At 72.2% G+C, this 55,006-nt stretch carries 53 protein-coding genes and 5 pseudogenes (1 of these 58 only partly in view); 16 read left to right on the top strand and 42 right to left on the bottom strand.

Annotation, left to right across the window (positions count from 1 at the left end; all coding sequences use genetic code 11):
* The 3 genes and pseudogenes from ABFY03_RS29580 to ABFY03_RS29570 all read right to left on the bottom strand — a co-directional run.
* Positions 1-613: pseudogene (locus ABFY03_RS29580) on the bottom strand (sigma-70 family RNA polymerase sigma factor); it reaches 286 nt to the left of the window's first position.
* Between the two features lie 346 nt (positions 614-959).
* Complete coding sequence (locus ABFY03_RS29575) at positions 960-1,208, bottom strand: FAD-dependent oxidoreductase (RefSeq protein WP_346172324.1); 249 nt, start codon at positions 1,206-1,208, stop codon at positions 960-962.
* Between the two features lie 889 nt (positions 1,209-2,097).
* Positions 2,098-2,933, bottom strand: a protein-coding gene (locus ABFY03_RS29570) for an IS5 family transposase (protein ID WP_428838198.1) whose coding sequence is annotated in 2 segments (ribosomal slippage) — positions 2,098-2,558 and positions 2,558-2,933 — 837 coding nt in all. Because the reading frame shifts where the segments join, the coding sequence is not laid out codon by codon here.
* Between the two features lie 84 nt (positions 2,934-3,017).
* Between ABFY03_RS29570 and ABFY03_RS29565 the strand changes: the two genes are divergently transcribed.
* A complete protein-coding gene (locus tag ABFY03_RS29565) occupies positions 3,018-3,719 on the top strand; it encodes a helix-turn-helix transcriptional regulator (protein WP_319013833.1) in 702 nt (233 codons plus the stop codon).
* A gap of 8 nt (positions 3,720-3,727) precedes the next feature.
* Here the strand turns inward: ABFY03_RS29565 and ABFY03_RS29560 are convergent, their stop codons facing one another.
* From ABFY03_RS29560 to ABFY03_RS29540, 5 genes are all read right to left on the bottom strand, one after another.
* Positions 3,728-4,666: a squalene/phytoene synthase family protein gene (locus tag ABFY03_RS29560; RefSeq protein WP_319013832.1), complete on the bottom strand. Its 939-nt coding sequence runs from the start codon at positions 4,664-4,666 to the stop codon at positions 3,728-3,730.
* 9 nt (positions 4,667-4,675) lie between these two features.
* The gene (locus tag ABFY03_RS29555) at positions 4,676-6,001 is read right to left on the bottom strand and encodes an FAD-dependent oxidoreductase (RefSeq protein WP_319013831.1); all 1,326 of its coding nucleotides are present in this window, start codon (positions 5,999-6,001) and stop codon (positions 4,676-4,678) included.
* A gap of 56 nt (positions 6,002-6,057) precedes the next feature.
* Positions 6,058-7,329 carry a DUF6545 domain-containing protein gene (locus ABFY03_RS29550; RefSeq protein WP_346171226.1) on the bottom strand — a complete coding sequence of 424 codons (1,272 nt, stop codon included), beginning with the start codon at positions 7,327-7,329 and terminating at the stop codon, positions 6,058-6,060.
* The gene (locus ABFY03_RS29545; RefSeq protein WP_346171225.1) at positions 7,322-7,987 is read right to left on the bottom strand and encodes a hypothetical protein; all 666 of its coding nucleotides are present in this window, start codon (positions 7,985-7,987) and stop codon (positions 7,322-7,324) included. The genes ABFY03_RS29550 and ABFY03_RS29545 overlap by 8 nt, the downstream gene beginning before the upstream one ends.
* Before the next feature lie 511 nt (positions 7,988-8,498).
* Positions 8,499-8,702, bottom strand: a complete 204-nt coding sequence (locus tag ABFY03_RS29540; RefSeq protein ID WP_319013828.1) for a hypothetical protein — start codon at positions 8,700-8,702, stop codon at positions 8,499-8,501.
* Between the two features lie 162 nt (positions 8,703-8,864).
* On the opposite strand from ABFY03_RS29540, the gene ABFY03_RS29535 reads away from it, so the two are divergent.
* From ABFY03_RS29535 to ABFY03_RS29515, 5 genes are all read left to right on the top strand, one after another.
* A complete protein-coding gene (locus ABFY03_RS29535) occupies positions 8,865-9,956 on the top strand; it encodes an IS630 family transposase (protein WP_346171224.1) in 1,092 nt (363 codons plus the stop codon).
* Positions 9,957-10,785: 829 nt separating this feature from the next.
* Positions 10,786-11,334: a hypothetical protein gene (locus ABFY03_RS29530; protein WP_319013826.1), complete on the top strand. Its 549-nt coding sequence runs from the start codon at positions 10,786-10,788 to the stop codon at positions 11,332-11,334.
* Between the two features lie 92 nt (positions 11,335-11,426).
* On the top strand, positions 11,427-12,845 hold the full coding sequence (locus tag ABFY03_RS29525; protein ID WP_319013825.1) for a hypothetical protein: 1,419 nt from the start codon (positions 11,427-11,429) through the stop codon (positions 12,843-12,845).
* The gene (locus ABFY03_RS29520; protein WP_346171223.1) at positions 12,842-13,432 is read left to right on the top strand and encodes a hypothetical protein; all 591 of its coding nucleotides are present in this window, start codon (positions 12,842-12,844) and stop codon (positions 13,430-13,432) included. The genes ABFY03_RS29525 and ABFY03_RS29520 overlap by 4 nt, the downstream gene beginning before the upstream one ends.
* A gap of 14 nt (positions 13,433-13,446) precedes the next feature.
* Positions 13,447-14,190 carry an ABC transporter ATP-binding protein gene (locus tag ABFY03_RS29515; protein WP_319013823.1) on the top strand — a complete coding sequence of 248 codons (744 nt, stop codon included), beginning with the start codon at positions 13,447-13,449 and terminating at the stop codon, positions 14,188-14,190.
* Between the two features lie 176 nt (positions 14,191-14,366).
* Here the strand turns inward: ABFY03_RS29515 and ABFY03_RS29510 are convergent.
* Positions 14,367-14,648, bottom strand: a pseudogene (locus tag ABFY03_RS29510) (IS701 family transposase); the annotation flags it as partial.
* A 50-nt stretch (positions 14,649-14,698) separates the two neighbouring features.
* Between ABFY03_RS29510 and ABFY03_RS29505 the strand changes: the two are divergent.
* From ABFY03_RS29505 to ABFY03_RS29495, 3 genes and pseudogenes are all read left to right on the top strand, one after another.
* A pseudogene (locus tag ABFY03_RS29505) lies at positions 14,699-15,997 on the top strand (IS256 family transposase).
* A 234-nt stretch (positions 15,998-16,231) separates the two neighbouring features.
* A complete protein-coding gene (locus ABFY03_RS29500) occupies positions 16,232-17,029 on the top strand; it encodes a caspase family protein (protein WP_319013822.1) in 798 nt (265 codons plus the stop codon).
* A pseudogene (locus tag ABFY03_RS29495) lies at positions 16,995-17,697 on the top strand (diguanylate cyclase CdgB); the annotation flags it as partial. The gene ABFY03_RS29500 and the pseudogene ABFY03_RS29495, both read left to right, overlap by 35 nt.
* Before the next feature lie 140 nt (positions 17,698-17,837).
* On the opposite strand, the gene ABFY03_RS29490 reads toward ABFY03_RS29495, so the two are convergent.
* The 9 genes and pseudogenes from ABFY03_RS29490 to ABFY03_RS29450 all read right to left on the bottom strand — a co-directional run bounded on the left by ABFY03_RS29490 (position 17,838) and on the right by ABFY03_RS29450 (position 26,786).
* On the bottom strand, positions 17,838-18,851 hold the full coding sequence (locus tag ABFY03_RS29490) for a TIGR03842 family LLM class F420-dependent oxidoreductase (RefSeq protein ID WP_346171222.1): 1,014 nt from the start codon (positions 18,849-18,851) through the stop codon (positions 17,838-17,840).
* Positions 18,852-18,899: 48 nt separating this feature from the next.
* Complete coding sequence (hydA, locus tag ABFY03_RS29485) at positions 18,900-20,291, bottom strand: dihydropyrimidinase (RefSeq protein WP_346171221.1); 1,392 nt, start codon at positions 20,289-20,291, stop codon at positions 18,900-18,902.
* Positions 20,292-20,436: 145 nt separating this feature from the next.
* Positions 20,437-20,913, bottom strand: a pseudogene (locus tag ABFY03_RS29480) (amidohydrolase family protein); the annotation flags it as partial.
* A gap of 19 nt (positions 20,914-20,932) precedes the next feature.
* Positions 20,933-22,216: an aspartate aminotransferase family protein gene (locus ABFY03_RS29475; RefSeq protein WP_346171220.1), complete on the bottom strand. Its 1,284-nt coding sequence runs from the start codon at positions 22,214-22,216 to the stop codon at positions 20,933-20,935.
* Positions 22,213-23,052 (bottom strand): nitrilase-related carbon-nitrogen hydrolase, encoded by an 840-nt coding sequence (locus ABFY03_RS29470; protein WP_319009258.1) that lies wholly within the window; start codon positions 23,050-23,052, stop codon positions 22,213-22,215. Before ABFY03_RS29470 ends, ABFY03_RS29475 begins: the two co-directional genes overlap by 4 nt.
* Positions 23,053-23,283: 231 nt before the next feature.
* Positions 23,284-24,555, bottom strand: a complete 1,272-nt coding sequence (locus ABFY03_RS29465; protein ID WP_346171219.1) for a UL36 very large tegument protein — start codon at positions 24,553-24,555, stop codon at positions 23,284-23,286.
* Positions 24,556-24,690: 135 nt separating this feature from the next.
* Positions 24,691-25,086 carry a PPOX class F420-dependent oxidoreductase gene (locus ABFY03_RS29460; RefSeq protein ID WP_346171218.1) on the bottom strand — a complete coding sequence of 132 codons (396 nt, stop codon included), beginning with the start codon at positions 25,084-25,086 and terminating at the stop codon, positions 24,691-24,693.
* A gap of 11 nt (positions 25,087-25,097) precedes the next feature.
* Positions 25,098-26,336 (bottom strand): alginate lyase family protein, encoded by a 1,239-nt coding sequence (locus ABFY03_RS29455; protein ID WP_319009255.1) that lies wholly within the window; start codon positions 26,334-26,336, stop codon positions 25,098-25,100.
* A gap of 60 nt (positions 26,337-26,396) precedes the next feature.
* The gene (locus tag ABFY03_RS29450; protein ID WP_346171217.1) at positions 26,397-26,786 is read right to left on the bottom strand and encodes a winged helix-turn-helix transcriptional regulator; all 390 of its coding nucleotides are present in this window, start codon (positions 26,784-26,786) and stop codon (positions 26,397-26,399) included.
* 66 nt (positions 26,787-26,852) lie between these two features.
* Here ABFY03_RS29450 and ABFY03_RS29445 point away from each other — a divergent pair, with 66 nt between their 5' ends.
* A complete protein-coding gene (locus tag ABFY03_RS29445; RefSeq protein WP_346171216.1) occupies positions 26,853-27,533 on the top strand; it encodes an NAD(P)-dependent oxidoreductase in 681 nt (226 codons plus the stop codon).
* A 135-nt stretch (positions 27,534-27,668) separates the two neighbouring features.
* Here the strand turns inward: ABFY03_RS29445 and ABFY03_RS29440 are convergent, their stop codons facing one another.
* Entirely contained in the window at positions 27,669-27,968 is a 300-nt protein-coding gene (locus ABFY03_RS29440) for a hypothetical protein (protein WP_319009252.1), read from the bottom strand.
* Positions 27,969-28,102: 134 nt separating this feature from the next.
* Positions 28,103-28,354 carry a helix-turn-helix domain-containing protein gene (locus ABFY03_RS29435; protein WP_319009251.1) on the bottom strand — a complete coding sequence of 84 codons (252 nt, stop codon included), beginning with the start codon at positions 28,352-28,354 and terminating at the stop codon, positions 28,103-28,105.
* 52 nt (positions 28,355-28,406) lie between these two features.
* Here ABFY03_RS29435 and map point away from each other — a divergent pair, with 52 nt between their 5' ends.
* Together map and ABFY03_RS29425 are read left to right on the top strand one after the other, a co-directional pair.
* The gene (gene map / locus ABFY03_RS29430; RefSeq protein WP_319009250.1) at positions 28,407-29,174 is read left to right on the top strand and encodes a type I methionyl aminopeptidase; all 768 of its coding nucleotides are present in this window, start codon (positions 28,407-28,409) and stop codon (positions 29,172-29,174) included.
* Positions 29,175-29,248: 74 nt separating this feature from the next.
* Positions 29,249-29,752 carry a hypothetical protein gene (locus ABFY03_RS29425; RefSeq protein WP_319009249.1) on the top strand — a complete coding sequence of 168 codons (504 nt, stop codon included), beginning with the start codon at positions 29,249-29,251 and terminating at the stop codon, positions 29,750-29,752.
* A gap of 21 nt (positions 29,753-29,773) precedes the next feature.
* Here the strand turns inward: ABFY03_RS29425 and ggt are convergent, their stop codons facing one another.
* Positions 29,774-31,585 carry a gamma-glutamyltransferase gene (ggt, locus tag ABFY03_RS29420; protein WP_346171215.1) on the bottom strand — a complete coding sequence of 604 codons (1,812 nt, stop codon included), beginning with the start codon at positions 31,583-31,585 and terminating at the stop codon, positions 29,774-29,776.
* Between the two features lie 115 nt (positions 31,586-31,700).
* On the opposite strand from ggt, the gene ABFY03_RS29415 reads away from it, so the two are divergent.
* Positions 31,701-32,432: a hypothetical protein gene (locus ABFY03_RS29415; RefSeq protein ID WP_319009247.1), complete on the top strand. Its 732-nt coding sequence runs from the start codon at positions 31,701-31,703 to the stop codon at positions 32,430-32,432.
* On the opposite strand, the gene ABFY03_RS29410 is transcribed toward ABFY03_RS29415, so the two are convergent.
* Positions 32,398-33,636, bottom strand: a complete 1,239-nt coding sequence (locus ABFY03_RS29410) for a cytochrome P450 (RefSeq protein WP_346171214.1) — start codon at positions 33,634-33,636, stop codon at positions 32,398-32,400. The two genes, ABFY03_RS29415 and ABFY03_RS29410, sit on opposite strands and share 35 nt — an antisense overlap.
* Positions 33,637-33,779: 143 nt before the next feature.
* On the opposite strand from ABFY03_RS29410, the gene ABFY03_RS29405 reads away from it, so the two are divergent.
* Positions 33,780-35,333, top strand: coding sequence for an alpha/beta fold hydrolase (locus ABFY03_RS29405; RefSeq protein WP_319009245.1), 1,554 nt, complete (start codon positions 33,780-33,782; stop codon positions 35,331-35,333).
* A gap of 52 nt (positions 35,334-35,385) precedes the next feature.
* Here ABFY03_RS29405 and ABFY03_RS29400 read toward each other — a convergent pair whose 3' ends face one another.
* The 15 genes from ABFY03_RS29400 to ABFY03_RS29330 all read right to left on the bottom strand — a co-directional run bounded on the left by ABFY03_RS29400 (position 35,386) and on the right by ABFY03_RS29330 (position 49,092).
* Entirely contained in the window at positions 35,386-36,252 is an 867-nt protein-coding gene (locus ABFY03_RS29400) for an amino acid ABC transporter permease (protein WP_319009244.1), read from the bottom strand.
* Positions 36,249-36,893: an amino acid ABC transporter permease gene (locus ABFY03_RS29395; protein WP_319009243.1), complete on the bottom strand. Its 645-nt coding sequence runs from the start codon at positions 36,891-36,893 to the stop codon at positions 36,249-36,251. Before ABFY03_RS29395 ends, ABFY03_RS29400 begins: the two co-directional genes overlap by 4 nt.
* A gap of 17 nt (positions 36,894-36,910) precedes the next feature.
* Positions 36,911-37,834 (bottom strand): glutamate ABC transporter substrate-binding protein, encoded by a 924-nt coding sequence (locus ABFY03_RS29390; RefSeq protein ID WP_346171213.1) that lies wholly within the window; start codon positions 37,832-37,834, stop codon positions 36,911-36,913.
* A gap of 13 nt (positions 37,835-37,847) precedes the next feature.
* Positions 37,848-38,591, bottom strand: a complete 744-nt coding sequence (locus ABFY03_RS29385; protein WP_319009241.1) for an amino acid ABC transporter ATP-binding protein — start codon at positions 38,589-38,591, stop codon at positions 37,848-37,850.
* Positions 38,592-38,781: 190 nt separating this feature from the next.
* Complete coding sequence (locus ABFY03_RS29380) at positions 38,782-39,219, bottom strand: DUF6278 family protein (protein WP_319009240.1); 438 nt, start codon at positions 39,217-39,219, stop codon at positions 38,782-38,784.
* Positions 39,220-39,302: 83 nt separating this feature from the next.
* Complete coding sequence (locus ABFY03_RS29375; protein ID WP_319009239.1) at positions 39,303-40,082, bottom strand: exodeoxyribonuclease III; 780 nt, start codon at positions 40,080-40,082, stop codon at positions 39,303-39,305.
* Positions 40,083-40,127: 45 nt separating this feature from the next.
* Positions 40,128-40,760 (bottom strand): MBL fold metallo-hydrolase, encoded by a 633-nt coding sequence (locus tag ABFY03_RS29370; protein ID WP_319009238.1) that lies wholly within the window; start codon positions 40,758-40,760, stop codon positions 40,128-40,130.
* 53 nt (positions 40,761-40,813) lie between these two features.
* Positions 40,814-42,088 carry a bifunctional 3-oxoadipate enol-lactonase/4-carboxymuconolactone decarboxylase PcaDC gene (pcaDC, locus tag ABFY03_RS29365; protein WP_319009237.1) on the bottom strand — a complete coding sequence of 425 codons (1,275 nt, stop codon included), beginning with the start codon at positions 42,086-42,088 and terminating at the stop codon, positions 40,814-40,816.
* 79 nt (positions 42,089-42,167) lie between these two features.
* The gene (locus ABFY03_RS29360; RefSeq protein WP_346171212.1) at positions 42,168-43,586 is read right to left on the bottom strand and encodes a DEAD/DEAH box helicase; all 1,419 of its coding nucleotides are present in this window, start codon (positions 43,584-43,586) and stop codon (positions 42,168-42,170) included.
* Between the two features lie 36 nt (positions 43,587-43,622).
* Positions 43,623-44,201 carry a hypothetical protein gene (locus tag ABFY03_RS29355; protein ID WP_319009235.1) on the bottom strand — a complete coding sequence of 193 codons (579 nt, stop codon included), beginning with the start codon at positions 44,199-44,201 and terminating at the stop codon, positions 43,623-43,625.
* A complete protein-coding gene (locus tag ABFY03_RS29350) occupies positions 44,198-45,358 on the bottom strand; it encodes an ROK family glucokinase (RefSeq protein WP_319009234.1) in 1,161 nt (386 codons plus the stop codon). Before ABFY03_RS29350 ends, ABFY03_RS29355 begins: the two co-directional genes overlap by 4 nt.
* Before the next feature lie 56 nt (positions 45,359-45,414).
* Positions 45,415-46,203 (bottom strand): ATP-binding cassette domain-containing protein, encoded by a 789-nt coding sequence (locus ABFY03_RS29345; RefSeq protein ID WP_319009233.1) that lies wholly within the window; start codon positions 46,201-46,203, stop codon positions 45,415-45,417.
* On the bottom strand, positions 46,200-47,264 hold the full coding sequence (locus ABFY03_RS29340) for an ABC transporter permease (RefSeq protein ID WP_319009232.1): 1,065 nt from the start codon (positions 47,262-47,264) through the stop codon (positions 46,200-46,202). The genes ABFY03_RS29345 and ABFY03_RS29340 overlap by 4 nt, the downstream gene beginning before the upstream one ends.
* Positions 47,261-48,280: a sugar ABC transporter substrate-binding protein gene (locus ABFY03_RS29335; protein WP_319009231.1), complete on the bottom strand. Its 1,020-nt coding sequence runs from the start codon at positions 48,278-48,280 to the stop codon at positions 47,261-47,263. The genes ABFY03_RS29340 and ABFY03_RS29335 overlap by 4 nt, the downstream gene beginning before the upstream one ends.
* Positions 48,281-48,378: 98 nt before the next feature.
* The gene (locus ABFY03_RS29330; protein ID WP_346172323.1) at positions 48,379-49,092 is read right to left on the bottom strand and encodes a GntR family transcriptional regulator; all 714 of its coding nucleotides are present in this window, start codon (positions 49,090-49,092) and stop codon (positions 48,379-48,381) included.
* Between the two features lie 161 nt (positions 49,093-49,253).
* On the opposite strand from ABFY03_RS29330, the gene ABFY03_RS29325 reads away from it, so the two are divergent.
* Positions 49,254-50,246, top strand: a complete 993-nt coding sequence (locus ABFY03_RS29325) for a Gfo/Idh/MocA family protein (protein WP_319009230.1) — start codon at positions 49,254-49,256, stop codon at positions 50,244-50,246.
* 13 nt (positions 50,247-50,259) lie between these two features.
* Here the strand turns inward: ABFY03_RS29325 and ABFY03_RS29320 are convergent, their stop codons facing one another.
* From ABFY03_RS29320 to ABFY03_RS29310, 3 genes are read right to left on the bottom strand one after another with little or no spacing between them, the layout of a single operon-like run.
* Positions 50,260-50,652 (bottom strand): PaaI family thioesterase, encoded by a 393-nt coding sequence (locus ABFY03_RS29320; protein WP_319009263.1) that lies wholly within the window; start codon positions 50,650-50,652, stop codon positions 50,260-50,262.
* Between the two features lie 34 nt (positions 50,653-50,686).
* On the bottom strand, positions 50,687-51,373 hold the full coding sequence (locus ABFY03_RS29315) for a response regulator (protein ID WP_346171211.1): 687 nt from the start codon (positions 51,371-51,373) through the stop codon (positions 50,687-50,689).
* The gene (locus ABFY03_RS29310) at positions 51,370-52,584 is read right to left on the bottom strand and encodes a sensor histidine kinase (protein ID WP_346171210.1); all 1,215 of its coding nucleotides are present in this window, start codon (positions 52,582-52,584) and stop codon (positions 51,370-51,372) included. The genes ABFY03_RS29315 and ABFY03_RS29310 overlap by 4 nt, the downstream gene beginning before the upstream one ends.
* Before the next feature lie 144 nt (positions 52,585-52,728).
* On the opposite strand from ABFY03_RS29310, the gene ABFY03_RS29305 reads away from it, so the two are divergent.
* Positions 52,729-52,953, top strand: coding sequence for a hypothetical protein (locus tag ABFY03_RS29305; RefSeq protein ID WP_319009227.1), 225 nt, complete (start codon positions 52,729-52,731; stop codon positions 52,951-52,953).
* Between the two features lie 358 nt (positions 52,954-53,311).
* Here ABFY03_RS29305 and ABFY03_RS29300 read toward each other — a convergent pair whose 3' ends face one another.
* Positions 53,312-54,250 carry a DMT family transporter gene (locus ABFY03_RS29300; protein ID WP_319009225.1) on the bottom strand — a complete coding sequence of 313 codons (939 nt, stop codon included), beginning with the start codon at positions 54,248-54,250 and terminating at the stop codon, positions 53,312-53,314.
* A 104-nt stretch (positions 54,251-54,354) separates the two neighbouring features.
* Positions 54,355-54,966, bottom strand: a complete 612-nt coding sequence (locus ABFY03_RS29295; RefSeq protein WP_319009224.1) for a dihydrofolate reductase family protein — start codon at positions 54,964-54,966, stop codon at positions 54,355-54,357.
* Positions 54,967-55,006 lie beyond the last annotated feature (40 nt).

Raw genomic sequence — 55,006 nt, 5'->3', positions numbered from 1 at the left:
AGGACCACGTCCGGGGCGAGCATGTCGAGGAGGGCCTGCGGGTTGCCGGTCTCGACGGCGCGCCAGAAGGAATCGAGGGCCGCCCGCGTCTCGCGCGGGGAGGCGGTCCTCCGGGGGGGCGGCGGTCGCCGACGCGCTCGCGGGCGCGGTGCGCGATCTGGCAGACGGCGGCTGGGGTCTTGCCGACGGCCGCCGCGATCTCCTCATATTCCACCTCGAACACCTCGCAGAGCGCGAAGACGGCCCAATCGGTCGGCGCGAGGTTCTCCAGGGCGAGCATCATCGCCATCGACATGCTCTCAGCGAGTTCGATGTCATCGGCCACGCCCGGCGCCATCAGCAGCGGTTCAGGCAGCCACTGCCCGACGTACGCCTCGCGCCGCCGCAGTGTGCGCAGCCGGTTGAGGGCCTGCCGGGTGGTTACGCGGACGAGGCACGCCCGCGGGTCGTCGACGCGCTCCAGCGGGACCCGGACCCACCGCAGCCAGGTCTCCTGGAAGACGTCCTCGGCGTCGGCGGCGGAAGCGAGCATCTCGTGGGCCACCGTGAACAGCAGGTTCCGGTGGGCGACGAACGCCTCGGTCGCCGGATCGGTGCCGTGCCCGGCCGTCACACAGCCCCCTCCGGGGTCGCCCGTGGAGCGGGGCGCACGGGCGATCGGGAGCTGTCAGCCATGCGCGGCCGCCCCGCGGCCCGTCGGCAGCACGCCCTCCGCCATGACGCCCTCCGGCGCGGCCGTCCGGTCCGGCGCCGCGGCAAGGCGGTGCCTGCGCTTCGGCAGACCGAACGTCGGGGGCTCGGTCGCCCACAGCGACACCCCGATGATGCTGGCCTTGATCCGCGAGGCCTTATGCCCGCCGGCGTAGCCGGGCTTGGCCAGCCCCCGCCGTCGACCATCTGCAGGATGCCGTCGCGCCGGCCGAGGCTGATGTGGTTGCCGACGTAAGGGAGCTTGGCGTTCAGCACCTCGCGGCCGGCCAGCCGGGCCACGATCGCCTCGGTGGCCTGCCAGCCGGTGAAACCGGCCGACGCGCAGGACATCGGCGCGGCAATCCGTTGTCGCCGAGCGTGAAGACGCTGTCGCCGACGGCGTAGACGTCGGGATGCGACACGGACCGCATGGTCCGGTCGACGACGATCCGCCCCCCCGTGACCTCCAGCCCGGACGCGGCGGCGACGGACCCGACGGCGAACCCAGCCGTCCACACGACGGCGTCGGCCGCCAGGACCGTGCCGTCGGCACACCGTGCCTGCGACCGCCTCGACGGCCGTGACGGTGACGTGCTGCAGGACAGCGATGCCGAGCCGGTCGCAGGCGCGGCGCAGGTGCGCACAGGCACCGGCCGAGAGCGGGCGCCGAGTTCGCCGCGAGCGATCAGCGTCACGCCCGAGCCCGGGCCGGGTCTCGGCGATCTCGAGGGCGGTCTCGATGCCGGTGAGCCCGTCGCCGACGACCAGCACCCGTCCCCCCACGCAGCCCGTCCAGCCGCTCGCGCAGCCGCTGCGCGGACGGCCGGGCACGCCGTGGTCGGCACCGTGGCTGCCGAGCGCGTGCACCAGGGTGTCGTACCCGACCTCGGCGCGCCCGCTGGCGCCGTCGAGGACCACGGTCCGCCGCCCGCCTCGACGCCGGTGACCCGGCGATCCACAGGTCGATCCCCGTCCCCGCGAAGACATCGGCGAGCGCCGGCGCGGCGATGTCCCGCCCGGCCGCGAGCTGGTGGAGCCGCAGCCGCTGCACGAAGTTCGGCTCGGCGTTGACCACGGTGATCCCGACGTCCCGCGGCGACAGCCGCCGGGCCAGCGCCCCCGCCACGTACGCCCCGGCGTACCCGACCCCGAGGATGACGATGCGATGCCTGTCCATGTCACGCTCCTGTGGTTGGCCCCTGCGCCGGAAGCGGCCCGACCCAGCCGCACCGCCACCCGATCCGAGGCTGTACGACCCCCAGACACCACCCCCGCCGCCACCGTGACGCGATGTAATGCGGCTCACGTCACGGCGGTTCGGCGCGTGAGATGTCGTTGTCGCGCCAGGCCGCAGAGGGTCGGCCGCAGGCCATCGTGACTCGGCGGGGAATAAGCGGCTAAGAGGTCCTAACAAAGGCGTTGGACGTGTCGGTGGGTGATGAGACAGGTGGCGAGGCCGAGGAAGGCTTCGTGGATGTCGTCGCGTCGTTCCCATCGGATGCGCAGGCGGCGGAATCCGTGGAGCCAGGCGATGGTGCGTTCAACGACCCAGCGGTGGACGCCGAGGCCCGAGCCGTGTGGGACACCGCGTCGGGCGATCACCGGTTTGACGCCCTGGGCCCAGACGAGGCGGCGGTATTTGTCGTGGTCGTAGCCGCGGTCGGCCAGCAGTGTGTCCGGTCGTCGTCGCGGCCGTCCGACCAGGCCGGCGACGGACGGGATCCTCGCGAGCAGGGGCATCAACTGCGTCACGTCGTTGCGGTTGCCGCCGGTCAGCGACACGGCGAGCGGGATGCCCTGTCCGTCGACGAGGACGTGATGCTTGCTGCCCGGACGTGCGCGGTCGACCGGGCTGGGTCCGCTTTTGGGCCGCGCCGAGCGGCCCTGACATGACTGGAGTCGATCACCGCCCGGGACCAGTCGAGCTGCTTCGCCGACCGCAACTTCGTCAGCAGAACGACATGGAGCCGGTCCCACACACCCGCCTCGTTCCATGCGGCAAGCCGCCGCCAACACGTCATGCCGGAGCCGAAGCCGAGCTCCTGGGGCAAGTACTCCCACTGGATCCCCGTGTGAAGCACGAAGAGGATCCCGCACAGAGCCTTCCGGTCAGGAACCCGCGGGCGCCCCGCCACCAGCTTCGGCGCCGGGACTGGCAGCAACGGCTCGATCAGCAGCCACAGTTCGTCCGAAACGATCCACGGCCGAGAGTTCCTCTTCCCCACGAACGGACCAACGAGCATCCAAGCCGACAGTCACACCATCAATGGCTTCTGTTAGGACCTCTAACCTGCACCCATCGCCCACCGCCTCTGGAGAACGCGCGTATGAAGGCCGCCCACCCGACGCACGATGACCTCGCGGCGCTGATCACGGCGATCAACGAGCTGCTTCCCTCGGCGGGGATGAGCTACGACGACCTGGAGCTGGACGCCGTCGCCTACGAGACCGGTATCTCAGAAGAGGTCATCCGTGCCCTTCTCCATGGTCGGCCGGTCCCGGACGAGCAGTTGAACCTGCCCTTCGCCGAGCGCCTGGCGTTCCTGCTCAAGACCCGGCTCGCACCTGACGGGAAGCCGTACAGCAAGGCTTTCATCGCAGACGCGCTCGGCATCTCTCGGGCGATGGTCTTCGCACTGTTCAAGGGCGACCGTGAAGCCGGCAGAGCGGTGGCCGCCGAGCTGGAGGAGTTCTTCCGTGTGGACCCGGGCTTCCTGAGCACGAGCGGCCGGCGGGCCCTCGCGCGGGCGTTGCGGCCCATCTACGCGACTCTCTCCATGGTGAGCGACCTCCGGGAGAAGCGTGTCAGCCACCTCGCGATGCGCAGCAGCGTCGGCGTTCCCGACATCAGGCTTGCCGGCCAGCTGCAGGAGGCCGTCCACGCGGTCCTCAACCCTGCCGAGCCGGATCCCGAGGCGGACGCCGCGGAGAGGGAACTGCGGGAGCTCACAGACCAGGTCCGCGCGCTCGCCCCGAACTCCCGCTCGCACGTGCTTCGCAACATACGCAAGTTCCTGGGCCAGCAGTGACGGCCTGGTCAGCGCGCCCTTCGAAGCCCCTCCGAGCCGCTGCCCGAAGTCCGCACGAACAGCTCCCGCAACACTATGACCCCGCACAGCACTGGCGAGGGCCCGCAGGGACGGGCCACGAGCGACGCTCCCGCCTTGTGGACGGCTGCCGAACGCACCTCTTGCACACGGAGCACCGCCCGCAGGAACGGCCGGTATTCCGGCGACACCAGGTCCATGATGGACTGCGCCTCCCTCAACGCGATGTCAGCGGCGTGCGCTTGAGCGGCGATGAGCGCTGCGACCTCTGGCTCTGCCGCTCTCTCCGGGCGCAGGTCGTTCGAGGACAGCCCGTGCCGTGCGAGGGCCTCGTCCGAAAGGCCGAGCCTGCCCTCCTGAATGTCCTCCGACATGTCTTCCAGGAAGTCCAGCCGTTGCATGGCCGTGATCAGAGCCAGGCATCCGCGTTCGAATTCGGCAGCCGCCGCGGCGCCATCGGGAGACAGCAGCGACATGGAGAGCATCAAGGCCGGCAGCGAGTACTCCTCGATGTACCGTCCGACCTCTGCCTCCGAGCTGAACCGCGACCACGCCACCTCCTGGACGGCTCCGGCGAGGAATGCCACAACACGGCGACGCAGCGCCGGGTGGCGGCCCACCGTCCATGCGAGGACCTGAAGCACCGGCTGCGGGGACGTGCCGTGGGCGAGAGCCTCGCTCGTGAGCGTTCGCCATTGCCGTAACGCCGCTTCACGTTCACGGCGGTGCCCGCGGTCGATCCGGTCATCGGTCTCGTGCATGAAGGCAACCAACGCGATGACATCCGGCTGAAGCCGGGCGGGCAGGAGCAGGCGAGCCGCCAGGTACTCGGCCGGAGCGAACCGCCTCACCCCTTGGCACTGGTCCGTGTATCCACGACGAGCCTGCCGTTCCCGAACACCGGCGACGTCGAGGACACCCTTCCACATGGCCGTTCCCTAGCTGCTGAGCAGCACGCGGGCCGCGCGGGCGAGAAATCGCACGTCGGTCAGAGCCTTCGGCCGCAGTTCCATGTTCACGACCCCCATATACCTCGCGTTCACAGCGGCGTCGCGAACCGATGCCTCCGTCAGCCGGTCGGCGACCCACTTCTGCGCACGGTAGCCGCGGGGGTAGGGGCCGCTCACGTGGGGCTGGGCGAGATCGGCTGCTGTGGAGAGCTGCCAGGCGCTGTTCACGACCGCTTCGGCGAGACGGAAGTAGTCCCAGGCCGGATCGCGCAGCGAAGGGGCGGAGCGAAGATAGGCGTTGAGGGCATTGGCCTCCAGGGACGCCAGCGTCAGGCCTTGGCCGTAGACCGGATTCACGCTGGCCAGCGCGTCGCCGACAACAGCGAGACCGCTGGGGAACCGAGTCAGGCGCGAATGCACCCGGCGGCGGCTCTCCAGGAACCGGTACGTCCTGACCTCGCCGATCATCTCGCAGAGGTCGGCCACGCGCCGGATCGGGGCGACGCAGCGACGCATGCGCCGGAGGAACTCCTCGCGGTCGGGCCCTGGGCGGTGATCTGCGTAGCCGGCCAGGACGACCGACCAGCGGTCGCCCTCCACCGCGGCGAGCGCACCCGGCTCCGTCGATGTGGGCAGGTAGTCGCTGGCAGGCCCGGGGCTGGAGTGGGCGATGACAGTGCTGCCCAGCTCGTCGCCCCGGCGGAAGGCGGCCGTGGCGTAACCGAGATCGATCCTCATGCCGTCGACGGGCGCCTTGCTCCAGCCATGCCGCACGAGCCAGTCCTCGAGCGGGCTGTTCCGCCCCATCGCGTCCACCACGAAGGCGGCGTCAACCGTCTCGCCGCCCTCACAACCGTCTTCCGTATCGGGCGTCGATGCCTTCACGCCGACCACACCGCCCGCGCGGAACACAAGCCCGGTGGCCCGGGTCTGGCTAATCCGTACATTGGGGATGGCCAGAACGCGGCGCCGCAGGTGGCTCTCCAGGAACGGCCTGGTGGCACCGAGCATGCGCGCGCCCGCCACCGGAGCCTTGAGACGCCCGTCCAGGTAGAACTGAACGTCGGTACCCGCGCCGAGCCGGGCGCCGGACCGCACCAGTTCGTCGGTGATCCCGGGGAACCAACGCTCCAGCTGCGTATGGCCCATGGACAACAGGGCGTGCAGTTGGTGCCGTTGCGGGGCACGCCGCCCGAGTCCGTCGGCTCCCACCACGTCGGGCTCCATCACCACGACGTCGTCGAAGTGGTCGCTCAGCACACGGGCAGCGAACAGGCCGCCGTAGCTTCCGCCCATGACGATGGCCCGCTTCACATGACCCCCCTCGCGGCACGACGGCCGCGTCCTCTCTCGCTGTTGCTCCGGGCACATTACCTGGCGCCTCCAGGCATCTGCTGGGCGTCGGTGTGCCGGGCCCGCAGTGCGCACAGCGCCGAGGCAACCAGTGCGTGGTCCAAATGCGCCGCGACGAGCAGAAGACGGGCTCGCTCGTCGGACGCTGCGGTGTCTTCCCCCGGCAGCGCCGGCACGGGCGTGCCGGAGGGAACCGGCCGGTCCAGCTGCGAACACGCTGCGTCGTACCGGGCCGCGTGCAGGCGTTGGACGGCATCGCGCAGCACGGCCGCCGTCACGATGGCCTGCCAGGTTGCCGGCGACCGGACAGAGGCGTCGGCTTCCACGTGCCGCCGTATCGTCTCGACCGCATCGGCGGAAGACCAGGCGCGCAGCACCCGCATGCCGTCGAGGATCTCGACCACCCAGCGGTGCAGTGTGAAGCGGACGTTCACAAGGCGCAAGCCGGGGCTGCTCCGGTCCAGTGCGAGCCTGTCGTCGACGTCCAGGACGGCGAGCTGCCGCAACGGCTGGAGGGCCTTGATGTCCCGCCGCTCGCGCAGCCACGCGCTCACGGCCGCACCGGTCATGCCGTAACCGGTGAGAACGGCGGCCAGGGTGCCGAACAGCGACCCGACAGCGCCCAGGTCTTCGAGAGCACGACTGCCCAAGCTCGCGAGGAGGACAGCTGGGGCGTTGCACAGCACGTAGCCGAAACAGATCACCATGGCCACGCTGAAGTAGCGAACCGCGTGCTGGAGCGCGGGATCTTCCGGGGTGGTGCGGCGTGCCCGGCGGGCGGTGCTGAGCGTGGCGCAGGACAGCGCTCCCAGGAACAGCCCCAGGAACAGGAGGACAGCGGTCTGATCGGCGAAGTCCGTGTTGAAGTGCATCGGGTCCGCGGGGCGCCCGTCAAGGTCCGCTGACCAGAAGGCCGCCGCCATCGCCACGAGGACACCGCCGTAGATCCCGGCCCATGCACGCGCGCGCTGGTTCACCCGTGCACGTTCAAGAGGAGTCGTGGTGACGGTCCACAGCATGGTGAGGACGTGCGTGGTGGCGTAGCAGAAGATGATCCCTGCGTAGATGGGGAGGGTGGCTGCGCTGGGGCGGCCGGTGAGCGCGCCCAGACCGCGGTATCCGGCCGGACTGGCCGCCACGTACACCAGGACCGACACCGCGAAACTTCCGGTGATCAGGGCCAGCGTGGCTGTGCGTTCCCGAAGGAGGGCAGCGCCTTTCGCGATGCCGATGAGCAGGTTGATCCCTGCCACGCCGAGGTAGACGGCCGTCGTCGTGTTCTCAGACACCGGCGCTCCTGTGGATGAAGGTCGACGATACCCGCTCGTCCCTGGGAGTCTCCGAGAGGTGGAGGCGTTGCAGCATGGTCGTCGCGAACGTTTCCGCCCCCAGCTCAGCCTTCCTGGCGTAGTGGGAGCGGGTGAGGACCCGGAGCACGGCCTCGGGCCTGACGCCCGGCATGAGCAGACGAATCGTGTCCGCGTCCATCTCCATGTCGTGGCCGCCGTCTTCTGCGGGGTGCTCCTTCCAGAGATGGAAGAGCTCGTGCAGGATGGCGTGAGCCTGCGTCAGCTGGCCCGCCTGCGCGTCGACGACGACGTAGTCGCGGTCCTGGCCGCGGATACAGAAGGCGGACACCTCAGGCGGCAACGGAATCCGGACCGTGGTGATCCTCTTGCCTTGCTTCACCTCGACCGCCCTGACCACGGAGTCCATGTCGCTGGCGCCCATGAGACCCAGGTCGCGGTTGATCAAGCGCCGGGCCTGCCGTGTGGCTGCCCAGAGAAGCGCCTGCCGGCGCAAGGCTCCCCATCGGTCGGCCGCCCGCCGTCCGCCCACGCCCGGACGTGTCAGCTTCGTCGGCATTTCTGTATCTCCCCCGGTGATCTCGGTGCTTTCGTTCCGGCCGGACCACGCCGTGGCCAGGCCCCGGCTCACCGCCGTCATCGCCCATTCCTCCGAACCGACGGGCGGCGTGGAAGAGAGCTCCAGTGAGCCCTTGCACGAGCCTGGCCCTGGTTCTCATGCGGCGAGCTCCCTTCACTCGACTCACCATGCGCACGCACAGCCCTACCGACGCGTTGTTCAGCGACCATCATTCTCCATGGCTTCGTCTACTCACGGAGAGTTAGGCTCCTGTATCGGCTTGACACCCGCAAGGGATCAAGGACGCCCGGCGCATTGCGCGATGGGGCAGGGGGAGACCGTGAACGAGACCCGCGAAACGACCCATGAGGACGAGAGCCCCAGCCTGTCCGAAGAAGATGTGCGGCTCTCTTGACAGGCGCGCGGCTCGAGGACCACGACCTGCAGGCCGACGATCCACGGCTGGAAACCCTCCGAAGGCTCGAGTCGTCTTCACCGAACCCCTCACCGGCAGGCGCAGCACACAACCCCTGTGACAGGTCGAACGTGAGTTGGTCCGCCAGGAACTTGACGTATTCGAGGAACGACTTCGTCACCTCAGACGGATCCCGCCGCTGCTGGACACCTTGGACCCCACCGCGATCAGCGCATCCCGCGACTCCACGAACGGCGTCGAGATCATCATCAGCCCCGTCGCCGCCCACCGTCTCCTCCGCAGCGCGATCGAGAACTCCACGGACGTCTGGGCGTCCCAGACACAGCCAAGACACGCGGGTCGGTTGGCGGCCTCGGCCATCCGCGACGTCGCCATCCTGGACAAGAACCAGGGCGCCGTCCGCTACCGCAACTTGTATCCGACAAGCGCCCGAACTCGTGCCCCCGAGACCGATTACGCCAAAAGAACCGCAAGACAGGATTCGCCTAGTGTCCTGAGTCGGAGATTCGTCGTTGGTTGGGTATGAGTCGTCCGGGTCCGAAGATTCCGCCGTTGTCGGTCACTGATGCCCAGAGGGTGGTGCTGGAGGGCTGGTTACGCCGCCGGACGACGGCCCAGGCCCTGGCTCAGAGGTCGCGGATCGTGCTGGAGTGCGCCGAGGGCCACTCGATCATGGAGGTGTCCCGCCGGCTGCGGATCACTCCGGACACGGTCCGCACCTGGCGGCGCCGGTTCATCGAACGTGGCCTGGACGGTTTGTGCGACGACCCGAGGCCCGGTGTCCCGCGGAAGATCACCGATGCCGACGTCGAGCGCGTGATCGTCAAGACGTTGGAGGAGACGCCGAAGAACGCGACCCACTGGTCGACCAGGTCGATGGCGGCGGCGACGGGCATGTCGCAGTCGACCATCTCGCGGATCTGGCGGGCGTTCGCCCTGGCGCCGCACCGGGCCCAGACCTTCAAGCTGTCCACCGACCCGTTGTTCATCGACAAGGTCCGCGACGTCGTCGGCCTCTACCTCGATCCGCCGGAGAAGGCCCTCGTCCTCTGCGTGGACGAGAAGTCGCAGATCCAGGCCCTGGACCGGTCCCAGCCGGTCCTGCCGATGATGCCCGGGGTTCCCGAACGCCGCAGCCACGACTACGTCCGGGCCGGCACCACGACGCTGTTCGCCGCGTTGGAGGTTGCCACCGGCAAGGTCATCGGCTCCCTCCACCGCCGCCACCGGGCGGCGGAGTTCAAGAAGTTCCTGGCCAAGCTCGACAAGGAAGTCCCGGCTGATCTCCAGGTTCATCTGATCCTGGACAACTACGCGACGCACAAGACGCCCGACATCAAGAAGTGGCTGCTGGCCCACCCGCGTTTCCACCTGCACTTCACACCCACCAGCGCGTCCTGGCTGAACCTGGTCGAGCGGTGGTTCGCCGAACTCACGCAGAAGAAGCTCAAGCGCGGCGTCCACCGCTCGGTCCAGTCCCTCGAACGCGACATCCGGGCCTGGCTCGCCGACTGGAACGAGCACCCCAGACCCTTCGTCTGGACCAAAACAGCCGACGAGATCCTCGACAAAGTCGCCGCCTCCTGCCGACGAATCTCCGACTCAGATCACTAGAACAGGACGTCCTCGCGCAGGTTCCCCCGCATGGCCATCACCGACTCCCTGGCGATGATCTCCGACCGCCGTGTGGGCGAGGGCACGAACGCACCGGCCATCGTCACCCGAGAACCGGCGCTGCTGGCGTGGCTGCGAGTGGAGTTCGAGCCTCACTGGAGGTCGCCGACCGCTGGTTCCCGGTCCCGCCGGACGCCCCAAGCGACCGCGAGCTCACCGAACGCGACATCCTCCAGACGCGCTCCCAAGCAGCAGCCGAGAAGTCATCACCCGGACGCTCGAGATCAGCCGCCGCACGTACACGAACTACATGGCTGGCCTCCGCGATCGCTTCCGGGTGAAGACGAACGAACAGCTGATGCTCGAACTCGACCACCACCGGTTGCACCCCACGACGAGCTGGATCACCCGAAGTGATCCCTCGCCCCCGCTGCGACCAAGGCTGCCGGCCTCCGGGACGGACCTCGCCGCACCGACCGACCGAACCCCACAGCTGAGCCGTGACGGACATGTCGTCGGCTTCCCCGTCATCGGCGCCGGGTCCGTGGCGTGCCCGAAGGCCACGCCCGCAAAGGAGCAGAGAGACAGCGCTGCCGGTGAGCCGCACCGGCGAACGCCCCCTGTTCGACCGCCGATCGGAGGCTCCTCGGCGCGGGGCGCTCACGCGTGCGGCCGTCCGGCCGGCGCGAGAGGACATCTTCGCGCCAACTGGATCGGTTTCGGTCGCAATCTCCAGGATCACCCCCGGAAGTGGGGCCTCCGACACATCGAGTCTGCAATTGTGGACTACGCCGTCCGGCAACCACACCACCAACCCATGGGGGGAACCATGACCCGCACCATGTCCGCACGCGCCGCGATGATCGCGGCGCTGGCGGCGGCGACGCTCGTCGGCACCGTCACCTCGGCGAGCGCGGCAAGCGCTTCGTCCTCGGGCGACGACGCCTACGTCACCAATCCCTCGGAGCAGGGACTCATCGAGCTGTACTCGACCCCTGACCCCGGGCAGATAGGGCCGATGAACTGGGAGGGCTCCCTCGGCGGCTGGGGCCCGGGCAACTTCGAGTCCCGCCACTGGGCCGACAACGACTACACCGAGATCCAGTTCACCGGCTGCGCGGTGTCGTCGGGGACCGGCACGTCCGTCACCGTGAAGCTCTGGCAGGCCATCCCCTTCAGCCTCGACAAGGACATGGGGAACAAGACCTTCACCAACTGCTTCAACGGCGCGTCCTACACCTCGCGCGGTGAGTGGAACGCCCACTACGACAACGGCGACAACCGGTACTTCACGATTCCGGCGATCAACGGTTCCGGAACCATCCGCACGACGGTTTCCGTGAGCAAGGTGTACGTCGACACGTCGCTGGCCGACTGACGACCGGTTCACGTCGACCTATGACCGGCTGACATCAACAGGCCGGGGGGGCCTCGCCCTCCCGGCCCTCCCCCACTGAGATCGGTGCCCCATTGAAGCTTCGAGCCCTCCTGCGCTCTTCCGCTGCGATCTGGACCGCCCCCGTCTGGGGCGGCATCATCGCCTTCTACTTCTTCTACGCCCTGCACCTGGAGGACCCGTACGAGGAGGTGGTCGCCGGACCGCTCTGGGGTGCCCAGCAAGTGAGCCTCGCCCTGGACTACTTCTACGCGTTCGCCTACGCGATCACCCTCGGCCTCGCCACATGGGAAGGCGGCCGCCTGAAGCGGGACCGGGTCTGGGAGATGGCGCCCAGCAGGGCCCGATGGACCGTGGCAGGGCAGATGCTCACCCCCTCGGTGGGGGCCGGGTGGGCGATTCTGGTACTGCCCGTCGCCATGCGCTTGATCGAGACCGGTCTCGTCCCCACGTTCACCGCCAGCCTTCCCCTCTTCATGGGCATGGGCATCGTGTGTGCGTACGCCGTGGTCGGCTGCGTCCTCGGCCACCTCGCCCCGCGCGCGATCGCTGCCCCGTTCGGCGCCGTCGCCGCCTTCTACGTGATCAGCAAGACGTCGGCCTTCAGCGATCCCATCTGGCCGCGGCACGTGTCCGGGCAGCTGAGCACGAGCGTCGCCTTCGGCGAGTATTACTCACCCCCGACCGTCCTCATCCCCCTCCTCTTCGCCGCGGCCGTAGCGTTCGCCGTCGCGGTCTGGTGGAGCTCCCCACGGCTTCCCCTGCGGCTCCTGGCGACGCTCGCCGCTCTGGCAGTCGTCGTCGTGAGCGCGCGAACGGCGTCCGGGTGGGGGGTCACCAACGGTCCGGTCAGCGCCGGCCACGCCACTGTCCGCTGCGCCGGCTCGGAACCCCGGGTCTGCATGGCCGAGACCGGAGGAGCCGTCGAGCGCCTGGGCAACGTGCGATCCGAGATCGTCGACTCCATGGAGAAGCTCCAGGCAGCTGGCATCGGCGTCACTGTCCCGTCCACCGTCACCGACGGTCTGCTGTACGAACGCTCCCTCACCCGCCCCCGTTCGAACAGCTCGACCTGGTGGCTCCCGCTGACCGCCCAAACGGAGGCGGCAGGGCCGAAGGGCCGTCTCACGGGCATCCGCCTGGCTGTTCTGTACAGCGCCGTGACCTTCCCCTGCTCTATCCCCACGGTGAATACTCCGGGCGTGTCCGCCAACTGGATCATCAACCACGACGCCGCCATGCTGTGGGCCGCGAACACCCTCGGCGTCCAGGATGCCTACCTCGGCAGGCGGGTCGGCGAATACGGTCAGTTCGCGAACGGGTCCGAGATCCTGGCGGCGGTCCGCAAGCGCGCGGCGCAGGGCCTGGCGCTGCCCACCGCCGCGGAACGTTCGGCATGGTTCGGGCGGGAGCAGGCCAAGGCCTGCCAGCTGGTCCCGAAACAGCCCGCCCGCGGCGAGGCCGGAGTCGGCGACCGGGGGGCGGACTCGTGATCTGGTGGTGGAAGGGGCGACGCATCACGGAGGTCGTGCTGCCGGGCGTCCTGGCGTTCTCCCTGCTCACCGTCCTCGCTCACGGCGAGTCGGTGAGGCTGCCCGGCCTGCTGACACCAGGAGGCGGCCTCCTCTTCCTCATGCATCTCACGCCGTTGATCGTGACGGGCACCCTCGCGCACAGCCTCGATCAGCGCCTGCCCGAGGCGGAGGGACTGTCGGTGCGGCCAGTCCCGCTGTGCGACATGGCGCTCGCCTTCTTCGCCACGGTCGCGTCCGCGTCGGCCGCCGCTGCCGTCGGCGCGGTCGCGGACTCCTCGACGGCATTCGAGGCCGCCCGAAACACGCTGTTCCTCAGCGGCCTCATGCTCCTCGGGGCCGCGGTCCACCCGCGGGCGATGTCCCTCGTCCCGGTGGCCTGGGTGTTCATCGCGGCCTTCGCCGGATACCGCGACCTCCGGCGACCGTGGCCGTGGGCGGTGACCCTGCATCCCGCCGGCTACCTCCCCACCGCCTTCTTCTGCCTGGTGGTCTTCCTCGGCGGCTTGGCCGCACTCCACCGCACCCGTCGCCACGCCGTCTCCTGAAAGGCCGCCACCCCGTGTCCATCGAACTCGATTCCGTCTCCTTCGCGTACGGACGCCGCGCCCGCAGCATCCTCTCCCGCATGAGCTACACCGTCCCCGATGGGCTCACCGTCCTGCTGGGCCCGAACGGTGCCGGGAAGACGACCACGTTGAAGCTGGCCGCCGGAGTGAACCAGCCCGACCAGGGAACCGTGCGTCTCGGCGGCCTGCCCTCCCACTCCAAGGCATACCGCTTGAAGGTCGCTTGGATGCCGCAGACCATCACAGCCATGACAGGTCTCACGGCCCGCGAGCAGGTCGCCTACACGGGGTGGCTGAAAGGGATGAACCGCCGGGCCGCCTGGGACGCGTCCGCGGAGGCGCTGAAGCAGGTCCGGATGACGGAGCACTCCGACATGAAGGCGAAACGTCTGTCCGGAGGCCAGCTGCGGCGCGTCGGCGTCGCCTGCGCCCTCGTCCACGGAGCGGAGGTCCTGCTGCTCGACGAGCCCACGGCCGGTATGGATCCGACACAGCGCCGAATTTTCCGCGACCTTGTCCTCGGTCTCGCCTCCCGGGAAGTACAGGTTCTCCTCTCGACCCACGACGTCGCCGACCTGGCAGAAGAGGCAGACCACGTCACCACCCTCACCGAGGGCACGATCACGTTCTCCGGTTCCACCGCCGACTTCCTCGCGCACGCGCCCGCGTCCGTGCCGGAGGCGCGGCGGGCGGAATCCGCGTATTCGGCCCTGACGGGATACAGGGCCACCCGCTAGTACTCCAGCAGGACTTTGGTGTCTGACCTGGGGCGATGCCGGGCGGCTGGAGTGCAGCGGGACGGGAGTTGGTCAGGGGTGGTCTCGAAGAGACCGCCCCTCGATCGTGCGACAGCGTCGCTGGTAGTGACAGCGATGGGCGACTGATTGTCGCCGTCGACGCCAATTCGACCAGCTCAGCGCGTGGCGTCGGCCTCGGTGTCCGCGCAGGTGCGGTAGCCGGGCACTACAAGCTGCCAGGAGTCGCCGAACCTCCGCCACGGTGAGAGCGATGGCCCCGGCTGCCTCACCGGTGACGCCCCCTTTTCCCGTGCCTGGTGTGCCGTGACAGCCAGGAAGGCATGCGCAAGCATGGCGAGGGTGATGTGCCGGTACCAGCCCACGTAGCGGCGGACTTCGTACTGGTCCAGGCCGCATTCGTTCTTCGCAGCCTGGAAACACTCCTCGATGGCCCAGCGCGGGGACTGTAGATCGTTCGGTGTAACTCCCGATCATGGAGGATGCGCCGATGACCAGTGAGAACGTGACCGAGGCCGAAGCCGAGATCAGCGACGCGGTAGAGCCTCAGTCGGCGAGGGTGGTGGATGACCGGCTGATCGACGGGCTGGTGTCCCGGGCCCAGGCCGAGGGCCTGCAGCTGACGGGCGAGGGCGGATTGCTCTAGCAGCTGACGAAGCGGCTGCTAGAGTCCGCCCTGGAGGGCGAGATCACTGACCACCTCGGCTATGACAAGCACGACCCGGCCGGGAAGAACGGCGGCAACTCACGCAACGGCACCCGCGCCAAGACCGTGCTGACCGACGTCGGCCCGGTGGAGATATCCGTGCCGCGTGACCGGGACGGCTCGTTCGAACCGAAGATCGTCAAGAAGCGGCAGAGGCGTCTGACCGGGGTGGATGAGATGGTCATCTCGCTGTCGGCGAAGGGCCTGACCACGGGCGAGGTCCAGGCCCACCTTGCCGAGGTTTATGGCGCCGACGTCTGGCGTCAGACGATCTCCACGATCACCGACAAGGTCCTCGAGGGCATGGCCGAGTGGCAGAACCGGCCCCTCGACCCGGTCTATCCGGTCGTCTTCATCGACGCGATCCACGTGAAGATCCGCGACGGCGCCGTCGCCAACCGGCCCATCTATGTCGCTTTGGCCGTCACCGTCGAGGGCCGGCGCGAGATCCTGGGCTTGTGGGCCGGGGACGGCGGCGAGGGCGCCAAGCACTGGATGCACGTTCTGACCGAGATCAAGAACCGCGGTGTGAACGATGTCCTGATGCTGGTCTGCGACGGGCTGAAGGGCCTGCCCGACGCGGTCGAGGCCGTCTGGCCCCGCACGGTCGTGCAGACCTGCGTGGTCCACCTGCTGCGGAACTCCTTCCGTTAAGCCGCCCGCCAGGACTGGGACAAGATCGCCAAACTTCTCAGGCCGGTCTATACGGCGGCGACCGAGGAGGCCGCGCTGGAGCGGTTCGCGGAGTTCGCCGATGCTTCGGGCCGGAAGTATCCGGCGATCGTCAGGCTCTGGGAGAACGCATGGCAGGAGTTCACGCCGTTCCTGCGGTTTGACACTGAGATCCGCCGCATCGTCTGCACCACGAACGCGATCGAGTCGGTGAACGCCAGGATCCGGCGGACGGTCAAGGCCCGCGGACACTTCCCGAACGAGCAGGCCGCGTTGAAGTGCGTCTACATGGCGATCATGTCGCTCGACCCGACCGGCAGGGGGCAGACCCGCTGGACTCCGCGCTGGAAGACCGCGTTGAACGCCTTCGACATCACCTTTGACGGCCGGCTCTCCGCCGCCCGCCAGTAACCCCCACCACCACCGTTACACCGCTCGACTGACAGACCCTCTTGCAGCCTGGTTGGAAGACAATCGGGCGGTACGGCGGCATGTTCGCGGCGAGTTGGGCAGCTCGCTTGCACCCGTGCCCGGGCAGCAAGGCGACGGCACCCGTGTCGAGATCAGCGGGCGCAGCCAGCAGGAGGCGGAGAACCTGGTGCGCTCACTCCTGAATGACGCCGAAGATACGGGAGGTTCGGCAGCTTGGCCGCGTTGCCCGGCCCGGACGGAACCCGGGTCCTGCTGATCGGGGCGAGCGAGTTCACCGCCCTGGACGGCCTGCCTGCCGTGGCGGGCAATCTGACCCTGTTCCGCGACCTGTTCACGTCCCTGTGGAGACTGCCGCCCGGCCATGTCACCGTCGTCGCGAACCCCTCCATCCCCCGCGACGTGTCGCGGGCGGTCCAGGAGGCCGTCGACGCGGCCACCGACACCCTGCTCGTCTACTACGCGGGGCACGGCCTGCTCGATCCCCGTACCGGCAAACTCCACCTGGCCACCGAAATGAGCGATCCCAAGTCGGTACACGACACCGCCACGCCCTACGAGTGGATCCGCTGGCCAGTCGAGAAGAGCCTGACTATGCGCCGGATCGTCGTCCTGGACTGCTGCTACAGCGCGCGGGCCTTCGGGGTTCAGTCGGCCGCCGCCGCACTAGAGGTAGACGGCACGTATCTACTCGCGGCCTCAGCAGAGACGGCCGTGGCGCTCTCGCCGCCGGGCGAGCCACTCACCGCCTTGACCGGTGAGCTGGTCACGCTGATGAAGGAGGGTGTGCCGGGTGGGCCCGAGTATCTGAGTCTCGACACGCTCTTCACCCGGCTGCGTACGCGGCTGGTCACCCGCGACCGCGCGGAGCCGCAGCGGCTGTGCCGTAACCAGCTCGGTCAAGCGCCCTTCATCCGCAACGCCGCCTACACCCCGCCGCCCCGCCCCACGCTCCGGATCCCATGCGGACCGACAGGCCATCGCCGATATCTACATGGCCCACAGCCTGCCTGACCCACTCCAGGCCATCGCCGATGTGGCCGTCTCCGGATTCGGTTACGGGCTGGCCTGCGTCAACCTCGTCCGCTCCGACGGAGACCTCGTCGTCGCCGCACTGGCGGCAGCCCTGCCGCTGAGGCGCTGATCCCCGGCCAGGTCGGCTCCCGCGCCTCCTGGGACCGCCGGCTACACATGGGCGAGGACTGGTCGGGGCTGCGCTTCATCCCGCACACGGAAGGCTGGGTGCTCAACGGCGACGACGTACCGCAGTGGCACGCCGAAGGCCCCCGCCCGAACACGACGACGGGTGGTACCCCGACGACCGGCTCTCCGCACCGATGCGCTCGCCTCACGGCGAGCTGATCGGCGTGATCTCCGTCGACCGCCCGAAGGACGGCCGCCGCCCAGGCGCCCAGGCCTGCGAGGCACTGCGCACGTATGCCTTCCACTCGGCCATATCCATAAGCATGGCGCGTCGGCGAGCGAACATGCAGCGGACGCTGGTGCGGCTGGAGCGCGAGCAGACGGCCCTGCGCGCCAGTGAGGAGTCGTTCCGCCAGACCTTCGAGTACGCGCCGAACGGAGTCGCCATCGCGGAGTTGGGAGGCGACAGCCACGGGCGGCTGCTGCGAGTCAACTCCGTACCGGCCCTCTGGAGGCGACCGGCATCACGTGTTGGGCGACCTGCGGCACCACCGCCGACCAGGTGCTGGGGCACTCAGGAGAACTACTCCACCGCAGGAAGCTCCTCCCCGGACCGGCCCCGACGTGACGCATGGGCTTTCGTGACGGCCTGTAGATACTGAGCCACTGACCAGCTTCGTCAGCGGAACGACGGGATGATGTGGGTGCCGTAGGCGTCGATGGTGCTCTCGCGGTGGTCGTGCATGGCGTAGACGGCGAACTGGTCGACGCCCAAGTCCTTGAGGTGGCGGAGCTTGTCGATGTGGGCCTCGGCGGGGCCGAGGAGGCAGAAGCGGTCGACGATGTCGTCGGGGACGAAGGCGGTGTCCGGGTTGTCGGCGCGGCCGTGGTGGGAGTAGTCGTAGCCCTGCCGGTCCTTGATGTACGCGGTCAGCTCCTCGGGGACCATGGAGGAGTGCTCGCCGTACTTGGCGACGAGGTCGGCGACGTGGTTGCCGACCATGCCGCCGAACCAGCGGCACTGGTCACGGGCGTGCGCCAGGGCCTCCGGGGAGTCGTCGGCGGTGACGTAGGCGGGGGCGGCGACGCAGATCGTCAGGGTGTTGGGGTCGCGGCCGGCGTCGGTGGCGGCCTGCCGGACCGCCTTGACCATCCACTCGGTGAGGAAGGGGTCGGCGAGCTGGAGGATGAAGCCGTCGGCCTTCTGCCCTGCCAGGGCGAGGGCCTTGGGCCCGTACGCCGCCATCCAGACCGGCAGTCTGCCGTTCTTGATCCAGGGGATGCGGATCGGGTTGCCGTCGACCTCGGCCTCGCGGCCCTCGGCGAGGTCGCGGATGACCTCGATGGCCTCGCCGAGGCGGGCGAGGGTGTTGGGCTTGCGGCCGGCGACGCGCATGGCGGAGTCGCCGCGGCCGATGCCGCACACGGTCCGGTTCCCGAACATGTCGTTGAGGGTGGCGAAGGTGGAGGCGGTCACCTCCCAGGTGCGGGTGCCCGGGTTCGTCACCATCGGGCCGACGTGGAGCTTGGTGGTGTGTTCGAGGATCTGGCTGTAGATGACGAAGGGCTCCTGCCACAGCACGGCGGAGTCGAAGGTCCAGCCGTAGCGGAAGCCGCTGCGTTCCGCCCGGCGCATCAGGCCGACGACCTGGGACGCGGGCGGGTCGGTCTGCAGGACGAGTCCGAAGTCCACTTCGGGGGCCTCCCAGTTCGAGTCAGTGCGATGGGACCAATGGGCCGTTCAGCCAAGGTACTGACAAAGACCGCGGGGCACGAACGTGCCGTGACCGGCGTGGCCCACGTACTTGCGCTGGTCGATGACGACCTCGCCGCGCGAGAGGACCGTCTCGACCTGGCCGGTGACCCTCTTCCCCTCGTACGCCGAGTAGTCGACGTTCATGTGGTGGGTCTCGGCCGACAGCGTCTGGGTGGCGTGCGGGTCGTAGATGACGACGTCCGCGTCGGCGCCGGGGGCGATCGTGCCCTTCTGCGGATAGATGCCGAACATCCGGGCCGGAGTGGCGCAGGCGATCTCGATCCAGCGGCGGCGCGAGATGTGCCCGTCGACGACGGCCTGGTGGAGGAGGTCCATGCGGTTCTCCACGCCCGGCAGGCCGTTGGGGATCTTCGAGAAATCGCCCCGGCCCAGCTCCTTCTGCCCCACGAAGCAGAACGGGCAGTGGTCCGTGGACACCACCTGGAGGTCGTTCGTCCGCAGGCCCCGCCACAGCGCCGCCTGGTGCTCCTTCGGCCGCAGCGGCGTCGAGCACACGTACTTCGCGCCCTCGAAGTCCGGCTCCGCCAGGTTGTCCGTCGACAGGAAAAGGTACTGCGGACAGGTCTCCCCGAAGACCGGCAGACCCAGGTCCCGGGCCGCCGCCAGCTCGGCCACCGCCTCCTGCGCCGACACGTGGACGACGTACAGCGGCGAGCCCGCCACCCGGGCCAGCTGGATCGCCCGGTGCGTGGCCTCCGCCTCCAGCAGGGCCTTGCGGACCTCCCCGTGGTAGCGGGGGTCCGTCTCGCCCCGTGCCAGGGCCTGCTCCACCAGGACGTCGATCGCGATGCCGTTCTCCGCGTGCATCATGATCAGACCACCGGTCCCCGCGGCCACCTGCATCGCCCGAAGAATCTGCCCGTCGTCCGAATAGAAGACCCCGGGATACGCCATAAACAATTTGAACGAGGAAACCCCGAGCTCGACCAGCTTCGGCATCTCCTTGAGGGTCATCTCGTTCACGTCCGACATGATCATGTGGAACGCGTAGTCGACCGCGCAGTTCCCGTCCGCCTTCTCCATCCAGGCGTCCAGGCCGGCCCGAAGCGGCTCGCCTTTCGCCTGCACCGCGAAGTCGACGATCGTCGTCGTGCCGCCCCACGCCGCCGCGCGCGTCCCCGTCTCGAACGTGTCCGACGCGAACGTGCCACCGAAAGGCAGCTCCATATGCGTGTGCGCGTCCACCCCGCCCGGGATCACGTACTTCTGCGACGCGTCGATCACCCGGTCCGCCGTCCACTCCTGCGTCCCCGGCGCCGCCAGCGCCACCACCCGGCCGTGCTCGATCAGCACATCCGCGTGCACCTCGTCCGCGGCCGTGATCACAAGACCACCGGTAATCAGAGTCCGAGTCATTCCCCAGCCATCCCTTCACACCCACCGCCGAACAGACCACCACCGGCACGGGCCGAGGCCACGCCCACGCCCGCCGGCCCCCTCACGCCGCCACCCCGTACGGCACACGGCCTACTCCGCCAGAAAACCCCTGGTCACGCGACCGAACGAAACCCTTGAAGGAGGTGATGCCCTCCTCGATGAGGAGGGGCATCTCGCGGAGGGTGGCCGGCGTGACGTCCGACATGATCATGTGGAAGGCGTAGTCGATCGCGCAGTTGCCGTCGGCCTTGGCGTACCAAGTGTCCAGGCCCTCGCGGAGGGGGCGGCCGACGGTCTGGACGGCGAAGTCGACGAGGGTGGTGGTGCCGCCCCAGGCGGCGGCGCGGGTGCCGGTCTCGAAGGTGTCGGAGGCGAAGGTGCCGCCGAAGGGCAGTTCCATGTGGGTGTGGGCGTCGACGCCGCCCGGGATGACGTACCGGTCGGTGGCGTCGAGGACGCGGTCGGCGGTCCATCCGGCCGCCGCGTCCGAGCCGTGGGCGGCGAGCGCGGCGATGCGGCCGTCCTCGACGAGGACGTCGGCGTGGAGCTCGTCGGAGGCGGTGACGACCAGGCCGCCCCGGATGAGGGTTCGGGTGCTCACGGGACTTCTCCCCTGCGAACTAGAGGGATCGGAGGGCCTGTTCGAGGATCGCCGCGCCCTCCTCGGCCTCGGCGACGGTGAGGGAGAGCGGGGGCGCGACACGCAGGGCGCTGGTGTCGTGGCCGCCGCCCTTGCCGATGAGGAGACCGCCCTCGCGGGCCGCCTCCAGGACGGCGGAGGCGGCCTCGGGGGCGGCGCGTCCGGTGACGGGGTCGGCGAGCTCGATGCCGATCATCAGGCCGCGCCCGCGGACCTCGCGGACGGTGTCGACGCCCGCGGCGGCGGCCCGGAGCCGTTCGATGAGCAGGCCGCCGACCCGGCGGGCGTTGCCCTGGAGGTCGTGGTCGAGGAGGTAGCCGAGGTTGGCGAGGCCGGCGGCGATGGTGACGGGTGAACCGCCGAAGGTGGAGATGGAGTTGGCGTCAAGGCAGTTCATGATCTCGGCACGGGCGACCACCCCGCCGATCGCCATGCCGTTGCCGATGCCCTTGGCGAAGGTGAGCAGGTCGGGCGGTCCGGCCTGGGCGTGCGCCTGCCAGCCCCAGAAGTGGTCGCCGGTGCGGCCCCAGCCGGTCTGCACCTCGTCGGAGATCCAGAGGATGCCGTGCCGGTCGAGGACGCGGCGGAAGGCGGCGTACAGCCCGTCGGGCGGGGAGGTGAAGCCGCCGACGCCCTGGACGGGCTCGGCGATCAGGGCGGCCACGCCCGAACGGGTCTGGCCGAGCAGGTCCTCCAGGTCGGCGACGGCGGCCTCGGTGAACCGCTCGTCGGTGAGCCCGGCGAAGGGGCCCCGGCTGCGGACCGCGCCGTGCACGTACAAGGTCTGGAGCGGGGACAGGCCGGTGGGCGACCAGGTGCGGTTGCCGGTGACGCCGACGGTGGAGAAGGAGCGGCCGTGGTAGCTGTTGCGCATCGCCAGGATCTGGTTCGAGCGGCGGTACGTGGTGGCGAGGAGCAGGGCCGCGTCGTTGGCCTCGGTGCCGGAGGTGGTGAAGAAGACGCGGGCGTCGGGGATGCCGGAGAGGGTGGCGATCCGTTCGGCGAGCTCCACCATCGGCCGGTTGAGGTAGAGCGTGGAGGAGTGGACGATCCGGCCGGCCTGTTCGGCGACCGCCTTGGTGACCTCGGGGAGGGCGTGGGCGGTCATGGTGGTGAGGATGCCGCCGAAGAAGTCCAGGTAACGGCGACCGTCGGCGTCCCAGACGTACCGGCCCTCGCCGTGGGTGATCTCGATCGGGTCGTCGTAGTAGAGCGCCAGCCAGTCGGGGAGGACGGAACGGTGGCGGGCGTGCAGGCTGTTCACGGCTGGACCAGCCCGTCGTACGCGTCGGGGCGGCGGTCCCGGTAGAAGGCCCACTGCTGCCGGACCTCCTCGATGAGCCCGAAGTCCAGGTCGCGGACGACGAGTTCCTCCTCCTTGTCGGAGGCGACGTCGCCGACGAACCGGCCGCGCGGGTCGACGAAGTAGCTGGTGCCGTAGAAGTCGTTGTCGCCGTACTCCTCGACGCCGACGCGGTTGATGGCGGCGACGAAGTACTCGTTGGCGACGGCGGCGGCGGGCTGCTCCAGCTGCCACAGGTAGGACGAGAGGCCGCGGTGGGTGGCCGACGGGTTGTAGACCAACTGCGCGCCGTTGAGGCCGAGTTGGCGCCAGCCCTCGGGGAAGTGGCGGTCGTAGCAGATGTAGACGCCGACCTTGCCGACGGCGGTGTCGAAGACCGGCCAGCCGGCGTTCCCCGGGCGGAAGTAGTACTTCTCCCAGAACCCCTTGACCTGCGGGATGTGGTGCTTGCGGTACTTGCCGAGGTAGCTGCCGTCGGCGTCGATGACGGCCGCGGTGTTGTAGTAGAAGCCCTCGGACTCGACCTCGAAGACCGGGACGACGATCACCATGCGGGTCTCGCGGGCGAGCTCCCGCATCCGCGTGACGGTGGGGCCGTCCGGTACGGGCTCGGCCCAGCGGTAGTGCTCGGGCTCTTGGACCTGGCAGAAGTAGGGGGCGTTGAACACCTCCTGGAACCCGATCACCTGGGCGCCCTGGCGGGCCGCCTCGCGGGCGTGCTCCTCATGCTTGGCGATCATGGATTCGGTGTCGCCGGTCCAGGTCGCCTGGACGAGGGCGGCGCGTACGACGGTCATGAGCTGCTCCTTCGGCACGGCGTCAGAGAGCCTCTACGCCCGTAGACACGATGCGTAGGAGGAGAACGTAAGCCCCGTCACACCTCGGAGCAAGACTGCCGCCCGGAAGCAGCACGGTCGATCATGTTTCATACCGGAGTGGTCCACACCGGGCACGTACCGACACGTCCCGACTGCTCCCCGCCCGTACGGTTCCGTTTCCGGGCCGAGACCTCGGGGGTGCGGGCGCGATCAGGGCCCGAGGACCCCGGCGACCCGCAGCGCGTGCCGCAGGGCGCGGTCGACGGCGGGCGACAGGCCCCGGGCGGCCGCGCCGAGCCGGGGCAGCAGCAGCGCCGGGTCCACGGCCGCGAGCCGGGCCGCCTCCTCGGGGGCGCGGACCCGGACGAAGGCGGTGAGCAGCGCCCCCGCCTCGCGGTCGTGGCCCTCGCCGATCAGGGCGGCCACGGCTCCGGCCAGCTCCTCGACGGGCCGGGCGATCCCCTGGCGGAGCAGTTGTTCGCAGTCGTCGGCGCGGCCGGCGTCGGCGAGCGCCCCGGCCACGGCGGCCAGCCGGGCGGGCGGCAGCGAGGCGGCCTCCCAGAGCAGGGTGTCCCAGTCGGCGCCGAATCCGGCGCGGTGGAGCTCCCCGGCGAGCGCGGGCAGCCGGGCGGGCGGCCCGCCGAGCGCCTCGCAGAGCAGCTCGTGCGCCTCGCCGGTACGGCCCTGGGCGCGCAGCCGCTGGAGGGCGTAGACGGCGTTGGCGGCGGCGCGGGCGGCCTCCGCGGCCTCGTCCGGGGCGGCCGCCGGTCCTGCGGCCCCGGGCGCGGCGCCGGTACGGGACGCCTCGGCGTCGCGGGGCCCGCCGGCGTGACGCGAGGTGCCCCGGATCCTGAACCGGGCACCGCGCGGCTCCGCCCCGCCCGTGGGCAGGTGGGGTACGACGGCGGGCGCGGGCCCTTCGGCGGCGTCGCCCTCCGTCCAGGCGTACCGGGCGCCGCGGGGCCGCGCCCGCTCCGGCGGCACGGCCGGCGCGGGCGGCGCCGGGGCCGCGTGGAGCCGGTCGAGGCGGTCGGTGAGGTCGGCGATCCGGGCAGTGGCGCGGGCGTGGTCGTCGCGGGTCCAGGCGAGGTCGTGGGCGAGCCGGGCGGCCTCCTCGGGGCCCGCGGCGCGGATCCCCTCGCCCAGCTCCCGGACGCGGGTCTCGGCGTGCCGCCGTTCACGTTCCATCAGCTCGCGGCGGGCGGTCAGCGCCTCGGCGCCGCCGGGTCTGCGGTCGTGGGCGGCGGCGGCCGCCGCGTACAGTTCCCGCCCGCGCCCCGGCGCCTCGCCGACGTCGTGGAGGAGGGACTCGACGACGTCCCAGGGCAGCAGTTCGGCGCCGTCGAGGCAGGCGCGCAGTCCGTCCGGGTCCCGTTCGGCGAAGACGGCCCACCAGCCGCCGGTCCGCTCGGCGCGGGCCGCGAGCCCGCCCAGCCAGTGGGTGAACTCCGCCATCTCCGACGGGATGTGAGTGACCGTCATGCGTGCACCTGCCCTGCGGTAGAGGGGGACCTTCCGGTCCGCCGCAGGGCATTGCACCGCAGTCGTGTTACCGGACGGCTACGGACCGTTTTCCTTTCCGTGCCCCGGAGACCACATCGGTGGCGTACCGGCCGGTCACAGGGTGACGACGATGCCGGTGTGGGGGCGCTTGCCGAGGCGGGCGATCATGGCCGGCCAGTCCACGAGCCAGAACTGGTAGGTGTACTTGCGGGAGAGCAGCCGGCGGATGTGCCGCAGCTCGTCGCCGGTGACGAGCCGGGCGGTGCCGGGGGTGCGGACGGCGCCGTCGGGGACGTTGCCGCGCACGTCGCAGACGGCCAGTTCGACCCGGGGGTCGTTGCGGAGCCGCTTCACCTTCCAGGAGTCGGTGCGGGTCCACACGTACAGCCGCTCGCCGTCGACGGCGTACCAGACGGGGGTGGCGACCCCGGTGCCGTTCTTCCGGAAGGTGGTGAGGCTGAGGTAGCGGGCGCGCCGCAGCTCTTCGGGGATTCGTCCGTCGGTCGTCATGACCGCCGACCCTATGCCGGGGTGGGGTTGCGGGCGTGGGTCAGGGTCTCCCAGGCGACGAAGAGGTCGTCGGTGCCGCCGGGGCGCTGGCGCGCGGCGAGCTTCGCGGTCTGCGGCAGCCGCATGCCCATGCGGCCTTCGAGGTGGTTGAGGGCGACCTCGACGTCGGGGCCCATGGTGCGCTCGACCTTGCCGCCGCACAGCCAGCGCGGGGCGGTCGCGCCGAGCTGGTAGCGGGCGTGGAACTCCAGGGCGGCGGCGATCCGTTCGGCCTGGTCGCGGTAGAGGTCGACGCCCTGGTGCCAGGCGGTCTCGGCGATGTGGGCGGTGGCGGCGAGGGAGTAGCCGATGTGCATGAAGTTGCGGCAGGTCTCCTGGCCGAGGCCGTCGCGGTAGGTGCGCTGGCCGAACCAGTACGTGGCGAGCTCGTCGGGCGTGTCGATGGTGCCGCCGGGCGGCGGCTTGGGCAGGGCGCCGTCGGAGGCGAGGTAGAAGTAGGCGGGCACGCGGGCGCGGTAGCGCCGTACGGACTGCTCGAAGAGGCGGCGGTCCTCCAGGAAGACGGCCATGCCGATCGCCGCGTCGGTCATCGCCAGCTCCCAGTTCCCGTTGTAGTCCGGGACGTCGGAGGTGACGGCGGGCAGATACGCCTTGCGCAGCATCCACTTGAAGCGCTGGACGGCGGCGCCGTCCCAGGCGGGGTAGCCGGCGTGCACGATGTCGGCGGCGCGCGCCCAGGACGAGCCGGACCAGGCGGTCTGGAGGTCGGCGTCGTCGCGGGTGTGCTCCTTGACGGTCCGTGCCCAGGCGTCCATGATCTCGACGGCCTTCGCGGCGTGCGCCCGTTTCCCGGAGACGGACCACATGAGCGCGTGGGTGTACGCGGCGAGGGCGTCCTCGCGTTCGGCGACGCAGGCGTCGGTGCCGGCGTGGGAGGCGCAGGCGACGGTCGCGGCCGGGTGCGGCACGTAGCCGAGGTCGGCGTACGCGGAGGCGGCCATCGCCCGGTAGGCGGAGGCCCAGGGCTCCTCGCCGGCCGCCACGTGGCGCCGGACGGCGTCCAGCTGGGCGCCGCCGACGAGGACGCCGGGATGACGGAAGCGCTCCGGCGCGGTGCCGGCCGGCGGCGCCTGCGCCCGGTCGCCGGTGTCCGCTCCGCCGCACGCCGCCGTGGCGAGCAGCAGCAGCGGGGCGAGGGTGGCGGCGAGCGCCCGGAGTCGGCGCGCGCGGGTACGCGACTGAGGATGCACGGCACCACGGTGGGGCCGCGGGCGGGGCGCCGCATCCGCGGTTAGCCCGGACGGCGGGCCTCACGCGACCGGGCGGTCCCCCGTGTACGCCGCCCGGGCGTCGCCGATCTCGGTGCCGTGGGCGCGGGCCCAGGCGCAGGCGGTGTCGAGCGGGCCGAGGAGCGAGCGGCCGAGCGGGGTGAGCGCGTACTCGACGCGGGGCGGGTTCTCGTCGTACGCGCTCCGGGCAAGGAAGCCGCTGCGCTCCATGGAGCGCAGGGTCTCGGTGAGGACCTTGGCGGTGATCCAGGGAAGGGCGGCGCGGAGTTCGCCGAACCGGCGGGCGGCGCCGTCCTCCAGGCAGCGCAGCACCACCCCGGTCCACTTGTCGCCGACGCGGAAGGGCTGGGCGGCGCCGTCGGCGCAGGCCGGGTCGTCGAACCGGACGGCGATCGGGGGCAGTTCGCTCATGGGTCCGACGGTAGCCGCGCCGGTACCGTTGAAGTAACCGGGTCCCCCCGTCCTACGGTCCCGGTCATGAACGAGAACGAGAACGAGAACGGGAACAGCGACGGCCGGCGGATCGTGGTCCTCGGCGCCGGCGGGCGGGTCGGCCGCGCGGCCGTGGCGGAGGCGGTGGCCCGGGACCACCGGGTGACGGCGGTGGTACGGGATCCGGCGCGCCACCCGGACCTGGCGCGGGCGGGCGTGACGGTGGTGCGGGGCGACGCGACGGACCCGGGGGCGGTGGCGGCGCTCGCCGCCGGACACGACGCGGTGGTGCACGCCTCCGTCCGCCTCGACGTACCGTCGGAGGAGTACTTCGAGGCGACGGCGAAGGCGCTGGTCACGGGGCTCACGGAGGCCGGGGTGGGCCGACTGCTGACCCTCGGGATCGCCACCACCCTGGAGGACGCGAACGGCGTGCGGCTGATGGACGCGCCCGGCTTCCCCGCGGAGTGGCGAACCTTCGCGCAGGGCCACGTGGTGGAGTTCGAGCTGCTGGCCGCGACGGCCGGGCCGGAGCTGGACTGGCTGATGGTGGTGCCGCCGCTGGACCTGGACGCCGAGGCGGAGCCCACCGGCGGCTACCGGACCGCGGTCGGCACGGTCGTGGACGGCCCCGGCCGGATCGCGCACGCCGATCTGGCGCTCGCGTTGCTGGACGAGATCGAGGCGCCCCGGCACAGCCGGGTGCAGCTGGCGGTCTCGGCCTGAGGCGGACGGGCCGGGGAGAGCCCGACCCGGAGGGCCGGGGGCCCGGCCCGCAGGGGCAGGGGGAGCCGCCCCGATGGGGCAGGAGGGGCCGAACGATGGGGCAGGGGGCCGACCCGGTGGGGCAGAGGCGCCGGTTCAGCCTCGGCCCGAGATGCGGCCCAGGCCCTCGGCCAGTTCCTGCTGGTTCATGACCGGCGAGTAGTGGACCTTGGCGCCGAGCCGCATGAAGAACGGCTCCGAGATCGACGGCAGGTCGGTGGTGTCGGTCAGGTCGAAGAAGAAGTAGCCGGTGCGGCAGCCGTTCTCGACGGTGAAGTAGGCGGCCTCGGGGCGGATCCGCCCGAGCGCCTCCTTGATGACCTGGTCGGCGGCGCCCTGCCGGATCAGCTCGTTCGAGGTCTCGGTGTCCATCTCGACCTTCAGCAGCATGCGCATGGCAAGGCCCCTTTCCCGGCCGGGCGGAGGCCCCGTGGCGGTACGCCCCCGGTCCACCCGGACGTACTCACCTCCAGCCTCCTCCCCCGGCCCGGCGGGGGCCACTCGGCGGCGGGGGCCGGTCGCCGCCCGGCTCAGGCGGGCAGCAGCGCGCAGCGGACGAGCAGCTCGTCCAGCGACAGGTCGAGGACGCCGGCGAGCGCCGCGACGGTGAAGAAGGCCGGGGTGGGGGCACGGCCGGTCTCGATCTTGCGGAGGGTCTCGGCCGAGAGGCCGGCCGCCGCGGCGACCTCGACCATCGACCGGCCGCCGCGGGCGTCGCGCAGCAGCCGCCCGAGCCGCTCGCCGCGCTCGCGCTCTTCCGGGGTGAGAGGGGTGCGCACCATGCGGACCACTCTACCGGCCCGACCCGATTCTTATACCGGTATAGTAATGGGAATGGTGGAGATCAAGACCGAAGAGAACCTGGCGGCCATGCGTGAGGCGGGCCGGATCGTGGCCCGCGCCCTGGCGGCGGCGCGGGAGGTGGCGGCGCCCGGCGTACCGGCCGTCGCCCTGGACCGGGCGGCGCGGGAGGTGCTGGCCGAGGCGGGCGCCGGCTCGCCCTTCCTGGACTACCACCCGGGCTGGGCGCCGGTGCCCTTCCCGGGCGTCACCTGTGTGTCCGTCAACGACGCGATCGTGCACGGCATCCCGGACGGGACCGTCCTCCGGGACGGCGACCTGGTCTCCGTGGACTGCGGGGCCGAACTGCGCGGCTGGGTCGGGGACGCGGCGATCAGCTTCACCGTCGGCCGCGCCCGGCCCGAGGACACCCGGCTGATCGCGGCCGCCGAGGAGGCCCTGGCGGCGGGCATCGAGGCGGCCGTCGTCGGCAACAGGATCGGGGACATCGCGCACGCCGTCGGCACGGTGTGCCGGAAGGCCGGGTACGGCATCCCGGACGGCTTCGGCGGGCACGGCGTCGGCCGCACCATGCACGAGGACCCCGGGGTGCCCAACGAGGGGCGGCCGGGGCGCGGGATGCGGCTGCGGCACGGCATGGTCCTCGCGATCGAGCCGATGCTCGTCGGGGGCGGCGGCGACGGCCACTACACGGCACGGGACGGCTGGACGATCCGTACCCTCGACGGCTCCCGCGCCGCCCACGCCGAGCACACGGTCGCCGTCACCGACGCGGGCCCCCGCATCCTGACGGCCCCGTAGAGCGGGCCGGGGGCGGCGTCGGCGTCGGGGGCCGTCTCGGGGGCGGTGTCGGTGGCCGCTCCTAGACTCGCGGCATGACGGAGGATCGCAGCCCGGGGACGGGACCGCTCGACGCGCTGGCCGCCGCCGTGGGCGACCGGCTGGGGGCCGGGATACGCCTGGACGCGGGGGACGGGCCGGCGCTGGTCTGGACGGACGGGCCCACGGTCGGACAGGTCACCGAGGCGGCCCGCGCGTGCGACCCCGGGGCCGCCGGGCGGCTCGCGTTCCGGCGGGAGCTGTCGGAGCGGTCGGTCGCGCTCGGGGCGATCCGGCTGGCGCGGGCGATCGGCTCGCTCGGCTGCGGGCTGCCCGCGCCGGTGTGCCCGGCGACGGTCGCCGAGCTGTGGCGGGACACCCCGCTGCCCGCGCCGCCCACCGCGCGCGAGGAGACGCTCGTCCAGGCGCTGCTGTACGAGGTCCACGACGACCACCGCAGCAACCACGTCACCCCGGAGCAGATCTGCGACGGCCTGATGGTCCGGGGGACCGCCGCGCTGGCGCGGCGGATGGGGCTGGACGACGCGGACGGCGCCTGACAGCGGACCGACTCCGGTCCCTCAGCGGTCCGGCCGGACGACCATCGCGGAGCCACCGCCCCGGCGGACGGTCTCCGCGGCGGCGAGCCAGCGCCCGTCGGGAAGGAGCTGGACGCCGGTGGCGGCGCCGATCTCCGGGTTCCGCCGGAAGGTGTGCCCGAGGGCTTCGAGCGCGGGCCGCGAGGGGCCGTCCCAGAGGGCCGGTTCGAGCTCGGTCGCGGTCCGGTCGCGCTGGCTGGCGCGCGGCGCGGCGATGGCGTCGACCAGCGGCAGGCCCCGGTCGAGGAAACCGGTGAGGGTCTGGAGGACGGTGGTGACGATGGTGGCGCCGCCCGGGGAACCGAGGGCGACCACCGGGCGGCCCTGCCGGTCGAGCACGATCGTCGGCGAGATCGAGGAGCGGGGGCGCTTGCCGGGGCCGGGCAGGTTGGGGTCGGGCACGGCGGGGTTCGCGGGGACGAAGGAGAAGTCGGTCAGTTCGTTGTTGAGCAGGAAGCCGCGGCCGGGGACGGTGATGCCGCTGCCGCCGGTGGACTCGATGGTGAGCGTGTAGGCGACGACGTTCCCCCACCGGTCCGCGACGGTCAGATGGGTGGTGCTGTCGCCCTCGTACGTCGGTGGCACCACGGCCCCGCCGGTGGCGCACGGCACCGGGTTCCGGGGGTCGCCGGCGGCGAGCGGGCTGCGGAGGACGGCGTCGTCCCGGATCAGACAGGCGCGGGAGTCGGCGTACCGCTGGGAGAGCAGGCCCCGGACGGGCACCGGCGCGAAGGCGGGGTCGCCGACCCAGCGCCCCCGGTCCGCGAAGGCGATCCGGCTCGCCTCGATGAAGCGGTGGAGGTACTGCCGCTCCGTGGCGGCGGAGAGGTCCGTGGTCTCCAGGATGTTGAGGGCCTCCCCGACGGTCGTGCCGCCGGACGACGACGGGGGCATGCCGAGGACCCGGAGGCCCCGGTAGGCGGTCTCGGTGGGCGCGCGCCGGACCGTGCGGTACGCGGCGAGGTCCCGCTCCGTCAGGTCGCCGGGGCGGACGACGCGGGCCGCGCCCGCGCGCACCGGCGGGGTGCGGACGGTGCGGACGATGTCGCGGGCGAGCGGGCCGCGGTAGAGGGCGCCCGCGCCCTGCTCGGCGAGGAGCGCGTAGGTGCGTGCCAGGTCGGGGTTCCTCACGACCGTGCCGACCTCGGGGAGCCGGCCGCCGGGCAGGAAGAGCGCGGCGGACGCCGGGAAGTCGCGGAAGCGGGCCTCGTTCGCGGCGGTCTGGGCGCGGTAGGTCGCGTCGACGGTGAAGCCGTCGCGGGCCAGGCGCTCGGCGGGGGCGAGGAGTTCGCGGAGCGGCCGGGTGCCCCAGGCGTCGAGGGCGGCCGCCCAGGTGGCGGGGGTGCCGGGGGTGCCGACGGCGCGCCCGCTGGTCATCGCCTCCTCGAAGGGGAGCGGCGCGCCGTGCTCGGTGAGGAGGTCGGCGCCGGCGGAGGCGGGGGCGGTCTCGCGGCCGTCGAGGGTGGAGACCGTACGGGTCCTGGCGTCGTAGTGGACGAGGTAGCCGCCTCCGCCGAGGCCGGCCGAGTAGGGCTCGGTGACGCCGAGGGCGGCGGCCACGGCGACGGCCGCGTCGACGGCGTTGCCGCCCCGACGCAGGACCTCGATGCCGGCGGCGCTCGCGTCGGCGTCGACGCTGGCGACGGCTCCGCCGTGCCCGACGGCGACGGGCACCTTCGCCGGCGGGGCCGCCGGGGGCGGGCCCGTGGGGGCGGGTGGGGCCGCGGCTCCCACGGAGAGCACCGTCGCGGCGGCCGCCGCGATCATCCCGTACCGCCAGGCGGACCGACGCATCCCTGACCTCCCGTCAACGCTCCGGCACCCACCGTAACTTCCGCACGGGCCCGGCGAGGAGAGCGCCTCCCTCCCCTCTCGAACGGTCACCCGACCGCCGCTAGCATGCGCCCCTATGGACGAGGACCTGCGGAACATCGTGCTCGGCGTGCTGGCGACCGGCCTCAGCGCGTCGCTGGGCTGGCTCACCCGGACGTACGTGTGGCGTCGCCGGCTCCGCCGCAAGCAGGCGTTCTTCGGCCTGCCCGGCCACGCGGAGTGTCTGCTGGTGGTCAACCGGGAGGCGGGCGGGGACGGGGCGGTGCACCGCTTCGACGTCTTCGCGCTGCTCGAACTGGCCGCGCTGGTGAAGGACTGCGGGGCGCAGGCGCAGATCGTCCAGCACGACCGGACCCATCTGGGCTTCGGCGACCGCACGGAGTTCTGCGTCGGCGGGCCGGGCTCGAACAGGCGCATGCAGGCGCATCTCGGGTCGCTGCTGCCGGGCCTCTCCATGAACACGGAGCCGGAGCCGGTGGAGGAGCGGGGCGCGATCGAGGTCGGCGGCGAGCGGTACCGGATGGATCCGGGCGCCGTCGAGTACGTGGTGCTGGCGCGGATCACGGCGGGCGAGGGCGGGCGGCCGGTCTTCCTCTTCTGCGGGCAGCGGGCGATCACCAACCAGGCGGCGACCCGCTATCTGGCCCGGCACCACGAGCGCCTCGCCCGCACGCACAAGGGCGGCTCGTTCGTCCTGCTGCTGCGGGTGGTCAACTCCCAGGCGTACGGCCCCGACGTGGTCGAGCTGGTGGCCGACGTGACGCGGGCGGCGCTCAGGGCTCCCGCAGTCGCACCGGCAGCGACTTGATCCCGTTGATGAAGTTGGAGACGAGCCGCCGGGGCGTCCCGGCGGACTCGACGCCCGCGCAGGCTTCACGCAACTCCTCGTAGAAGACGCGGAGTTGCAGTCGCGCGAAGTGGGCGCCGAGGCACACGTGCGGCCCGTCGCCGAAGGAGACGTGCGGGTTCGGGCGGCGGCCGAGGTCGAGGCGGTGCGGGTGGGGGAAGACGCGTTCGTCGTGGTTGGCGGAGACGTGGAAGACGACGACCTTGTCGCCCGCGGCGATCCGCGTCCCGGCCAGTTCGGTGTCCCGGGCGGCGGTTCGGCGGAAGGACAGCACCGGCGGGTGGGCCCGCAGCAGCTCGTCCACGGCGGTGTCCACGCCGACCTCGCGCCGCCAGAGCCTGCCCTGCTCGTCGGGGTGCCCGCAGAGGGCGAGCACGCCGCCGGGCGCCGCCGACCGCACGGTGTCGTTGCCGGCGACGGTGAGCAGGAAGAAGAACATCTCCAGTTCGGCGTCGGCGAGTTCGGTGGTGGCGAGGGCGGTCATGAGGTCGTCGGCGGGGTGCTTGCGCTTGTACGCGGCCAGCTCCTGGGCGTAGGCGAACATCTCGGCGAGCATGGCCGGTGACCGGGGGTTGACGGGGCGCCCGTCGGCGTCGAGCACGGGCGGCTCGTCCGGGTCCTGGTAGGCGATGACCCGCTCGGTCCAGGCGTGCAGCAGCCCCCGGTCCTCCGCCGGCACGCCGAGCAGGTCGGTGAGGTTGAGCAGCGCGTAGTCGTCGGTGACGCCCCGGACGAGATCGACCTCGCCGCCCGCCTCCCGGGCCGCCCCGAGCAGCCGCCGGGCCCGCGCCCGCGCGGTGGCCTCGAACCGCTCGATCCGCCGCGGCGTGAAGGCGCGCCCGGCCAGCCGCCGCAGCCGTCCGTGCTCCGGCGGGTCCTGATTGAGCATCATGCGCCGGATGAAGGGCAGGTCGGCCGGATCGGGGTCCCGGATCTGCGTGGCCCCGAGCCGCGAGGAGTACGTCGCCGCGTCCTTGAGCACCCGCACCACGTCACGGTGCCGGGTCACCGCCCAGAACCCCCGCCCGGCCGGCCAGCCGAGCACCTCCCGCTCCTCCTGCCAGGCGACGGGCGCCCGGTCGCGCAGCTCCCGGAAGGCGGCGTGCGGCGGCCCGGCGGCGTGGATCCGGGGATCGAAGACATCGGGAAGGCTCGTCGGCTGCACGGGTCCAGCCTGGAGCAGGGAGCCGTGCCCCACAATCGTTACCCGCACGTAACTTACCGACCGGTTACCACGGGTAGCACGCCGCCGTTACCGTCGGGCCACCTCGCTGCCCCCATCAGCGACCCCCCATCGAGGAGTGGCCCGTGCGTACATCCCTGGCCCTCGCCGTCTCGGCCGCGCTGGTGGCCGGGACGGCCCTGGTCCTGTCCCCCGCCGCCCACGCCGCCGAGTCCGGCACGTCGGTCCGGTTCGTCGACATCGCCGGCGACGGCGGCACCGTCCTCAAGGCCAACGTCGTCACGCCCGCCGGGGCCGACGGCTCCGGCCGGTACCCCGTGGTCGTGCTGCCGACCAGCTGGGGCCTGCCGCAGATCGAGTACCTGGCGCAGGCGCGGCGGCTCGCCGACTCCGGGTACGTCGTGGTGAGCTACAACGCGCGCGGGTTCTGGGAGTCGGGCGGGGAGATCGAGACCGCCGGACCCCGGGACGTGGCCGACGCGACCAGGGTGATCGACTGGGCGCTCGCGCACACCCCGGCGGATCCGGCCAGGATCGGTATGGCGGGCGTCAGTTACGGCGCCGGGATCAGCCTGCTCGCCGCCGCGCAGGACTCCCGGATCAAGGCCGTCGCCGCACTGAGCGGCTGGGCCGACCTCATCGACTCCATCTACAGCGGCCGCACCCAGCACCTCCAGGCCGCCGCGCTGCTCGGCGGAGCGGGATACCTCACCGGCCGCCCCGGGCCCGAACTGGAGAAGGTCCTGAAGGACTTCCTCTCGTCCGACCTCGACCAGGAGGACGAGATGATCGCCTGGGGCCGGCAGCGGTCCCCCGTCACCCAGGTCGACCGGATCAACGCCCACGGCACCGCGATCATGCTCGGCAACGCCTGGGGCGACACCATCTTCCCGCCCAACCAGTACGCGAGCTTCTACGAGAAGCTGAAGGGCCCCAAGCGGCTGGAGTTCCGCCCCGGCGACCACGCCACCGCCGAGGTCACCGGCCTCCTCGGTCTGCCCAACGACACCTGGACCAGCGCCCACCGCTGGTTCGACCGGTATCTGAAGGGCACCGACAACGGCGTCGACCGCGAGCGGCCGGTGCGGATCAAGCCGCGCTCCGACGGCGGCTACGAGGGGTACGCCGACTGGGCGTCCGTCCAGGCGCACCGCGACCGGCTCGCGCTGAACGACCCCGAGCACCTGTGGACCGGCGCGGACTCCGGCGCCAACGGCGGCGTCGTCCTGCTCAGCAACCTCCTGGACCAGCTGACGCGGACCCCGCCGACCGTCTCCGTGCCGCTCCTCCCCCGCGCCTTCGCCGCCGTCTGGCAGTCGGGGCGGTACGACTCCGGGGCGGCGGTGCGCGGCACGCCCGTGCTGCACACCACGGTCACGCCGACCGCGTCGAGCGGCACCTTCGTCGCCTACCTCTACGACGTGGGCCCGCTCGGCGTCGGGAAGCTGGTCTCCCACGCCCCGTACACCTTCCACGACCGCACGCCGGGCCGGCCGTTCACCGCGGACCTGGAGCTGTTCTCCACCGCGTACGACGTCCCGGCCGGCCACCGGCTCGCGCTGGTCGTCGACGCCGCCGACCCGCTGTACATCGAGCACAACCCGGCCGGCGCGCAGCTGACCTTCTCCTCCCCCGCGTCCGATCCCTCGTACCTGTCGGTGCCGATGCGGGAGGAGTGATCACGGCTGCTGCCGGGCCGGTTTCAGGCCCGTGCGGGGGCCCGTAGAGGGGTCACTCGCGGCCCGGCAGCGTGATCACCGGTGCGGCGGGAGCGACGTCCACCCCCTTCGTACGGGGGTCGCGGCGCTCCCGGCGCGCGACCCAGGTCGCGAACCAGGAGAGCAGCATGCACATGCCGATGTAGATCGGCGAGATCACCAGGACGACCGGGATGAACGGCAGGTCGTAGTCGAGGTCGGAGGCGATCAGCTTGCCCGCGTGGAGGAACTCCTCGTAGGTGATGAGGTAGCCGAGCGAGGTGTCCTTCAGCGCCACCACCAGCTGGCTGATGATGGCCGGCAGCATCGCGCGGACCGCCTGCGGGACCAGGACCCAGGTCATCACCTGGGTCTTCCGCATGCCCAGGGCGTACGCGGCCTCTCCCTGCCCGCGCGGCACGGCGTGCACGCCGGTGCGGAAGACCTCGGCGAGCACCGAGCCGTTGTAGAGGGTGAGTCCGGCGACCAGCGCGGGCAGCGGCTGCACCTTGAGCGCCACGAAGATGAAGAAGATCATCACCAGCACGGGCATGGCGCGGAAGAACTCGACGAGCAGGGTGGCGACCCAGCGCACCGGCCGGTGGTCGGAGAGCCGCCCGGTGGCGAGGACCGCGCCGAGCGCCAGGGAGAACACGGCGGCCAGCGCGAACGCCTTGAGGGTGTTGCCGAGCCCTTCGAGCAGCAGCTCCTGGATGCCCTCGTAGAGGAAGGGCCGCCACTTCACGGCGGTGAACTGGTCGGTGTCGAGGAGCAGATAGAGGATCCAGGCGGCGATGCCGAGGATCACGACGGTGGAGAGCACGCCGTAGAGCAGGTGCCGGCGGCGGGCGTGCGGTCCGGGGATGTCGTAGAGGGCGCTGGCCTGCGGCGCGCGGCTCATCGGGCCACCCCCCAGCGCTTCTCCATCACGTTGAAGACCGCGCTGATGGAGAGGGTGATGATCAGGTAGCCGACGGCGATCCAGACGAAGGTCCAGATGATGTTGTAGCCGAGTTCGCTCAAGGTCTTGTAGGTGCCCAGGAGTTCGGTGACGCTGAAGGCGCCGGCGATGGCGGAGTTCTTGGCGAGGGCGATCAGGGTGGAGCCGATCGGCGGGATCACCGAGCGGAAGGCCTGCGGCAGGACGACCGCGCCGAGGGTCTGGGTGAAGCTCATGCCGAGGCTGCGGGCGGCCTCGCCCTGCCCGACGGGGACGGTGTTGATGCCGGAGCGCAGCGCCTCGCAGATGAAGGCCGAGGTGTAGCAGCCGAGCGCGAGGACCGCGAACAGCTCGAAGGGCAGCACGATGCCGAAGCGGGGCAGGCCCAGCATGACCGCGAAGAAGAGCAGGGTGAGCGGGGTGTTGCGGAGGACGGTGACCCAGACCGTGCCGAAGACCCGGAAGGAGCCGACGGGCGCGACCCGGAAGGCGGCCATGACGAAGCCCAGGGCGAGGGCGAGCGCCGAGGCGTAGACGGTGAGTTCGAGGGTGCCGAGGAAACCCTCGCCGTAGAGCGAGAAGTTCTCTGTCAGTACGTCCATGTCAGCGGTGGGGGTCCTCAGTTGGCCGGGTAGCGGTCGATGGGCGGCGGCGTCGGGGCGGGGACCCCGGAGAGGCCGAGGGTCGCGTCGTACGCCTTCTTCCAGTCGCCGTTCTTCTCGTGCGCGGCGATGGCGTCGTCGAGGGCGAGGCGGAGCGCGGTGTCGCCGCGCGGCACGCCGATCCCGTACGGCTCCTTCGAGAACGGCTTTCCGGCGAGTCTGAGTTCGTCGGGGACCTTGGCGGCGTAGCCCATGAGGATGGTGTCGTCGGTGGTGACGGCGTCGACCTGGTAGGTGAGGAGGTTGTCGACGCAGATGGAGTACGTGTCGTAGGCGACGAGTTCGGCCTTCGGGTACTCCTGCTGGATCCGCTGGTAGGGGGTGGAGCCGGCGGCGGAGCAGACGCGCTTGCCGTCGAGGTCGCGCGGCCCGTGGATGTCGTCCTCGTCGGTGCGGACGAGGAGGGACTGGCCGGCCTGGTAGTAGGGCCCGGCGAAGCCGACGAGCTGCTTGCGCTTGTCGTTGATGGTGTAGGTACCGACGTAGTAGTCGATCTGCCCGTTCTGCAGGGCGGTCTCGCGGTTGGCGGAGGCGATGGTGCGGAACTCGACGCCGGTCGCCGGGTCGAAGCCGAGGGAGGCGGCCATCATCCTGGCGATCTCGATGTCGTAGCCGGAGTATTCGCCGGTGGCGGGGTCCTTCTCGCCGAGGTAGGGCTGGTCCTCCTTGGCGCCGACGATCAGCCGGCCGCGCTTCTTCGCCCGGTTCCAGGTGGGCGAGTCCGGCAGCCGGAAGCCGGACTCGACGCGGTAGGTGGGGAGTCGGTCGGGCTGCGGGCCCCTGATGGGCGGGCTGCCGGGCCGGCCGCAGCCGGCGAGCAGGGTGCCGGCGGCGGCGAGCAGCAGGGCGAGGGCGCCCAGGCGTCGGTGCGTGCGCTGCATGGTTCCCACCCGGTCAGTGCGAGAGGATCTTGGAGAGGAAGTCCTTGGCGCGCTCGCTGCGCGGGGCGGTGAAGAACTCCTCGGGGGCGCGGTCCTCCAGGATCCGGCCGTCGGCCATGAAGACGACCCGGTGGGCGGCGGAGCGGGCGAAACCCATCTCGTGGGTGACGACGACCATGGTCATGCCCTCGCGGGCCAGTTGCCGCATGACCTCCAGGACCTCGTTGATCATCTCGGGGTCGAGGGCGGAGGTGGGCTCGTCGAAGAGGAGCGCCTTGGGGTCCATGGCGAGGGCGCGGGCGATGGCGACGCGCTGCTGCTGGCCGCCGGAGAGCTGCGCCGGGTACTTCTCGGCGTGGGCGGCGAGGCCGACCCGGTCGAGGAGGTCGCGGGACCGCCGGTCGGCCTCCTCGCGCTTGCGTCCGCGGACCTTGATCTGGGCGAGGGAGACGTTGGCGAGGACGGTCTTGTGGGCGAAGAGGTTGAAGGACTGGAAGACCATGCCGACGTCGGCGCGGAGCCGGGCGAGGTCCTTGCCCTCGTCGGGGAGGGGCCGGCCGTCGATGCGGATCTCGCCGGACTCGATGGTCTCCAGCCGGTTCATCGCCCGGCAGAGGGTGGACTTGCCGGAGCCCGACGGGCCGATGACGACGACGACCTCGCCGCGGCCGACGGTGAGGTCGATGCCCTGGAGGACGTGCAGTGCGCCGTAGTGCTTGTTCACGCCACGCAGTTCGATCAGCGGATCGACGGTCATGCGCTGCCCTGCCCCATTTCCCGGCGGTGTGCCGTTTCGGTGTGTCGACGCTGCCGAGGCAAGGTGTCGAGACAGCGCAAACTATCCGCCGGGAAAAGGGACTTCACACCCGACACGCCCGAAAGGAGGCAAGTCGGGATTAGCCGTATTTACGGCAACCGGGTGGTGTCGGACGGGGCCTGCCGAAAGGTCACTCCTCGGCGGCCTCGGCGTACACCTGGGAGAGTTCGGGCGCCCCGCTCATCGCCCACTCGACGCCGTACTCGACCACCGGGACCTCGCGGCCGGACTCCAGGACGACGACCGGACCGCCGTTCGGCCACACCTGCCAGCGGGCGCCCGGCACGTTCCGCACGATGACGGTGCCGAGGTAGAGCCCCGCGTCGTTGCCGAACCAGGGCAGCTCCTCGGCGTCGTCGCGCCAGCGCGGCGGGAGCTGGTCCAGCTCCTCCAGGGAGCGCGGGGAGTCGTCGAGCGTCACGCCCGCCCGCTCGACCCGGGCGCGGAGCAGCTCGCACTCGGCCAGCAGTTCTCCCACGCCCTCGGGGTCACGGTCGAAGGCCGCGGCCAGCGGGGACGGGTCGGGCTCGTGCCGCTTGCGCCAGTGGTCGAGAAACGGGATGTTCATCGGAACAGCGTCGCATCGTCACCCGCCGGTCCACCACCCGGCACGCTGAGATCGTTATGGAGCGCCCGCGCAGGTCACCGCGCTCAGAGGTCGAGGTCGACGACGACCGGGGCGTGGTCGGAGGCACCCTTGCCCTTGCGCTCCTCGCGGTCCACGTAACTGTCCTTCACGGCCTCGGCGAAGGGCTTGTTGCCGTACACCAGGTCGATGCGCATGCCCTTGTTCTTGGGGAAGGCGAGCTGGCGGTAGTCCCAGTAGGTGTACGGGTGGTCGTACTTGAGGGGGCGCGGGACGACGTCGGCGAGGCCCGCCTCGCGCAGGCCGGCGAGGGCGGCGCGCTCGGGCCCGGTGACGTGGGTGGCGCCCTCGAAGAGGGAGACGTCCCAGACGTCGTCGTCGGTCGGGGCGATGTTGTAGTCGCCGAGGACGGCGAACGGGCGGTCGCCGGCCGCGTCCTCCGCGACGGCCGCCTTCAGCGCCTCCAGCCAGCGCAGCTTGTACGCGTAGTGCTCGTGGGCGATCTCCCGGCCGTTCGGCACGTAGACCGACCAGACGCGGACCGGGCCGCAGGTGGCGGAGATCGCCCGGGGCTCCTGCACCGCCTCGTACTCCGGACCGCCGGGCAGGCCCAGGACCACGTCCTCGAAGCCGACCCGGGAGAGCAGGGCGACGCCGTTCCACCTGCCGGTGGCGTTGACCACCGACTCGTACCCCAGCGCGCGCAGCTCCTCGACGGGGAACTGCGCGGCGGTGCACTTGGTCTCCTGGATGCAGAGCACGTCGGTGCCGCTGCTCTCCAGCCAGGCCAGCAGCCGGGGCAGCCGGGCGGTGATCGAATTGACGTTCCAGGTGGCGATGCGCATGACGCCCAGCCTACTGGCGGGCACCGACAGCGGCCCGGAGCCCGCTCACAGCTCGGCGGAGGCGCCGGACGCGAGCCGCTGGTGGTCGGTGCCGCCGAGCCCGCCGATCTGCCGGTCGTAGATCGGCCGGGCCAGGTCGGTCAGGAGCGCGTCGTGGATGTCGTACGCCCGGCGCGGCTTCACCTCGCGGACGTAGTCGATCACCTCGGAGATCTTGTTCCACGGCGCCATCACCGGCAGCAGCAGGGTGTCCACCGGGCGGCCGGGGACGGTGAGGGCGTCGCCGGGGTGGAAGACGGCGCCGTCCACGAGGAAGCCGACGTTGGTGACGCGCGGGATGTCCGGGTGGATCACGGCGTGCAGCTCGCCGTGGACCTCGATGTCGAAACCGGCCGCGCTGAACGCGTCGCCGTGCCCGACGGTGTGCACCCGCCCGGGGAAGGCCGGCGCCAGCTGCTCGGCGACGCTACGCAGGGTCCAGATCTCGGTGGCCGGATGGGCGTCGAGGGCGGCCCGGAGCCGGCCCTCGTCGAAGTGGTCGGGGTGCTCGTGGGTGACGAGGAGGGCGTCGGCGCCGAGCGCGGCGTCCTCTTCCGTGAACATGCCGGGGTCGAGGACGAGCGTCCGCCCGTCCTTCTCCAGCCGGACGCAGGCGTGGGACTTCTTCGTCAGCTTCACGGCCTCACCCTACGCCGGGCGTGCGGGCCCGGCGTGGCGCGAGCGCCGCCGGCCTAGGCCGGCGGCGTGGTCTCCTCGGTGATCACGCGGCTGACCGTGGAGAGGGCGGTCTCGGCGGCCGGGAGGCCGCAGTAGACGGCGGTGTGCAGCACGATCTCGCGGATCTCGGCGGGTGAGAGGCCGTTGCGGAGTGCGGCCCGGGTGTGGTCGGCGAGCGCCTCCCGGTGCCCGCCGGCGACCAGAGCCGTCAGGGTGACGACGCTGCGGGTGCGCCGGTCGAGGCCCTCCCGGGCCCAGACCTCGCCCCAGGCGTAGCGGGTGACGAGCGCCTGGAAGTCCCCCGCGTCCGGGTCGGCGAGCGCCCGGTCGACATGGGCGTCGCCGAGGATCTCGCGGCGCAGCCCGAGCCCCCGCTCGTACGGGTCGGGGCGGACCGCCGGGCCCTCCGCACCGTCCTCGGCCGCTGCCGGGGCGGGGGCGGGCGGCTCGGCCGGGGCCGGGGCGGCGGTGGGGACGGGCGGCGGTACGGCCAGGCTGCCGCTGGTCTCCAGGCCGGTCGCCGAGAAGTGCTCCAGGAGCAGGTCGGTGACGGCGGCCGGCTGCTCGACCGGGGCGAGGTGGGAGGCGCCCGGGACGACGGCCAGCTTGGCGTCGGCGATGCCGGCGACGAGGGTACGGGCCTCGGCGGGGCCGGTCACCCGGTCCTCGGAGCCGACCAGGACCAGCGCGGGCACGCCGATGCTGCCGAGGGCGGCCCGGACGTCGAAGACGGCCAGGGCCTCGCAGGCGGCGACGTAACAGGCGGCGTCGGTGGTCCGCACCATCTGGACGGCCCAGTCGACGATGGCGGGCTGGTTGGCGGCGAAGTGCGGGGTGAACCACTGCTCGGGCGCGGTGCGCGCCATCGGCTCCAGGCCGTTGGTGCGGACCACCACGCCGCGCTGCCGCCACTCGTCGGCGGTGCCGAACCGCGGCGCGGTCGCGACCAGCGCCAGCGCGGCGACCCGGTGCGGGGCGCGCAGGGCGAGGTCGAGGCCGACGGCTCCGCCGAGGGAGCAGCCGGCGTAGCCGAAGCGCTGGACGCCGAGGGTGTCGAGGGTGGCGAGGAGGCGGTCGCCGAGCTCCGCGACGGAGGTGAAGGGCTGGGCGGGGGCGCCGCCGTGGCCGGGCAGGTCGAACCGGACGACGCGCCGGTCCCGGGTCAGCTCCGGGATCTGGCGGTCCCACATGTGGAAGGTGGTGCCCAACGAGGGGCCCAGGACCAGGACGGGAGCGTCGTCGGGCCCGTCGACTCGGTATTGCAGGGTGTTCGTCGGTGTCTCACTCACTCGCCCGAGCCTCTCATCCCGTCGCGTCCCGCGCGGCGCCGGGTCGGACGTCGCGGTGTGACGTGGCTCCCGCCGGGTGTCAACGGCCCCGGCGGACCCGGGCGGCCCTGCGGGCCTCGGCCAGCTTCCGCTCCTCGGCCGACCGCCGGGACTCGTTCTTCGCCCGGCCGGGCTTGCCGGGGACGGTGCCGATGCCGCGGAACTGCGCGCCGCCGCGCTTGGGGCGCTCGGTGCTGGGGGCGGCGCCGTCGACGGGGACGCCGGAGGGTGCCCTGGCGCCGGTGAGCCGGGTCAGCTCGGCCTCGCCGGAGCGGACCTGGGTGACCCGGGGCCGGAGCCCCGCGTCCGCCATGAGCCGGAGCACGTCCTTGCGCTGGTCGGGCAGGACCAGGGTGACGACGGTGCCGGAGCCGCCGGCGCGGGCGGTGCGGCCGCCGCGGTGCAGGTAGTCCTTGTGGTCGGCGGGCGGGTCGACGTTCACGACGAGGTCGATCTCGTCGACGTGGATGCCGCGCGCGGCCACGTTGGTGGCCACCAGGACGGTCACCTCGCCGGTGCGGAACCGCTCCAGGGTGCGGGTGCGCAGCGGCTGGGACTTGTCGCCGTGCAGGGCGGCGGCCCGGACGCCGCTGCCGCGCAGGTGCGCGGTGAAGCGGTCGACGGACGCCTTGGTGGCCAGGAACATGATGGTGCGCCCGTCACGGGCGGCGATCTCGGTGGCGGTGGCGAACCTGTCGGCGCCGTGCACCTGGAGGACCAGGTGCTCCATGCCGTCGACGGAGGCGGCCGAGGGGTCGACCGAGTGGACGACCGGGTCGTGGAGGTAGCGCTCGACGAGGAGGTCGACGTTCCGGTCGAGGGTGGCGGAGAACAGCAGCCGCTGGCCCCCTTCGCGCACCAGGTCGAGGAGGGCGGTGACCTGGTCGGTGAAGCCCAGGTCGGCCATCTGGTCGGCCTCGTCGAGGACGGTGATCTCCACCCGGTCGAGCCGGGCGTCCTTGCGTTCGACGAGGTCCAGCAGGCGGCCGGGGGTGGCGATCACGACCTCGGCGCCGTCGCGCAGCGCCGTGGCCTGCCGGCCGATCGACATGCCGCCGACCACGGTGGCCAGCCGCAGCCCGAGCGCCCCGGCGAACGGCGCGAGCGCGTCGGTGACCTGCTGGGCCAGCTCGCGGGTGGGCACCAGGACCAGGGCCCGGGGCTTGCGTGCCTCGGCGCGGCGCCCGGCGAGGCGCACGAGGAGCGGCAGCCCGAAGGCGAGCGTCTTGCCGGAGCCGGTCCGGCCGCGTCCGAGGACGTCCCGCCCGGCGAGGGCGTTCGGCAGGGTCGCCGCCTGGATGGGGAACGGGGTGACGACTCCCTGCGCGGTGAGCAGCTTCCGCACCTCGGCGGGCAGCCCGAGCTCGTCGAAGGAGACGACGGCGGGGAGGGCCGGCGTGGCACCGGCGTGCTGCGCGAAGTCGTCCTCGGCTGCGGTGGGGCGGGGGGAGCTGTTCATGGGGTCCATTGTCACCCGCCGCGGGCGGCCCGCCGGTCAGGGGCTGGTGGTGGAGACCGTGAAGACCCGCGGGAAGGCCGGATCGGTGAGGTCGACGGTGATGTCGGAGGTGGGGCGGGGGTCCTCCCGGGTGACGGTGGTGCCCGACCAGGTCAGGCCGTCGGGGAAGGTCCAGCCGACGATGTCGGCGTCCCGGCCGGAGACCGTGATCCGGCCGGAGGTGAGCGCCGAGCGGCTGGTGCCGGACTCGGCGAGGAAGGCGTCGAGGCCGGTCGCCGTGGTGGTGAACTGCACGTAGAGCCGGCTGGTCTTCCAGTTGCTGGTCTCGTAGTAGGCGACGCCGGAGGCGCCCGCCGGGACGGGGACCTCGAAGATGCGGCGCTTCATCAGCGAGGGCCAGTTGTCCTGGAGGCCGACGACGGAGGACTCGCGCTCCTTGTCGACGCCGCTCGCCCGGCTCTGCCCGGCGGAGATCACCAGGTAGCCGGCGGGGATGCCGACGAGCAGGACGATGATGACCGCCGTCAGCCAGCGGCGGCGGATCATCCGGCCGCGGTCCTCCGGCATCCGCTGCTCGGTGTGGCGCTGCTCGGGCAGGCGTTCCTGCACGCTCATGAGCCGGGGTCCTCCGGGGTGCGGGAGGCCCGGCCGTGCGTCCCGGGGCGGAGCGCCTGCGCGTACCGCTCGTACCGCTCGAAGCGCTCCACCCGGCGCCGGTTGGCGCGGCGGAACCGGCGGGCGACCAGCCGGGCGAGGTCGGCGGCGCCGACCATGCCGGCCTCGGGGCCGAGCTGGGCGCGGGTGATCCGGGCCTCGGGGCGGTATCCGCGGCCGGTGAGGTGGCGGCGGAAGGCGTCCCGGGCGGGGCCGATGAGCAGGTCGTCGGCGGCGGAGACGCCGCCGCCGATGACGAAGCAGGAGGGGTCGAGGGCGGCGGCGAGGTTGGCGATGCCGACGCCGAGCCACTGCCCGATGTCCTGGAGCAGTTCGACGCACATGGCGTCGCCCTCGCGGGCCAGCTCGGTGATGAGCGGACCGGTGATGTCGGGGACGTTCCCCTTGACCCGCTCGATGATGCCGTACGCCACCGGGGAGTCGGCGGCGGCCAGCTCGCGGGCCTCGCGGACCAGGGCGTTGCCGGAGCTGTACTGCTCCCAGCAGCCGCGGTTGCCGCAGGGGCAGCGGTGGCCGCCGGGCACGACCTGCATGTGCCCGAACTCGCCGGCGACCCCGTACTTGCCCCGCTTGACCTTGCCGTCCTCCAGGATGGCACCGCCGATACCCGTACCGAGGGTGATCATGACGAGGTGGTCCTCGCCTCGGCCGGCGCCGAAGCGCCACTCGGCCCAGGCGGCGGTGTTGGCGTCGTTGTCCACCATGACGGGGACGGCGAGCCGGTCCTGGAGGGCGTCGCGGAGGGGTTCGTTGCGCCAGGCGAGGTGCGGGGCGAAGAGGACGCGGGCCCGGTCGGCGTCGACCCAGCCGGCCGCGCCGATGCCGACGGCGTGCACGTCGTGCCGGTCGGAGAGGTCCAGGACCAGTTCGACGATGGTGTCCTCGACGACCTTGGGGCTCTTGGACTTGTCGGGGGTCTCGGTGCGGATCTTCTCCAGGATGGTGCCGTCGGCGTCGACGACGCCCGCCATCACCTTGGTCCCGCCGATGTCGATGCCCACCGTCGGCACCCGGGGCGCCGACAGGTGGGAGCGCCGCTCGCGGGTCCCGACGGTCCGCAGGACGCCGCCCCGGGCGGGGTCACGGTAGGTACTCATCGGCTCGATTCTGCCAGGAGGGGTGTCGGGTCCGCGTGATGTTGCGGCGGGGCGGGTCACGGGCCGGAGGGGCGCTCCAGCTCGTGGCGGAGGTCGTCCAGCTCGCTGCCGCCGGCCATCTGGCGGGTCAACTCGTCGAGCGTCACGGACTCCTTGGTGTGGCTCGCGGCCATCACACCGCGCTTGAGCAGCACGAACCGGTCGCCGACGAGGTAGGCGTGGTGCGGGTTGTGGGTGATGAGGACCACGCCGAGGCCCTGGTCGCGGGCGGCGGCCACGTACTTGAGGACGACGCCGGACTGCTTGACGCCGAGGGCGGCGGTCGGCTCGTCGAGGACGAGGACCTTGGCACCGAAGTGGACCGCGCGGGCGATGGCCACGCACTGGCGTTCGCCGCCGGACAGGGTGCCGATGGGCTGGTCGACGTCCCGCAGGTCGATGCCCATGCGGAGCAGCGCCGCGCGGGTGGTGGTCCGCATGTGCTCGGTGTCGAGCCGCTTGAAGGGACCCTTGCCCCTGGTCGGCTCGGAGCCGAGGAAGAAGTTCCGCCAGACGGGCATCAGGGGGACGACGGCCAGGTCCTGGTAGACGGTGGCGATGCCCCGGTCGAGGGCGTCGCGGGGGTTGGCGAGCGCGACCTCCTCGCCCTCGATGCGGAAGGTGCCGGAGTCGTGCCGGTGGAGGCCGGCGACGATCTTGATGAGGGTGGACTTGCCGGCGCCGTTGTCGCCGAGGACGCAGGAGATCTCGCCCGCGCGGACCTCCAGGGAGACCCCTTCGAGGGCGCGGATGTTGCCGTAGTACTTGCTGACGCCGGTCAGCTCCACCAGCGGGGTCGTGGTCACTTGGTCGCCTCCACGCGCCTGCGGATCCAGGCGTTCAGCAGGGTCGCGAGCAGCAGCATCGCGCCCAGGAAGAACTTGAACCAGTCGGGGTTCCACTCGGCGTAGACGATGCCCTTGCTGGTCATGCCGAAGATCAGGGCGCCGACGGCGGAGCCGATGGCCGATCCGTAGCCGCCGGTGATCAGGCATCCGCCGATGACGGCCGCGATGATGTAGATCAGCTCGTTCCCGACGCCTTCGCCGGACTGCACGACGTCGAAGGAGAAGAGCAGGTGCTGGCCGGCGATCCAGGCGCAGAAGGCGACGCCCATGTAGAGGCCGATCTTGGTGCGGTGGACCGGGACGCCGACCGCGCGGGCCGCGTCGGCGCCGCCGCCGACGGCGAAGATCCAGTTGCCGAAGCGGGTGCGGAGCAGGATCCAGGTGGCCACCGCCACGAGCGCGAGCCACCACAGGATGGTGACCTTCAGCTCCACGCTCCCGACCGTGAGGGTGGAGGCGAAGACGGAGTGGGCGGAGGGGAAGCCCTCCATGTCGGCGATCGACTTGGTGGAGACGGTGCCGGTGATCAGCTTGGTGACGCCCAGGTTCAGGCCGGTCAGCATGAGGAAGGTGCCGAGCGTGATGATGAAGCTGGGCAGTCTCGTCCGGGTCAGCATGAAGCCGTTGAAGGCGCCGACGGCCAGGGTGACGAGCAGCGAGACGCCGACGCCGACCCAGACGTTCGCGGTCATCTGGTAGCTGAACATCGACGACACCAGCGCGGAGCTGGTGACGAGGACGCCGGCGGAGAGGTCGAACTCGCCGCCGATCATCAGCAGGGCGACCGGGACGGCCATGATGCCGAGGGTGGAGGCCGCGTACAGGACGGTGCCGAGGCTGGAGGGGCGCAGGAAGCCGTCGGCGGCGACCGAGAAGAAGGCGAAGACGGCGATCGCGCCGACGACCGAGCCCAGCTCGGGGCGGGCGAGGAGCTTCTTCAGCGGGGTGGTGCGCAGGAGGCGTTCGTCGACGTGGTCGATGCCGTCGCCCGGTGCGGACGGGGGTGCCGTGGCGCTCATCGGGTCCCCCGCTCCGCGTACTGCTTCAGGGCCCCGGCCTGGTCCTTCGTGATGATCTGCGGCCCGGTGAGGACGGGCTTGCCGCCGCCGAGGACGTCGGCGTTGTAGCGGTAGAGCCAGAGCAGGTCGACGGCCTCGTAGCCCTGGAGGTAGGGCTGCTGGTCGACGGCGAAGCCGAGGGTGCCGTCGGCGAGGGCGGCGGCGACCTTGGCGTTGAGGTCGAAGGTGTCGATCTCGGCCTTGCTGCCGGCGCTCTTCGCGGCCTGGACGGCGGCGTCGGCGAAGGGGGCGCCGAGGGTGACGACGGCGTCGACGTCCTTGTCGGACTGGAGCTTGGCCTCGATGGACGCCTTCACGTCGGGCATGTTGGTGCCGTCGACGTAGAGGTTGACCAGCTCGCCGCCGAAGGTCTCCTTCGTGCCGGCGCAGCGCTGCTCGTGGCCGACGTTGCCCTGTTCGTGCAGGACGCAGAGGGCCTTCTTCCTCCCGCGCTTCGTCAGCTCCTCGCCGACGGCCTGGCCGGCGACGGTCTCGTCCTGGCCGATGTGGGTGAGGGCGCCGTACGCCTTGGACTGCTCGGCGCCGGAGTTCACGGTGATCACCGGGATGCCGGCCTTGACGGCCTTCGCCACGGCGGCCTTCATGGCGTCGGGCTTGGCGAGGGTCACGATGAGCCCGTCGACGCCCTTGGCGACGTACGAGTCGATCAGCTGCGCCTGCTGCTGGGCCTCGTCGCTGTGGGCGTAGAGGAAGTTGATGTTGTCCTTGGCGGCGGCCTGCTCGGCGCCGTTCTGGACGATGTCCCAGAAGGTGTCCCCGTCGCCCGAGTGGGTCACCATCGCGAAGGACCAGCGGGGGGTGTCCACGGCCGCCCGGCCCTGGGCCGCGGCCGCCTTGCGGGCGTCCTCCGCCCGCTTGCCGCCCGTGCTGCTGCACCCGGCGAGCGCTCCCGTGAGCGCGAGTGCGAGCACGGCGCCGATCGCGGCGCGTACCCCTCCTGTCCGAAGCCTGGTCACGAGGCCGTGCCCTCCTTTGTGTCCTTCTGCGTGCATTGCAGTATCGGTCATGCGGGTCAGGGCGCTCGTCAGGGGGCCCCGCCCCCGCTCCGGCGCGCCTACGGACGGACCATCAGCTGGAACTCGAAGGAGTAGCGGCCGGCCCGGTAGAGGTGGGAGCCGGACTCCACGGGCCGGCCGGTCGCGTCGAAGGTGGTGCGCTCCATGGTGAGCACCGGCGCGCCGGGCTCCTCGGCGAGGAGGGCGGCCTCCTCGGGGGCGGCGGCGCGGGCGCCGATCGACTGGCGGGCGGTGTGCAGGGTGAGCGCGGCGGCGCGGAGCAGCCGGTAGAGCCCGGTGGTCTCCAGGGCGGCGGCGTCGACGAGCCCGGCGGGGAGGTGGTTGCGGAGGTACGCCAGCGGCTCGCCGTGCGCGGTGCGCAGCCGCTCCAGGTAGTGGACGCCGGTGCCCTCGGGGACGCCGAGGGCGGCGGCGACGGCCGGTCCGGCGGGTTCGACGCGGTCGACGAGGACACGGGTGGCGGGGCGGTGGCCGGCGGCCTCCAGGTCGTCGTAGAGGCTGCTGAGCTCCAGGGGGCGGCGGACGCGGGAGTGGACGACCTGGGTGCCGACGCCCCGGCGGCGGACGAGGAGGCCGCGGTCGACGAGGGTGCGGATGGCCTGGCGGACGGTGGGCCGGGAGAGGCCGAGGCGTGCGGCGAGGTCGATCTCGTTGCCGAGGAGGGTGCCGGGCGGCAGGGTCCCGTCGGCGACGGCCTCCTCCAGCTGCCGGGCCAGCTGGAAGTAGAGCGGGACCGGGCTGGCGCGGTCCACGGAGAACGGCGGCAGGGGGGATCCGGACTGCTTGGCCACGGCTGGGAGCGTAGCCCCGCCCCGGGACGCCGGGAAGGCGTCGTACCGGCTTCACCGGGACGTGGCCGGCGCTTGTCCTGACAAACCTTGACACGGTCCGGCGGGGCGCCCACGGTGGGGCCATGCGCATCGGACTCATCGGTACGGGCCGGATCGGGAGTTTTCACGCGGGGGTGCTCGCCCGGCATCCCGGGGTCGGCGCGCTGGTGGTCGCCGACGCCGATCCGGCGCGGGCGGCCGCGGTGGCGGCGGCGGTGGGCGCCGAGGCCGTGCCGGACGTGCCGGCGCTGCTCGGGCGGGGCCTGGACGCCGTGGTGATCGCCTCGGCGACGGCCGCGCACGCGGAGCTGATCGCCCGGGCCGCGCGGGCGGGTCTGCCGGCCTTCTGCGAGAAGCCGATCGCGCTGGACGTGCCGGGCACGCGGGCCGCGCTGGCGGCGGTGGCGGAGGCGGGCACCGAGCTCCAGCTGGGCTTCATGCGCCGCTTCGACACGGGGTACCGGGCGGCCAGGGAGGCGGTCCGGGCGGGGCGGCTGGGCCGGCTGCACACGGTACGGACGGTGACCTCGGACCCGGAGCCGCCGCCCGCCGCGTATCTGCCGCTCTCCGGTGGGCTGTTCCGGGACTGCATGGTGCACGACGTCGACATCGTGCGCTGGGTGACCGGCCGGGAGGTGGTGGAGGTGTACGCGACCGGCTCGGACGCGGGCCCGGCGATGTTCCGGGCGGCCGGCGACGTCGACACGGCCGCGGCGCTGCTCACCCTGGACGACGGCACGCTGGTGACGGCGACGGCGACCCGCTGCAACGGCGCCGGGTACGACGTACGGATGGAACTGGCGGGCGACCGGGACCAGTTGGCGGTGGGCCTGGACGAGCGCACCCCGCTCACCTCGCTGGAGCCGCACTCCCCCGCGCCGCCGCCGAAGCCGTGGCCCGGCTTCCTGGAGCGCTTCGCCCCGGCGTACGAGGCGGAGCTGGACGCCTTCGTCCGGCTGGTGCGCGGCGAGGTCCCGAACCCGTGCGACGGGCACGAGGCGCTGGCCGCGCTGCGGGTCGCGGACGCCTGCGAGCGGTCCCGGCGCGAGCGGCGGCCGGTGCGGGTCGCGGACTGAGCGCGGCCGGCGGTCAGCCGACGGCGCGGACGGTGCCCTGGGCGAGGGCGCAGACGGTCTCCCCGCCCTCCTCGTCGACGGTGAGGAGTTCGCAGCGGACGACGGCCTGGCGCCGGCCCGCGTGCAGCACCTCGGCGCGGGCGCGGAGGGTGACGCCGACGGCGGGGCGGACGTAGTCGATGGAGTACCCGGCGGTGAGGACGGCCGGGCCGAGGACGGTGCCGGCGGCGAAGGTGATCGCGTTGTCGGCGGCGTACGAGAGGACTCCGCCGTGCACGAAGCCGTTCTGCTGGCGCAGGTCCTCGCGGATCGGCAGTTCGAGGGTGGCGCCGCCGTCGCCGAAGGCGCGGACGTCCGCGCCGACGAGGCGGCTGAAGGGCTGGGCCCGCAGGATGTCCCGGGCCATGGCGAGGGTGGCGGTATCGGTCACCCGCGTCACCCTACTCGTCGGTACCGTCCCGGGGGTCCTGATCGAGGAGACCGGCGTCGTGGACGAGGAGGGCGATCTGGACCCGGTTGTTGAGGCCCAGCTTGGCGAGCAGCCGGGAGACGTACGTCTTCACCGTCGGCACGCTCATGTACAGCTCGGCGGCGATCTCCGCGTTGGAGGCGCCGCGGCCGACGGCGACGGCCACCTCCCGCTCCCGGTCGGCGAGCCCGGCGAGGCGTTCGGCGGCGCCGGCCCGGCGGGGCCGGGCCTCGGGGCGGCCGGCCACGTGGCTCATCAGCTGGCGGGTGACGGCCGGGGAGAGCACCGGGTCGCCGGCGGCGACCCGGCGGACGGCGGCGACGATCTCGGCGGGCGGGGTGTCCTTGAGGACGAACCCGGCGGCGCCGGCGCGCAGCGCGCGCACCACCTGCTCGTCGGCGTGGAAGGTGGTCAGGACGATCACCTCGGGGGCGCCGGGGCGGGCGCGGAGCAGTTCGGTGGCGGTGAGCCCGTCGACGTGCGGCATGCGGATGTCCATGAGGACGACGTCGGGGGCGAGCCGGGCGACGAGGTCGGGGACCTCGCTCCCGTCGGAGCCCTCGCCGACGATCTCGACGGCCGCGTCGCCGCCGAGCATCAGGGTGAGGCCCGCGCGGACCAGGGGGTCGTCGTCGACGAGGAGCAGCCGGATGGTCATGGGGGCCACGGTAGCCAGGCGGTGACGGCGAAGCCGCCGCCGGGGGCCGGGCCGTGGTCGAGGCGCCCGCCGGCGAGGGCGGCGCGCTCGGAGAGCCCGATGAGGCCCTGTCCGGAGCCGGGGACGTGCGGCACGGGTCCGTCGGGGGCCGGATTGCGGACCTCGACGGTGAGCCCGTCGCCGGGCCGACCGCGCAGCCGCACGGTGACCCGGGCGCCGGGGGCGTGCTTGCGGGCGTTGGTGAGGCCCTCCTGGGCGATGCGGTAGACGGTGCGGCCGGTGGCGGCGGGTACGGTCCCGGGGTCGTCGACGGTGGAGTCGAGGACGACCGTCATCCCGGCCGCGCGGGACTCGTCGACGAGCGCGCCGAGGGTGGCGAGGGTGGGCTGCGGCCGGTCGCCGCCGCCGTTCTCCTCCCCCGGGGCGCGCAGCACGCCGATGATCTCGCGCAGGTCCTGGAGGGCGTCGTGGGCGCTGTCGCGGATGACGCCGGCGGCGCGGGCGATCTGCTCGGGCGGGGCGTCGGGCCGGAACTCCAGGGCGCCGGCGTGGACGCTGAGCAGGGTGAGCCGGTGGGCGAGGACGTCGTGCATCTCGCGGGCGATGGCCTCGCGGGCGAGCCGCTGGGCCTGCGCGGCCCGCAGCTCGGCCTCCGTCTCGGCCCGCTCGGCGCGCTCGCGCAGTGCCTCGACGAGCTGGCGGCGGGCCCGGACGAGCATGCCCCAGGCGGTGACGAGCAGGGTGAGGGAGACGCCGAGGACGATGCCGAGGACGGCGCCGGTCTCGGGGTCGGGCCGGACGAAGACGGTGGCGACGGCGCCGGCGAGGGCGATCCCGAGGATCCAGGCGATCTCCCGGAAGGGCCGGCGGACGGCCACGCTGAAGAGGCTCGCCAGCATGGCGCCGGCGGCGACCGGGGCGAGGGCGCCGACGACGGCCAGCACGGCGGCGAGCCCGACGGGCCACCGGCGGCGCAGCCAGAGCGCGCAGCAGGCGAGGGCGCCGACGATCTGGTCCACCAGATTGACGGCGTCGCTGTTGTAGCGGGCGCTGGTGTCGAGGGCGACGAGCCCGAAGAAGGCGGCGAGCAGGAAGACCACGGTGTCGACGACCCAGTCGCGGACGGTACGGCGCGGCCGGGCGGCCCCGCTCCCGCCCGGTTCGACCAGGTGGGAGGGGAGCAGCCAGCGCTGCCGGTCCGTTCGCGTCATATCCGCAATGTACGCAGCGGGGCCCCGGCGCACCGGTCCGCGGCGCCCGTCCGCGACCGAAGTCGCGCGGGTCGATACTTCGGTCGCGGGGCGGTCGACCGGCGGCCGACGCGGCCGGCCGGGCGGCGCGCCCATGATCGCCGCATGAGGAGATTTCTTGAGGTGACCGGCTTCCTGCTCACCGTCTTCGGGGTCTGCGGTGTGGTGCGGGAGCTGACGGACGGCTGGTTCTCGTTCATGGGCGCGACGCGCTTCCTGACCGAGCACGTGGGGTTCCTGGAAGGCCGCGAGGTCTTCGCGAACATCGTGGTCGCCGTGCTCGGCCTGGTCCTGATGATCGTCTCGGACCGGGTCGAGAAGAGGTCCTGAGCCGGTGGCTAGCCGCGGGGGGCGGTGTCGAGGTGTTCGGCGAGCCGGCGCTGGGCGCCGCCGCTCGCGCTGAGTCCGGCGCCCAGGGCGGCGCACGGCACCGAGCCGCCGAGCAGGGCGACGAGGAGCGGCCAGTCGCGCGCTTCGACGCAGTCGTCGGCGTGGGCGTACTCGCTGGCGATCAGCGCGGGGCACTCGTCGCCGTCCTCGCCGTACGGGGTGACGAGGAGGACGGCGAACCAGGCCCAGAGGAGGCCGGCGACGGCGAGGAGGCCGAGGCCCCACGCCTGCGTGCGGCGGGCGCGGGCGAGCAGCGGGGACTCGGGGGCGGCGGGGCATTGCTCGGCATGGACAGAACCTATCGATCGGCGGCGTCGGCACCGCGGCGGCCCCAGGCGGTGCCGGCGAGGACCAGGACGGCGCCCGCGAGGCCGAGGACGCCGGGCCGGTCGCCGGCCAGGGCGATGCCGGCGAGGGCGGCCCACAGCGGTTCGGTGCCGAGCAGCAGGCTGACCCGGGAGGCGGAGGTGCGGCGGACGGCCCACATCTGCACGAAGAACGCGAAGAGGGTGCAGAAGACGGAGAGGAAGAGGAGCCCGGCCCACTCGCGGGGGCCGAAGTCGAGCGCGGCGGCCCAGGGGGTGGTGCCGCCGCCGGCCGCGGCGAGGGCGGCGAAGACGAGGACGGCGGTGCCGAGCTGGACGGTGGTCAGGGAGAGCGAGTCGGCCGACCGGACGGCCTTGATCCGGGCCATCGCGAGGACGTGGACGGTCCGGGCGACCGCCGCGAGCAGGATCAGCAGGTCGCCGGGGGACGGGGTGGTGAACCCGGCGCCCTGGGTGAGCAGCACGACGCCGGCGACCGAGAGCCCGGCGGCGCCGAGGAAGCCCCGCGAGGGCCGCGTCCGGGTGACGGCGGCCTCGGCGAGCGGGGTGAAGATCATGGTGAGGCTGATGATCAGGCCCGCGTTGGTGGCCGAGGTGTGGACGACCCCGTAGGTCTCCAGGAGGAAGATCCCGGCGAGGATCCCGCCGAGCAGGGCGGCGCCGCGCCACTGCGCGCCGGTCAGGGCCCGCAGGCCCTTCCACCCGGCGGCGACCAGGACGGGCACCACCAGCGCGAACCGCAGCACCAGGACGGCGACGACGGTGTGGCCGGTGGTGATGCCCTTGGCCGCGAGATAGCTGCCGCCCCAGAACACGGCGACGAGCAGCAGCGGAAGGTCGGTGAGCCAGGCGCGGCGCCGGGCGCCGAGGGGGACGGATCCGGCGTACGGCGAAGCGGACGAAGCGGCCATGTCGGTACGGGTCTCCAACTCTTCGGAAGGGGTGGAGACTTCGGCGGCTCGCACGCGGGACGCTCACCGTACCCGGCGAAGCCGGTGGCGACTACACCCTTTTCTCAGGCGTAACTGCCGTACGTGGGGCGGCCCGCGCGCTCGTACGTGTGGAGGGCGACGCCGGTGCTGGTGACGACGGCCCCGGTGAGCCGGAAGGCGGTCGGCCGGGCCCCCTCGGTGAAGAGGCGGTGGCCGGTGCCGAGGACGACCGGGAAGACGTGCAGATGGAGGGTGTCGATCAGGTCGTGGGCGAGGAGGGTGCGGGCGAGACCGCCGCTGCCGTGCATCTGGATCTCGCCGTCCAGGCGCTCCTTGAGCGCGCCGACCTCCTCGACGACGTCGCCGCGCAGCAGGGTCGTGTGGGCCCAGTCGGCGGAGTCGAGGGTGGTGGTGGCGACGTACTTGGGCAGGGCGTTGAGCTTGCTCGCGACCGGGTCGGCCGGGTCGTCGTGCTTCGGCCAGTACCCCGCGAAGATCTCGTAGGTGCGGCGGCCGAGGAGGAAGGCGGTGGGACGGGAGAAGATCCCGTCGATGTGCCGGCCGAAGTCCTCGTCGCCGAAGGGCACGGACCAGCCGCCGTGCTCGAAGCCGCCGCTGCGGTCCTCGTCAGGGCCGCCGGGGGCCTGGTAGACGCCGTCGAGGGTGAGGAACTGGGTGAGGCTGAGGGTGGCCATGACGGTTGCCTTTCGGTCCGCGGAACGTCTTCTCCCATCC

Source organism: Streptomyces roseofulvus, from assembly GCF_039534915.1.
Classification (GTDB): domain Bacteria; phylum Actinomycetota; class Actinomycetes; order Streptomycetales; family Streptomycetaceae; genus Streptomyces; species Streptomyces roseofulvus.
Note: the sequence above shows the minus strand (reverse complement) of the source record. Positions and strands in the feature narration are given on the sequence as shown.

Excerpts from the sequence above, each read along its gene's own strand:
- ABFY03_RS29565 (WP_319013833.1), top strand. The coding sequence starts at position 3,018 with ATGAAGGCCGCCCACCCGACGCACGATGACCTCGCGGCGCTGATCACG.
- ABFY03_RS29560 (WP_319013832.1), bottom strand. The coding sequence starts at position 4,666 with ATGTGGAAGGGTGTCCTCGACGTCGCCGGTGTTCGGGAACGGCAGGCT.
- ABFY03_RS29545 (WP_346171225.1), bottom strand. The coding sequence starts at position 7,987 with ATGACGGCGGTGAGCCGGGGCCTGGCCACGGCGTGGTCCGGCCGGAAC.
- ABFY03_RS29540 (WP_319013828.1), bottom strand. The coding sequence starts at position 8,702 with ATGGCCGAGGCCGCCAACCGACCCGCGTGTCTTGGCTGTGTCTGGGAC.
- ABFY03_RS29535 (WP_346171224.1), top strand. The coding sequence starts at position 8,865 with ATGAGTCGTCCGGGTCCGAAGATTCCGCCGTTGTCGGTCACTGATGCC.
- ABFY03_RS29530 (WP_319013826.1), top strand. The coding sequence starts at position 10,786 with ATGACCCGCACCATGTCCGCACGCGCCGCGATGATCGCGGCGCTGGCG.
- hydA (WP_346171221.1), bottom strand. The coding sequence starts at position 20,291 with ATGACTCGGACTCTGATTACCGGTGGTCTTGTGATCACGGCCGCGGAC.
- ABFY03_RS29470 (WP_319009258.1), bottom strand. The coding sequence starts at position 23,052 with ATGACCGTCGTACGCGCCGCCCTCGTCCAGGCGACCTGGACCGGCGAC.
- ABFY03_RS29465 (WP_346171219.1), bottom strand. The coding sequence starts at position 24,555 with ATGACGGTCACTCACATCCCGTCGGAGATGGCGGAGTTCACCCACTGG.
- ABFY03_RS29460 (WP_346171218.1), bottom strand. The coding sequence starts at position 25,086 with ATGACGACCGACGGACGAATCCCCGAAGAGCTGCGGCGCGCCCGCTAC.
- ABFY03_RS29450 (WP_346171217.1), bottom strand. The coding sequence starts at position 26,786 with ATGAGCGAACTGCCCCCGATCGCCGTCCGGTTCGACGACCCGGCCTGC.
- ABFY03_RS29445 (WP_346171216.1), top strand. The coding sequence starts at position 26,853 with ATGAACGAGAACGAGAACGAGAACGGGAACAGCGACGGCCGGCGGATC.
- ABFY03_RS29440 (WP_319009252.1), bottom strand. The coding sequence starts at position 27,968 with ATGCGCATGCTGCTGAAGGTCGAGATGGACACCGAGACCTCGAACGAG.
- ABFY03_RS29435 (WP_319009251.1), bottom strand. The coding sequence starts at position 28,354 with ATGGTGCGCACCCCTCTCACCCCGGAAGAGCGCGAGCGCGGCGAGCGG.
- map (WP_319009250.1), top strand. The coding sequence starts at position 28,407 with ATGGTGGAGATCAAGACCGAAGAGAACCTGGCGGCCATGCGTGAGGCG.
- ABFY03_RS29425 (WP_319009249.1), top strand. The coding sequence starts at position 29,249 with ATGACGGAGGATCGCAGCCCGGGGACGGGACCGCTCGACGCGCTGGCC.
- ggt (WP_346171215.1), bottom strand. The coding sequence starts at position 31,585 with ATGCGTCGGTCCGCCTGGCGGTACGGGATGATCGCGGCGGCCGCCGCG.
- ABFY03_RS29415 (WP_319009247.1), top strand. The coding sequence starts at position 31,701 with ATGGACGAGGACCTGCGGAACATCGTGCTCGGCGTGCTGGCGACCGGC.
- ABFY03_RS29400 (WP_319009244.1), bottom strand. The coding sequence starts at position 36,252 with ATGAGCCGCGCGCCGCAGGCCAGCGCCCTCTACGACATCCCCGGACCG.
- ABFY03_RS29395 (WP_319009243.1), bottom strand. The coding sequence starts at position 36,893 with ATGGACGTACTGACAGAGAACTTCTCGCTCTACGGCGAGGGTTTCCTC.
- ABFY03_RS29390 (WP_346171213.1), bottom strand. The coding sequence starts at position 37,834 with ATGCAGCGCACGCACCGACGCCTGGGCGCCCTCGCCCTGCTGCTCGCC.
- ABFY03_RS29385 (WP_319009241.1), bottom strand. The coding sequence starts at position 38,591 with ATGACCGTCGATCCGCTGATCGAACTGCGTGGCGTGAACAAGCACTAC.
- ABFY03_RS29380 (WP_319009240.1), bottom strand. The coding sequence starts at position 39,219 with ATGAACATCCCGTTTCTCGACCACTGGCGCAAGCGGCACGAGCCCGAC.
- ABFY03_RS29375 (WP_319009239.1), bottom strand. The coding sequence starts at position 40,082 with ATGCGCATCGCCACCTGGAACGTCAATTCGATCACCGCCCGGCTGCCC.
- ABFY03_RS29360 (WP_346171212.1), bottom strand. The coding sequence starts at position 43,586 with ATGAACAGCTCCCCCCGCCCCACCGCAGCCGAGGACGACTTCGCGCAG.
- ABFY03_RS29355 (WP_319009235.1), bottom strand. The coding sequence starts at position 44,201 with ATGAGCGTGCAGGAACGCCTGCCCGAGCAGCGCCACACCGAGCAGCGG.
- ABFY03_RS29350 (WP_319009234.1), bottom strand. The coding sequence starts at position 45,358 with ATGAGTACCTACCGTGACCCCGCCCGGGGCGGCGTCCTGCGGACCGTC.
- ABFY03_RS29340 (WP_319009232.1), bottom strand. The coding sequence starts at position 47,264 with ATGAGCGCCACGGCACCCCCGTCCGCACCGGGCGACGGCATCGACCAC.
- ABFY03_RS29325 (WP_319009230.1), top strand. The coding sequence starts at position 49,254 with ATGCGCATCGGACTCATCGGTACGGGCCGGATCGGGAGTTTTCACGCG.
- ABFY03_RS29320 (WP_319009263.1), bottom strand. The coding sequence starts at position 50,652 with ATGGCCCGGGACATCCTGCGGGCCCAGCCCTTCAGCCGCCTCGTCGGC.
- ABFY03_RS29315 (WP_346171211.1), bottom strand. The coding sequence starts at position 51,373 with ATGACCATCCGGCTGCTCCTCGTCGACGACGACCCCCTGGTCCGCGCG.
- ABFY03_RS29310 (WP_346171210.1), bottom strand. The coding sequence starts at position 52,584 with ATGACGCGAACGGACCGGCAGCGCTGGCTGCTCCCCTCCCACCTGGTC.
- ABFY03_RS29305 (WP_319009227.1), top strand. The coding sequence starts at position 52,729 with ATGAGGAGATTTCTTGAGGTGACCGGCTTCCTGCTCACCGTCTTCGGG.
- ABFY03_RS29300 (WP_319009225.1), bottom strand. The coding sequence starts at position 54,250 with ATGGCCGCTTCGTCCGCTTCGCCGTACGCCGGATCCGTCCCCCTCGGC.
- ABFY03_RS29295 (WP_319009224.1), bottom strand. The coding sequence starts at position 54,966 with ATGGCCACCCTCAGCCTCACCCAGTTCCTCACCCTCGACGGCGTCTAC.